The following is a 57,671-nucleotide window of genomic DNA, read 5'->3' on the forward strand; positions in this document are numbered from 1 at the left end:
AAGGCTTGGCGAAAGCGATCAGCTCAACAGTGCGTACCTCTGATTTTTCCGCACGTCTTGGAGGAGATGAGTTCCTAATTGTCTTTATGAACTGTAACGTAGAAGATGCCAGTCACTCTATGCATCGTATTTTAGCTAATTTACGAACTCTAGGCTTAAAGGGCAACATGGACTGGAGCATGAGTTACGGTTGTGCAGAATTGTTGGATAACGACAGCGTGGAGTCACTCATTGGTCGAGCTGACAAAGATATGTATAAGCAAAAGCTAGCCAAGAAGAACCAGTAGTTCACTGTTTTACATGACAAAAAATGCCTCCATTTCTTTCAAAGATGGAGGCATTTTTGATCTTTCGAAGCTAACTTAATGCTTATTGACATTCAGCGCTGTTAAATCCCCTTTAGGGTTAATCAGGTGAGGTAAGATTTTTGCTAAATTCAAGTCAATGTCTTTATCCGTTATCGGATTAATGACTTCGTTGTACCATCCCAGCAAACCTAACACAGCGTAGCCGATAGCATCGTCTTCATCACTGTGCTCAATAATAATCTGCAAAAAACGTAAAATGGCTTTATCAGTTGATTCAGCTTGTTTACGAGTATCGTGAAAGATGTCGGTTGACTCTGCAACCAAACCATCAAACTCAGTTTCGATTGCAACTTTAAAAGAGCCGCCATCAACGGAAATTCTCATTTTATCCCAGCCATTGGTTATTCTAACGAGAAAAATAATATCGAATTAAATGAACCCTGTCGTTGACTTACACTGCATCTCATTTGATCTAACTAATGAAAAGTTGTCATTCGCTCAATTTACAAGCTCTGCTCACATGCAGAATGAAGTCTTGAAGAACACCCTAGCTCCGCTACATCCTTTTTAGGGGCTTTACGACACTATCTAAGCCTTCAATTTTTAAGCATAAGCAAAGCTTTAATAATTCACCTAGCTCGCCTTCAGGAAAGCCTTTCTTATCAAACCACAACAAATACTCTTCGGGTAAATCGATAAGGACACGACCCGCAAACTTTCCATATGGCATCTTGATTTTAGCGAGTTTAAGTAAATTTTGTTTTTCTAACACGTTTTATATACCGTAATAATCTGCATGTTCAAAGTGGAGGGTAACATTGAATTTGTGGCTTACCAAAAGCAAATAATAGAACACATATTTTTCCTATTAAACTTTCATTTCATGCAACGAAATGGAGTTGCTTTGCCTAACAGAGCACATCCATCATCGATACGATGATTAGAGTTCTTGTTTTTACACATTCTACTTAACTGAAAATGTGACCCATCACCTATGCCTATTCTTCTACGTTATGCAATGCCACATTAATCTTTATAATCTTATCGACCAACACAACCATAAATTCTGGTTAATCACTTTTGTACCATTTGAACGGATGAAAATAATGACGACATTGAATGAACAACTAGCCAACTTTAAAGTCATTCCCGTGATTGCAATCAATAAAGCGGAAGACGCAATCCCTCTTGGCCAAACTCTTATTGAAAATGGTATGCCTTGTGCTGAAATAACGTTCCGCACTGAATGTGCCCCAGAAGCCATTCGCATTATGCGAGCCAAATACCCTGAGATGTTGATTGGTGCTGGTACGATCTTAACTAACGAGCAAGTAGATCAAGCTATCAATGCTGGCGTTGATTTCATTGTAAGCCCTGGGTTTAATCCTAGAACCGTTCAGTATTGCCTGGATAAAAATATCCCCATCATCCCTGGCGTTAATAACCCTAGCCTCGTAGAGCTGGCAATGGATATGGGACTTAGCACCTTAAAATTCTTCCCAGCTGAAGCTTCTGGCGGCACGGCTATGCTCAAAGCTCTATCTGCTGTTTATCCTGTTAAGTTTATGCCGACAGGAGGCGTAAGCTTAAAAAATCTTGATGAGTATCTATCCATTTCGTCCGTGATTACTTGCGGAGGTACGTGGATGGTACCTACCAACCTCATTGATGAAGGTAACTGGGAAGAGTTAGGTAAATTAATTAACGATGCTATAACGCATGTATGAGAGATACATGACATAGAATTTCGAGATAACTGAGCCCATAATAAAGACGATGTCGTGAGACATTAAGGTAACCTAAAGTAAGGTTTGAGTTCTTCCTTTTATCCGCAAGCATTCGTCACATCAGCTCTAGAAGCAGTAATAGAACAGGAGGCATCGATGGCCTCCTTTTATCGGTTTTAGTTCGTCTAAGCGATCTGAGTTATTTCAAATACGAAAAAGCCCCAAGAAGCTCTTGAGGCTATTCATTTTACACGACGATTTTATTCGTAATCAGATGCGTAAGTCTCTTCATAAGTATGAGAGTAAAGCTCAAATAGATTGCCGAACGGATCTTCTAGGTAAACCATTTGCGCTGGTTTTGTCTCATCTTCTGGGTGGTAACGCATAATATCCATGCGTACTTTGCCGCCAAATTGTTTAGTACGCTCAATCACACCGTGGAAGTCATCGGTTTGCAAGCAGAAATGAAAAATACCAATTCGAGAGAAATCAACATTATGACGTTCTTGGCGCTCTTTCATTTCAAATAATTCAACGCCAATGCCATCTGAAGTCACTAAGTGTGCAATGTTAAACCCTTTAAAGCCTTCGCCAAAAACCGCGACACACATTCTGCCAATCGCTGTTTCGCGCTCTTCTTCAACTTTGGTATTACCCATTACAACGTTTAGGCCAAGAGCATTAGTATAAAACTCAACCGCTTTATCCATATTGCCAACCATTATGCCTACATGATTCATTTTCATAACTTACCCCAAATTCAGATGATTGATTCGTACTTTGTGTCGATGAAATGATTGTATGCCGCTTAAGGTATAAATAAAAATTATTGATAGTTATTAAAATAATAATATAATTTTATAACGTCCATTTAGCTAAGATATTCAAAGATGAAATGCCTTGATATAGCGGTTTAATCTCATCGAGTAAAAATCAGACAATTCTTCATCATCTTCGTCGTGGCAATCAGTGCAAGTTTCTTTAGGGTCAAACTCCTCATGAGGAAGGTGGCACTCAACGCACTCCATCTCTTCGCTCTCTCTATGTTTTACGTTATGTTGACGCCCTTCCAGAATGCCGAAATCATCATGACACTCCACACAGCTATCATATTCAAACTTTAGATCATCAGATGGATCTTCATCTTGGTGACACTGCCCAGCACAGGTTTCATCTTTTAAATGAAAATTCGCTAAGTTATTTTCATCTGGATTAGGCAAATCTCCAGCGTATGCCGATACGCAGAACACACTAAATAACACAGCTATTGAACCTTTAATGATACGCATAACTCTTATCCTCGCTATTCCATTGCGGCCTTTCTGTCACGTAAAATATCTTCATGACAAGTTGCACATAGCCCAATACGAAACTTCTTACTGATTCCAATGATAGGATCGGAATCAGCGTGTAAATTATGGCAATTTGAGCACGTAAGCTTGGTAACATGTACATCATGGGTCCATTCACTGCGCCTTAAATTTTGAGGAGTATGGCATGCAATACATTGTTCGTTCTGTACAAGAATGGGCATATCGATATGATCATCAAATGGGATGATATTCAGCACATCTGAATCCTTTGGATGAGCCCCTTTTCTACCATGGCAAGCGGTACAATTGTTATAAAACTCAGGGCTTGTATGCGCGCCAACAGAAGAAATGGCATCTATGTTTTTAAGCAGACGCTTTTTTTTATGACAACGGATGCAACGCTTGTTCTCTTTGACTAAGATTTGCATTTCAGCATCATTCGTCACTTGGCTAGAAAATGATTTTTCTTCTTGGGTTATTAAAGGCTGAACACTTGACTCAGAAGAATATGATGTCGACACATATAGCGCATTAGCGATGATCAGCCAGAAAAGCATAGAAATATATCGAGTGACTGTTTTGGCCATAATAGTACTCTTTTATTTGAGAATGATTTGAGCCATTTTGATTAGCTCAAATCATTTCAGTTCATTGAAAAAATGCAATATTGCGCTTATTTAAATTCGAGATTTAATACTCCACGATGGAATATGTGATTAATCTGTGAATTGTCGAACACCGCAATACCAAATGGATACTCTTTACTCAAATCATTAAATTGAACATCTTGAGTGGCTGCATTTTCTCCAGTGGTCACCAGTTTACGTTTCATTTCAAGCGTCCAAACGCCATCTTTCCACTCGGCTCCAACGTCTATATCGCCACGAGAACCTGTAAATGGTTTACCCGTTAGCCCCGGAATACGATCCAGTTTATCGTAACCAGCGGTGAAAGGTTGCTTCTCGGAATCTAAAATAAGCAACGTCTCATCGGTCAAATTCGCCGATATATACGCTGGCTGTCCATCTTTTACGTTATTAACGTAGCCGCCACCTGTTTTACTATCCCCTTTACGTCCCCAACCTTTGTTTTGCTTTGGATCCGTATTGCTATCTACATATTGGTCATCCAATTGATTATGAACTGCCGTTCTTACCCCTTTCCAGTGCCACATATCGATAAATTCACCTTCTCGCTTGGTGTATTTACGCGCAGGGTTTTTATCTTTACGTCCGGCGTTCATTCCATCTTTTGCTCTATGGCAAGCGATGTTACATCCCTTATCAGCAAAGCCTTCGGTGTTAATGTCCCAGAAAACCGCAAATTTATCTTCGTAATAAGTGTTGTCGTGTCCGGTACTATCTTTATTCTTAAGCTGTTTCCAAGTGCCATCCTCTTGCTTCACCCAAGGAAAACGGTCGATGCTTTTAGTTGGATCGGCATAGGTAAATAGAAAATAAACATACTCATCATCATACAATGACTTCATTTCAACACTGGTTTTTTTAATCCCTTCATAACCATTATTGGGTTTATAAGGCAATTTTTTTAATTTCTGAGTTATCGATTTAGCTTGCTCCCAAACCGGATCTATTTTCCCATCAATAGTAATATTTGAAGTGATTTTACTGCTCTCCAAAGTCTTTCCTTTGGCCTGAGCGGCATTTATAGGCACTATCGCTAATGCGACCATGGTGGATACTGCGATTATTGAAAGCTTCATTGCTATTCTCCTAATGTCCATTGCTATGCTGTTATATTAAGCGTAGGAATGAATAGCCATTTGTCAGTTGATCAAAATCAAGTTGTGAGCGGGGAGAGAGGTTCGTTGAATACATCTGTGACGCTATATCGATAAGCTGATAATTAGGCTTATCCAATAATCTCAATATGATAAATATATTTATCACTTTCCATCTGAAATTCTTGTATTTTAATTGGGCGATACGTGGGACATCGCTCAATATAACCAACACATAATTCGTCTATAGTTATAAAAGTTTTATTTGATAATGAGTGGGTATGTTCGAGCTATTTCAATTTAGTCTCTATATTCTTTATGGCTTTGTTTTCATTGCAATAGGGTTTTCTATTCTATTTCGTGACATGCGTTTTAGTCATTTATCTATTGCCACCGCCCTCCCCTCATTAGCTGTTTTTGGGTTTATTCATGGTCTGCATGAAATCTCAGAGCTATACCTGATTGTTTATCAACAAGATATTCTTATGCACAATACGGTGAAGTTATTTAAGGTAATTAAGCTTTGGGTATCTTTCATTGCTCTGGGTTGCTTTGCAATGCAAATGCTGACGATGACGCAATGGCAGCGTAGAGACGAATTGAAAAAGTTAATTCAAGTCACCATCATCTTATTTGTCATCTATTTTTGTTATCAGTTTGCCATCAAAAACATCGATGTCTTCCTTAATGAGTGTACGCTATATATCCGCTGGTTATTTGGATCAGGATCTGGATTACTTGCAGGATTAGCACTGATCAACTACTCCAAGAAATTAAAATTCGAAGAACGACAAGCCTCTCATGCCGTCCAGCATCTTGGTATATCTATCATTCTGTATGGTCTATTCGCTGGTATTTTTTACATCGATGATCTGTTTTATGGTGTCCCTATTCGAGGCGGCTTGGCTTTTGTTATTCTCATCTACCTTCAAAAAACCATGGCGCTATTCGATGCAGAACGACAAACTCAAATAGAAAGAGCACTTCAAAAAGCGCTGCATAACAAAAAACTGAGTGATGTCGGAGAACTCACATCAGGTATTGCCCACGAGATAAAAACACCGCTCAGTAGTGCTTTGATGCGTTGTGATATTTTAGAGAAACAGATCAACACAACAGGCTCAAGCGCAGCAGACTTTAAGCCTCAACTTGAACACATTCGAAAAGGTCTGTTAAAAGCCGCACACATTAGCCAAGAACTACTACAATTTTCACATAAGAGAGCACCAGTAATTGAAGAGATTTCCGTCAGTGTCTTAATCGATGAGGCTTTACAGTTAATGGTACATCGACTCGACGAGTTTGATATTCGTGTATTTGTCCCCAATGACTTGCATGTATTCGCAGATAAAGAGCAGATTGAAGAGGTCGTCGTCAACATACTCAACAACGCCATTGATGCCTCGACAGACAAAAAAGTAGTCTGTATTGAGGCACAACAAAAAGGGCTCAATATTCACCTGTCGATCACAGATTTTGGTAGCGGAATAGACGACAGCATTAAAGATAAAGTAACAATGCCATTCTTTACCACTAAGGCTAAAGGTTCAGGCACAGGGCTAGGTCTTACGCTTTGTCAAAAGATACTGGAACAAAATCATGCAAGATTCTGGTTTCAGAATACGAGTGATGGGCTCTGTGTCGTTATTGAATTACCAATGGAGTACTCATGGGCTTAAAACTGCTCTTAGCTGAAGATGATTTCGATTTACGAGAGTCGATTACCCTTGCTTTAACTATGGATGGCTTTGACGTCACGGCCTGTGAAAGTGCAGAACAAGCCATCGGGTGTACTATGCGCCATCAGTATGACGTCGCGTTGCTTGATTTAGTCATGGAAGGCATGAGTGGCATTGAGGCCATTGCTTCCCTCAAGAAGTTAAATCCGAACATTGGGATCGTCATAGGGACCGCGTTTGGGACGATAGATACGGCTGTAGATGCAATGAAAAAAGGAGCGGACGAGTTCTTAACGAAGCCGTTTCAATTACAAACCTTATCCGTCACACTTAAACGAGTGCATGCTGAAAAATCTCTAAAAGCACCAACAGCAGATAAAGATAGCGATCAAGTGTTTAGTGCTTTGGCCAATCCTATTCGCCGCAATGTCATCTATCAATTAACTATTCATCAAAAGCTCAAATTTATGGATCTATGCCGCTTAGTTGGTATTGATGATCATACAAAGTTCAACTTTCATTTACGTCAATTGATTAAAAGTAACCTGGTAAAACAAGAGGAAGGAAAATCATATATATTGACGAAAAAAGGGGTTGATGTTGAATCTCGCCTTCATTTATAGGCGCAATCGGTGCTCTTGAGTAAAACTGCACTGATTAAAACCTTATCAAAATGAAGCAAGTAAAATCGTGAAGCTCAATAATGGATCGAAACCTCGATCAAATCAATATCCGACTAAAACACTATGGTATTATGTGCAAATACCGTACTACATAATACCAATCACAGTAAGTAGATGGTCATAAAAAGCGTAGGAAAAATGCTTGAGAACAAGGCAGAAATTTTCGATAAGTAGTTATTCTACAATCAAAATTTCTAACGCCGTTATCGAGTATTTTAACAAGCTAGGATGACCAGTTATTTACTACGATTGGTATAACTACCTGTATTGAGGCAACACCATGGCACTATCATTTAAGAAAATTTTCAAAGGCAACAAAGAAGAGACTGAACAGGTTAAAGTGACAACAGAAGCAGCGTCATCAGAAAACGCAGCAACTGAAGATAAGACTCAAGAAACATCAGGTGAAAAAATCAAACACAATACGCCAAGTGGTTGCTGTGGCTCTTGCTCGTAAGTAACTACGGCTAAATTATTATTAATAATAAGCCTCGATTTTCGAGGCTTATTCATTTCCCAACTGTTATTTCCCAACAGCTCACACTACTGAAATTCATCACCGTGATTCTCAAGCCTCTTATGGCCGCACTCCTGACACACAATATATCGGTCTACTAATTCTAAAGAGGCCAGCGCTGGACTTGCCACGCCTGAGAAAAAACCTTCAAGAAATGCTTTAAATTGCTCTTTTCTACTTTTTCCGTATTTAGATGGCTTTTGTTTAATTATCTCTTTATGCAAGGTTTCTTTATTGCATTGAACGCAAAATTGTTGATTCATATTCCATTAAGCCTTTGAATTATTCATTATATTTTCATATGCATTAAGTCACATCATCATAAACAAATCAATAATTTATAAATTCCATTTTGACATAAAAAAAACCGTCTTAGACGACTGCCTAGACGGTTTCATATACGCTCAATAACTGGCGATAATCATAATTGCCTAGTAGAGTTACACCTTAAACATACTAATCGCACTGCTTAAACGTGATGCCATTGTATTGAGCTCATCAGCGGTACGAACGTTTTCTTGTACGTCATTCGCAGTGTTAGCCGCCAAATCATTCACACTCACAACATTTTCATTAATCTCTGCCGCTACGCTAGACTGCTCTTCAGCTGCGGTGGCGATCTGATTATTCATGTCTTGAATGGTTTTGATTTCACGCTCAATTGTCGAAAGAGCGCTGCTCGCTTCATCTGACTTGCCTAGTGTCTGTTGAGCATTGGTGGCATTTTCTGTCATCAAACCTACTGAGCGTGACGCCTGCTCTTGTAGCTTCTCAATCATAGATTGAATTTCATTGGTACTTTGTTGCGTTTTCGTCGCCAAAGTACGAACTTCATCGGCTACAACTGCAAAACCACGACCATGTTCACCTGCACGAGCCGCTTCGATTGCAGCATTCAGCGCCAGCAAGTTGGTCTGATCGGCAATGCCACGAATAACATCTAGGATACCACCCACATTCTCAGTTTCGGTATGCACGTTGGTGATAACCTCTTGAACTTGGCCAATGTCGTTCACCAACCGAGTGATCTCTTCGTTCATTTGGCTCACAACTTGTAAGCCTTGAGCAGAACTTTGGCTCGCATCATCAGAAGAGCTAGAAGCTTCCACGGCGTTCTGTGCAACTTCATTGACTGTTGCCGCCATTTCGTTCATCGCGGTTGCGACCTGTTCTAGCTGCATCATCTGAGATTTCGACGAAGTATCCACTTTCGCAGATGAAGCACCTAATTGCGTTGAAACGTTAATCAGATGATTAGATGACTCATTAATATCGGTAATGATGCTTTTAAGATTGTTCGCCATGGCTACCGTAGAGCGGTAAACACCAACGCTACTATTGTCTAGTTGTGGCACATTAGTCAGATCACCATTAGCAATTTTGTTTACTAACGCTTCAATCTCTTTCGGCTCACCACCAATAGGAACGTACATCAATTTCGTAATCAAGAAATATACGCCAGCAACGCCTAAAACGATAAAGAACAGACCTGAAAGAACGTTTACTTTAACCGCAGAATTGGATGTTGCATTAATATCGTCCCATTTCGCCCACGCCCATACCGTCCAGTGGAGAGAATCTATCTTCGAAGAAACAACATAGAAATCCCCTTTATCCGGTACTGAGTATGAGTGCTCACTACTAGATTCATTGGCATACTGCTTATAGCTTGGGCGTAAATCAAACAGGTTTTTTCCTACATAATCTGCATAGCTTGCCGCCATAGTAAAGCCATCTTCACGAGCTACGAATATATTCGGCTCTGATGAAAGTTCGTTTACATAATCCGTGATATCACTCATTTTCAAGCTCATACCAACAGTCGCAATAACGGTTCCATTTTGTTTAACTGGTACCACAAATGCCATCGTCAAGTGACCGGTGCTGGCCATAAATGGATTAGTTACCGTACGCTCCGCCCCTTGCATACCTTTAACAAACCACTCTCGCTGCTTTTGTTTTGCGTTAAAATTTGGAATGACTCCTCTATTTGATGCATCGTAAGTTGTCCCGTCAGGTAAACCGATAAACATATTTAGAGCTTTCATTCTTTGTGCGCTATCGACTAAAAGATCTAATGCTTTTTCATCAATTTCAACTTGACCTTGCTCAACATCAATTGCAGAAACTAAGCTTTCTAACGCTGTAAAATAGCTTTCAACTCGGCCTTCAACGGACTTCGCGATTAAAAAAGATTTATTAGATAAATTGTTACGATAATCACGTGTAGACGAGTTGTTGATTTGCGTATAACCAAGGCTAGACAACACCAAAATAATCAGAGCAATCAATGCCCCGATAGACAACATTAATTTATTTCTTGCGCTCATAAGGATCTCGACTTCCAAATAGTGGATATATTCATTATGTAGAACGGAGGTTTATTCAACACATGAACGAATCGTGAGAATGTTATAATAGTGGTAATTCACCGCTCATTTCGTCCATTATTAAATTAACTGAAGGACAATTAATATATCGGCAATACCACTTTAAACTTAAGGTAGATTCATAGCGTTGCGCGAAGAATCTTTTGAAAATGCGAGATCACGGGCATGGGTCTGTCCAATATCCAACATAGGTCAAACTACCAGAAGCAAAAAGCCTCCTTCAAGTCCGTTGAAGAAGGCTTTGAAAAGATGACAGTAAGCGCATTGTCATCTAAGAAGTCACGAACTGTTTACCTACTCATCATCTAATGGGATCAGCTTTGTGCTTCCTCCATGAATTTTTTCACGTCGCCTCTGTATTAATGCGTAAAATCCCGGGATCAAGAATGTTCCAACCAGCAACACACACAGTAAACCGCCGATCAATGAGACGCCTAATGAGTTTTGACTTACATGCCCTGCCCCTGAAGCAAATAGCAGCGGCGTAATACCTAATATAAACGACCACGATGTCATGTTTACGGCGCGAAAACGTAGCTTACCACCAGAAACCGCAGCCTCATCGAGTGGGATTTCTTTCTCTTCACGTTCCACTTTAGCAAACTCCACAATCAGTATTGCGTTTTTGGCGGCTAACGCAATCAACAGAACTAACCCTATTTGCGCGTAAAGGTTGAGTGGCATTCCTGCGATCGTCAACGCTAAGAATGAACCGAGTGTTGCAACGGGCACCACCAGTATGATCGCGAGAGGAATACTCCAACTTTCATATTGAGCCACCATAAACAGGTAAATGAAGATTAAGGCCAAGGCAAAAGCATAAATCGCCTGATTTCCCGCTTGTACCTCTTGGTATGCCATGCCAGTCCACTCAAACTGATAACCTTGCGGCAGGATATCAGCCGAGACGCGCTCCATTGCAGCAATGGCGTCACCACTGGAATATCCCTCCGCCGCTTGGCCTTGAATAATTGCACTGCGATACATGTTGTAGCGCCACGCGACATCGGGTTCGAAAACCTGTTCATACGAAACAAGAGTACTAAGTGGAATCATATCACCAGACGACGAACGTACATGAAACAGAGCAAGATCTTCTATCCCACTACGGTGCTCACTATCGGCTTGCATCGTTACACGAAAGTTCTTACCGAACATCGTAAAATCATTCACATAAAGTGAACCTAAATTACCCTGCAACGTTTGAAATACTGATGCCAACGGAATGCCAAGTTGCTGAGCTTTCTCGCGATCAATATCAACATAGTAGTGTGGGACATTGGCGCGAAAAGTACTGAAGGTATAGGCGATCTCAGGTTGCTTGTTCGCTTCCTGAATCACGTCATTCATTAGAATTGCTAAATCCGTTCTGCTACGCCCTAATGAATCTTCCAGTACATATTCAAACCCTGAAGCAGCGCCCATACCAGGAACAGCAGGAGGCCCCATCGCAAACACTATCGCTTGTGGTAATTCGGCAGCAGCACGACCGTTGATCCTTGCAGCGATGGCATTAGCTGACTGCGCACCGTCCATTGCATTACGCTCATCCCACGGCTTTAACTTGATAAATAGAGAGGCTCCATTCGATGCCGCAGCGCCTGTCATAAAGGCATAGCCGTTAGCGACCGTAATTCCGTCGATAGCGGGTTCCTGCTCAATCATTTCCATCAATTGCGCACTGGTCTCTTCCGTTCGAGATAAAGATGCGGCATCCGGTAGCTGCACATTAACCAACAAAATCCCTTTATCTTCTTGTGGAACAAATGCCGTTGATGTGGTTTTCGCTAAGTGAGTCACCGCCCCTAACGCAAAAACGAAGAAGGTAGCCAGTAAAAATACTTTCTTGACTAAGAAACTCGCCCCTCGTCCGTAGCGTTCCGTCACTTTATCCAAACCACGGTTGAATGCTTTAAACCAACTCGCGGTATTACCACCACCTTGTTTAAGAACTAATGAGCACAAAGCAGGAGACAGCGTCAGCGCATTAATCGATGAGATCACAACCGATATACAGATAGTGAGGGCGAACTGGCGATACATAATACCTGTAATACCCGGAAGCATAGCGACAGGTAAGAATACTGCGAGCAAAACTAAGGTAGAGGTGACAATTGGCCCCGTCACCTCTTTCATCGCGATCAGCGTCGCTTTTCGTGGTGAGAGGCTTGGATCCTTTGCCATCGTCGTGTCGACATTCTCAATAACCAAGATGGCATCATCTACGACAATACCAATGGCTAAGATAAGCCCGAAAAGGGTCACGGTATTGATAGTAAAACCAGCCAACACCATAATCGCGAATGTGCCAATTAATGAAACCGGAATGGCAACCACAGGGATGAGTGTGGCGCGCGCACTTCCCAAGAACAGGTAAGTAACGGCGATAACCAATAGTATCGCTTCAATAAGCGTTTTCAGTACCCCCTTAATCGACTCTTCCACGAATAACGTCGTGTCATAACTTGTTTCATAAGCCATTCCTTCAGGGAAATTACCACTGAGGCCATCAAGCAGATCCATAACGGCTTGTCCGCTCTCTAAGGCATTGGCATCCGACTGCAACGATAGCGTGACAATAGAGGCATCTTGACCACGGAATTGACCGCTTCCATCATAGAATTTTTTACCTAGCTCAACGCGAGCCACATCCTTTAAGTAGACAGTCTCACCATCACTTTGAGCCCGTAATACCACCTCTTCAAACTCGCTTACCGATTCAAGTCTTCCTTTTGTCACTAGGTTAAATTGCACTTCTTGCGGGTTGTTATAAGGAGCAGCACCAATACGGCCGGTTGCAACCTGTACATTTTGCTCCGCAAGCGCAGCGTAAACATCGGAGGTCGTCAGCTTCAAGTTGGCCATTTTTTCAGGGTCAAGCCACACTCGCATGGCGTATTCACCGCCACCTATCACATTAACTTCACTGATCCCTTTAACACGTGCCAGTTGATCTTTCACATTCAAGTTAATGTAATTGATCAGAAATTTATCGTCATACTCACCATTCGGAGAGTAGAAGTTCAATACCATGAGAAGATCTGGTGAGCGTTTTTTGACAGTAACACCAACCATTCGAACATCTTGAGGTAGCTTAGATTCAATTTGAGAGACACGGTTTTGAACATTGACTTGCGCCATGTCTGGATCGGTCCCTACATCAAACGTGACGTTAAGGGAATAAGAACCATCATTGGCGCTTTTTGAAGACATATACAGCATATCTTCCACACCATTCACCGAAGTCTCGATTGGATCGGCAATAGCTTGCTCTACCACTTCTGCACTTGCACCGGTGTAATAGGCATTCACGCTCACAGATGGAGGGCTAATTTTAGGGTACTCCGCCACTGGAAGTACCGTGAGCGCAATCATCCCAGCAAGCGTGAGTATAATGGAGATAACCAGCGCAAATTTAGGACGCTGAATAAAGAAACGACTTAGCATAGACTTCTCCTTTATTTCACGTCAGTTGTTGCTGATTGTTGTTCCAAACGGACTGGCATCCCATTGCGGACGCGTTGCAAGCCTTGAGTGATCACGCGCTCACTGTCTGCGATACCGCTACGGAGGATGATCCCCTCTTCGACTTGTTTACCTAACTCAACATTACGACGTTCCGCTACATTGCCTTCCGTCACGATCATCACGAAGTTGCCTTCTAGATCGGTCTGCACTGATCGGCGAGGAACAACAAAAGCTTTATCGACCTGCTTCTGGCGTAACTCAACACGGACATGTTGCCCTGGGAGCAATCGCTGGTCAGGATTATCGACAACAGCTCGCATCGCGATCGTACCCGTATTGAGGTTGATACGGTTGCCTAAGTAATCAAGTTTGCCTAAATGCTCAAAAACATCACCTGTCTCTAAAATGACTTGCACTTCGACATTCTGAGATTCACCTGAGCCATCCCCTTGAATTTGATCAATCCCTAGCGCGATGCGTTCGCGTTCACTCATACTAAAACGAGTGTGAATAGGATCTAAACTAACCAAGGTGGTGAGCACGCCGGAAGAGGGAGAAACGAGATCGCCTTTGCTCACATTTGTATCACTGATTCGGCCTGAAAATGGTGCTGCGATTTGAGTATGAGAGAGATTTACTTCAGAGAGATTTAATTGTGCTGTTGCGGATTCAACACTAGCTTCAGCACCAAGTAAATTGGCCGTTAATGCATCGAATTCAGATTGAGAAATACTGCCTTTAGGTAGTAAGTTTTTTCCACGTTCAAAATCCAACTGTGCTTTTTTAAGAAGCGCATTGGCTTGCGCAACCGCAGCTTTTGCAATCGCGACTTGAGCTTCAAACGAGGAAGGTTCGATGGAGTAAAGCAGTTGGCCTTTTTCGACCATTTCACCTTCGACAAAATGGCGCTCTTTAAGATACCCAGATACTTGGGCTGTGATCGCCGTATCTTCAACTGCCTCAACGCGTCCAACGTAGCGTTTGCTTTGTTGGTGAGCAATGACATTTACATCCTGTACAGTCACTAAGGGTAAAGGTGCTTGTTGATTTGATGTGGTAGCTTCACCACAACCAACAAGTACTAAAGAGCTAATAATGGATGTAAGTAATAACTTCTTGCGCATTGATAAACCATAATATTGAATTAACAGAAAGTCGTTAAACCTTATCAATATCAAGTGTTTCAATGTCCGAAGATTATCAAATCCTACGGCGCATTTGTTTCAAACTGTGTACTGCGATATGAATCATTTGCGTTGATTTATCACCTCTATTTATGCTTCATTAATAGGGAACCTAATCGCATAAGCTTCCATAAAATCTTGGCGGATATGTTGCTCTAAATGAGACGCTCTTTCTGTCGGACAGAAAATCATGAAATGAATCAATTGCTCACCCGTAGAGGAACTGGTGACATGAATATGAGGCTCAGAACCAGGTAAATCAACGCCTGCATGTTTCTCAATCACAGCATTATACCGACGAGCGACATCGATGAAGTCTTCACAATGTTCTTCAATTTTCGAAATCAATTCAGGAAACATTGGATACACATTCACAAAATCTCGCACCGTAATATTGAAGTTATGATAAACATAACGCTTCATGAAATTGAGATTCTTTACCGGGTAAGTAAAAAACATACTATTAGGCAATGTCGCCGTTTTTCCGGTGTAATGATATTGGCCGTGGTGAAGATCGATTTCCTGAATAACGGTTGCCATCATATTATGTTCGATAACTTCACCACAAAGCTTACCAACTTCGATCCAATCTCCAATCCGAAAAGAGCGAGAACTCGCGCGTTGAATTGAACCCGTAAAACACAAAATGATTTCTTTTGAGGCAACCACGATAGCCACCGCAATGGCAGTCACAGATAGTGCAAACTCATTAATTTCAAATCGCCATAATGCAAAGAGAGCAAAAATAGTTAAGGCAAATGACCAATTCTTAGTTCGTGACATCCAGTTGCGTTGCTCTTCCGAAAGAAATGCAACATCCCCACGAATACGTGACAGTGTTATTCGTCTGATGAGAGCAATAATGGCTATGATTAACAAACTGGTGAGAGTTTTGTAAGTAAGAAGAAAATCAATTACCAACGACACTTTGTCCATGTTCTACACCTTTGACGCTTTTCATTATTTGGGAATATCACGACTAGCTTCCCATAATCGACGATTATCAGCCACTTTATTTTGATTATTTACTGAAATTTATAAACTAATTCAAAAGTTTGCAGATACAAAAAAGGCAACTTAAAAAGCTGCCTTTACGATTTGATGCTTAGCGAGAGTTAGTTACTTGTAGTTTAGTGCCGTTTTCTCAACTAATTTAACGATAACTTTCACAGAAAGCTCCATACCTTGAACGGTAATGAACTCATGAATACCGTGGAAGTTGTAACCGCCAGTGAAAATATTCGGACATGGTAAACCCATAAATGATAAACGCGCACCATCAGTACCACCACGAATTGGTTTAATCATTGGTTCAACGTCACATTCAATCATAGCTTGCTTTGCCAATTCAATGACATGTGGGTGTGGTTCTACCATTTCACGCATATTGAAGTAGCAATCTTTCATTTGAACTTCAATACGATCATGACCAAGCGTTTCGTTCAGTTCAGCGGCTTTTTGCAGCATGAACGCTTTGCGGTTCTCTAAACCATCACGGTCAAAGTCACGAATAATGTAGTTGAGTTCTGTACGTGCAACGTTCATCGAACCTGAACCAAGGTGGTAGAAACCCTCGTAGCCTTCTGTTGTTTCAGGAGTTTCATCTGCAGGCATCATCGCTTGGAATTTAGCCGCAATATTCATCGCATTAACAAGTTTACCTTTTGCAGTACCAGGGTGAACACTTACGCCGTGGCAAACAATCGTTGCATTGGTCGCATTGAAGTTTTCAAATTCCAACTCACCAACGGGGCCACCATCAATCGTGTACGCCCACTGAGCACCAAACTTCTCAACGTTAAACAGATCAGCACCACGGCCAATCTCTTCATCTGGAGTGAAACCAATGCAAATCTCACCGTGTGGGATCTCTGGGTTCGCAACAAGTGTTGCCATCGCGGTTAGGATTTCTGCAATCCCAGCTTTGTTATCTCCACCAAGTAGAGTTGTACCATCAGTAGTAATAATGCTGTGGCCATGAAGCTTATGGAGATCTGGGTATTGAATTGGTGAAAGAACTTCATCACCTTTACCTAGAGCAATATCACCGCCACGGTAATCATCGATAATTTGTGGTTTAACATTGGCACCAGAAGCGTCAGGCGCGGTATCCATATGCGCAACAAAACCAATCGCAGGTACTTCATAATCAACGTTTGACGGTAATTTGGCCATCAAGTAACCATGTTCATCTAGGCTAACATCACTCAGGCCCATCTCGATCATTTCAGCTTTCAACTGTTCAGCCAGTACCAACTGACCCGGAGAACTTGGGCAAGTTGCATCAGACGGGTTAGATTGAGTATCAAAAGTTACATAACGGATAAAGCGATCAACAAGATTATTCATATTAAATTCTCAAAGCTTAAAAGCGGAAACGACTGCCATCAGGGCAGAAAGATAACCACTAGCAAAAGAGTTAACTAAGCCAGTGCAGTTAGATGCGCTAAATAGTACGCGGAATTGGATAAGATAAATTGCGGTGAATCAGTTTTTTTTAAGAAAGAACTGTTTTCTAAAGATAATGAGATATACAACAGGATCGAATAAAAAAACGCTCATGCGAACCAATGGTTACAGGGCATGAGCGAGTTATATAGTCGATTAGTTCAATATAAGAATTACAGTAAAATGAACATACCTGCTAGGCAAGCACTCATTAGGTTAGCTAATGTACCTGCAACTACCGCTTTTAAACCTAAGTTTGCCACTTCTGAACGGCGCTCAGGTGCAATCACGCCGATTGAACCAAGTTGAATCGCAATAGAACCGATGTTAGCAAAGCCACATAACGCGAAAGTAATGATCACTTGGCTGTGTTCTGAAAGTAGTGCTTTGTTTTCAACAAAATCAATGAATGCCACAAACTCGTTCATTACCACTTTCTGACCAATATAAGAGCCCGCCGCTAATACTTCATGGCTTGGGATACCAATCAACCATGCCAATGGCGAGAAAATGTAGCCAAAAATTGCTTGTAGCGTGATGCCCGTGAAGCCAAATAGCTCACCTAAACTTTCTAGCCCAGTATTGACCATCGCGATAACACTCACAAAAGCAATCAGCATAGTGCCCACCGCTACCGCGACTTTCATGCCACTCATTGCACCGCTTGCTAATGCATCAATCACATTGCTTTGGTCCGCTTTATCCATCTCAATATCAGATTGGTTACAAGGAGTATCACGCTCAGGAACAATGATTTTCGCCATCATTAAGCTACCTGGAGCCGCCATAAAGCTTGCGGCAATGAGGTACTTAAGCTCAACGCCTAGCCCTGCATAACCCCCTAAAACACTACCCGCAACGGAAGCCATACCACCAGCCATCACGGCAAATAGCTCTGAACGCGTCATTTTTGATAGAAATGGACGGATAAGCAGTGGAGATTCACCTTGAGATAGAAAGATATTACCAGTAGCGACTAATGACTCAGCTTTACTCGTACCAAGAAATTTCTGAATCGCGCCACCAATCACTTCAATCACTTTTTGCATGATTCCAAGGTAGTAGAGCGCAGAAATAAGAGCACTAAAAAAGATGATGATTGGTAGAACACGAATCGCAAAAATGAACCCGCTGTTCGCCAGATCCCCAAATAGGAATGCAATACCAACATCAGCAAATCCAAGCAGGCTAGATACACCACTACTTAAACTGGTAAGCGCCGCTTGTCCCCAAGGAAAATAAAGAACAAGTGCAGCAAAACTTACTTGAAGTAATAACGCACGCGAAACCGTTTTCCAGTTAATCGCCTGGCGGCTTTCAGATAGTAGATACGCGCAAGCCATTAGTCCGACGATGCCGACTAAGCTAAATAAAATGTTCATTATATTGTCCTATTAAAGAGTGGAAATAAAAGCGGCACCAAAAGAATTGGCAAAAAAGGTATAGGACTGTGATTCGCCCGAGCAATTTGCAGCGAATGAATGAAGGAACAAGTTGTTCATATTGTAGATCACCTTATACAAGCATTAAAAATAGCTGGTCCGGTCCTTGAGGTCGTTCACTGTTCCATGTGACGGCTTGTATTGGCTAAGCATCGGCTTAAAACCGGGAGAGGATTATAACGAACAAAACGAGATATTCATCACATTTTCACACGCAAACGTTCAACCGTTTATTTTGCGTACAAAGCGACGAAAGATTGATTCAAAGGCAAAGAGATTCAGCAAGCTATCAAAACCAAGAAAGCAACAACTCACCCATAAAACCAACAAGAGGTTTATTTTTAATCAGCGCCTCATCCCTAAAAAATGACAAGCTCATCCCTTAAAAATTTTTAATAGGAGGATGATCACACTTTAGATATACGCCACTATCTAAGCATGCATAAACACTAGGATCTAAAAATGGTTATCAACAAATACTATGTTTTTATTGCTCAAGAACTAAATGAGTCAGAGAAACAGGAACAACAATCCCTAACGGAGCAAGAATTGCACCGCCAAGAATTATTGAAAAATGCACAACAGCAAGGTGGGCTATAAGCTTATTCTAGTCGCAGTCAACGATCTCAATTGTTGGATCAGGGTCTTCAGCATCCAAAACGATAGATCGCCTATAACTTATATAACAGCGACTATTATCTGTATTACTACTCGCTGTTATTTTTACTTCATTTTCCGCCCCCACAACTCCAACACCATAGAGGAGCCAGTCTTCCTCTCCAGGAATTGCACTTAAGCCAGTCACTAAATTAGACAAGGTTGCAAAATTAGCTTTGGGGTACCCATAATCAAATTCACAAAAGGTCGTTAAATCACCTGGGTCTGAACCGCAGTCAGGCAGCATTGCAATAATATCAGCCTTATACTTACCCCCTTCTTTGTACCCGTTGACACTGGCTTCATTTTCCAAACCAGCAATGGCGAACTTTCCATATGTAATTCCAAGAGCACCTCCAAGCGAACCTTTCATACCTTCCAAAGCGGCTTGCTTGGCATCACTCTGTAGATTCAAAAATTTTGGAGCGGCAGTCACCGCTAAAATACCCAAAATAACGATAACCACAACTAGCTCAATTAAAGTAAAACCTTTGTTTTTCAATATATTCACCTATATTCATTCACGTAATCGTGACTATTTATAGTGCTCAAACGACTTATAACGCTTAAACTATTCTACACATTCAACACAATAGTTGTCATTGTACTTTATTTTACTGTTCAAAATCCACACTCATTCTGTATCATTGTCCTCCAACATTCGGCAATATCGCTCACCTAGCGCAGTCAGATCGTTAAAGTCAGATACACGTACAGCAAACTTTTAATCGCAATTACCCTCATGTTTAGTAAAGTAGAGTTTAATTTCACTGTAGGCTAGAAATTTAGGTGCTCATGGATTTCACGGTAAGAACCGCGACACAAGATGATTATGAATTTACATTTTCTCTCAAAAAATTGGCTGAGGTAGATGCTATTACTGCGACTTTTGGCTGGGATGAAGAGTTACAACGCGAATTACACCTTATCGAGTGGCACCAAGGGTTTCCGGAACTTATTTACGTTGACGGGGAACCGGTTGGCAGCTACATGTTGGTCGAAAACAATGAGGTTTGGCATTTTTCACGTTTTTTCCTACTACCCAATTTTCATGGGAAAGGGATAGGAAGCAAAATTTTACAACAAGTGAGCGACACTCTCGATTCGTATCAACAACCTTGCAAACTCTGTTACTTACAGGGAAGCCGAGTACAGACACTCTACCCTCGCTTTGGCTTTGTTAAATGCAGTGAAGATGATCAGTTTGTCTATATGATCCGTTATCCAACGAAATAACCCTACGAAAGAGTCAGTAAAACGAATGATGATGCTACATAAGTAATGACACTACATAGGCAATGGCATTAATAAGCGAAGTCGGTTCAAACAATATATTTAAATAGTTTATCAGGACTCGATATCGAAAAACAAAATGGGCCTCATGCAGTTAAAGCGTGAGGCCCATTTTTTATTGAAACGAACTTAATATCCTAAGCCCAATTCAACTACAGAATTTTYCTATAAATCAGTTATTTAAGCAAGCGAGCTCTAAATTGGCGGCCTTTCATTTTTCCGGCTTCAATTTTTTTCAGCGCCTGTTTCGCCACAGAACGATCAACAGCAACGTATGCACGAATAGCAAGTAGGTTGATTTTACCTACCATTTTGCCATCAATACCACCTTGACTAGTTAGTGCGCCCAGAATATCCCCTGCGCGTACTTTCTGCTTCTTCCCGCCATCAATTTGAATGGTGACCATCTTAGCTTGGTAAGGCTGTGCCGCTGGTTTTGCAGGTAATGTCACTGGTTCAATTGGCATGTCCATGTATTCATCAATCTGCATGACACGATGCATCTCTTTTTCGCTAAAGAAGCTGCATGCGATACCTTTACTTCCTGCGCGGCCTGTACGACCAATACGGTGAACATGGACTTCAGGATCACGAGATAATTCAAAGTTGAATACAGCATCAAGGTTATCAACATCAAGACCACGAGCAGCAACATCTGTAGCAACAAGAATGGAAACACTCTTGTTAGCAAACTGTACCAATGCTTGATCTCGTTCGCGTTGCTCTAAATCCCCATGCAATTCAATAACACTGAATCCACGATGATGCAGCTCATCCGCTACGTTTTGTACTTCTTTTTTGGTATTACAGAATACCACTGAAGATTCTGGTTGATGGTGCAATAAAAGTAATTCAAGCGCATTGTCACGAGCTTCACTGCCTTCCATTTTATAGAAGAACTGCTGAATACTTGAATGATCGTGAGTCGATTCTACTTTCACCATCTCAGCTTGCTTCGTAATACGATCAGCAACTTTTTTGATTTCTGCAGGGAATGTTGCACTGAAAAGTAACGTTTGACGATCTTTTGGTGCTTCACTGATAATTGCATCCAGTGAATCTTGGAAACCCATATCCATCATACGATCCGCTTCATCAAGAACCAGTGTATTTAGTTCTGACAAATCGATACGTCCACGATCCATATGGTCAAGAATACGACCTGGTGTACCCACTAAAATATGAGCGCCGTGTTCCAATGAACCAATTTGTGGTCCCATTGGCATACCGCCACATAAAGTCAGTACTTTAATATTATGAATAGTACGAGCAATAGTTCGGATCTCTTTTGCTACTTGATCCGCCAACTCACGGGTTGGGCAAAGTACTAACGTTTGAACTCGAAAGCGTTTCACATTCAGGTTAGACAGTAATCCCAGAGCGAATGCTGCTGTTTTTCCTGAACCTGTTTTACCTTGACCGATTACATCCTTGCCAGCCAAAATCGTTGGTAAACTCAACGCTTGGATCGGTGTCATTTGTGTATAACCAAGAGAATCAAGGTTTGTTAATAGCTCTGGTTGAAGACCCAAAGTGGAAAAAGATGTATTGCTCAAAGTAAGCGACCTTTCGTTAAACGTAATTTAGCTGTGTATTATCGTTATTTGACGCTGCGATACTAGTGTTATTTAGAATAATCTCGATGAGATAAAAAAACCGACGCTCATGCATCGGTCTATTTGGATTAAAGCCGGAAATATCTAAGGCACACCGTGGCCTTTTGAAGCGACCCAAATTCGATACCACTGTTCACGCATCATCTCTAATTTAAGTGCTTCAACCGCTGCTTTTACACGCTCGATTTTACCTGAACCAATGATAGGTAATGGTTTTGAAGGTAGGCGACGAACCCAAGCGTAGATGACTTGATCAATACTCGCAGCACCAAGTTCTACTCGAATCGCATCCAACTCATCTCGTACACGTTTCGCCTGCTCAGTTTCGCCACTGAATAATTCACCACCCGCTAAACATGACCAAGCCATCGGGCGAACTCGGTTCATTTGCAATTGATCCAACGTCCCATCATCAACCACATCAAAATTAAGGGGATTGATTTCAACTTGATTGGTGACAAGCGATTTTCCTAAGCGTGATTGCAATAACTCAAATTGACGAGGGCTAAAATTCGACACACCGAAATGCTTAACCTTACCGACTTTATATAACTCAGCGAAAACATCAGCGACTTCATCAGCATCCATTAAGGCATCTGGGCGATGTATCAGCAGTGCGTCAATATCATCCACTCCTAAACGCTCAAGTGAATTATTTACCGACTGATGAATATGAGCGGCGCTAGTATCGTAATGATTGATTTTACGATCTGGACTCTTCGCCCCACATAAGTTGATATCACATTTAGTGACGATTTGGATTTGTTCTCTAAGAGCTGGCTCTAAAGCCAAGGCTTCACCAAATAATTTTTCGCACTCGTAGTTACCATAAATATCGGCGTGATCAACCGTCGTGATGCCAAGATCAATGTGCTGTTTCAAAAAATTAAGACGTTGCTTTGATGTCATTTGCCAGTCAGCCGTTCGCCAATAGCCTTGAATCATCTCTGACAATTCTGGTCCTTGTGGCGCAATGGATACTTTAACAACCATCGGTTCTCTCCTATATAATGTCTGTTGCTACCGTAAACTTGTTTCGGGCAATCTTCAATCAATTAACACATATAGAGTTGCTGGCTCGCAATCAACGTCCATTATATGGTACACCACCCCAAAATTAACTAACCCTAAACGAATTCACTAAAATCTATAAAGCGATCCTTCCCTCTATCTATTATATACTTCTCTGCATGAACCCATTTTTTGAACCACATTTGATGACTTTGGAGAACAAATGTCAGTGACCAGCCAGCTATCCCTATTTCGAGACGTTGTACAACAAGGTTCATTTTCCAAAGCGGCAGCTCTACACGACATGGACAACTCTTCACTTTCAAAGCAAATAAAGAAATTAGAGGTGGCGCTAGGCGTTCAACTCATTAACCGTTCCACACGATCATTTTCATTGACCTCTGCGGGTGAGGACATTCTTCAACAAACCCATATTCTGCTTGATACGCTTGACCAAATTCATAACATTGCAGACTCTTATCATGCAGAGCCTAAAGGTATCTTACGCATCACTTCTGGGATTTTCTTTGGACAACAGTATCTTCAACCTGTGATATCAACGTTCATGAAGCGCTACCCTGATGTGAAAATCCTCTTATCACTTGATGACAAAAAATCAGACATCATCGCGGATCATTTTGATCTAGCTTTTCGAATTGGGAAGCTCACAGAGTCCAATTTAATCGCAAAAAAAATAGCGAATACCAACTTCGCTCTCGTTGCGTCTGAACAGTTTATTGAACAATACGGGATGCCTACGACACCTGAAGAGTTGATTAAATTGCCTGCTGTTATCTATAGCAATGGTGATGTGAACTTAGATCATCTTCGAATGAGTGAAGAGCCACATGGTGAGGTGATGAAAAGCTACAAAATGCAGGGTAATTATAAAGTCAGCGATGTGAGAACCATGATAAGTGCAGTAAAAGATGGACTTGGTTACAGCCAAATTGATCTGTTTAACCTCGAGTGCCCAATCAAACATTCGCAACTAAAACCCTTGCTAACCAACTATACGATTTCCAACATGGATACAGGGATCTACGCCATCTACCCTCATCGAAAACAGACCTTATTGGTTAAAGCTTTTATCGATGCCGTTCTTGATTACATTGGAACACCACCCTTTTGGGAAGAGCATATCCCAAACTATAAAAACCTCTATAAATAGCCTAAACCGTTCGCTAGCAGATACAAAAAAGGCTAGGAATTAAACCTAGCCTCTCAATCTCGATTCTATATCACTTACAATACAGTGATCACATCTTCTGTTGCTAGACGCGCTTTTGGTAAGCCGTGGTTATAATCTTCACCATCTTTATGGTAACCAATCGCTAACGCAAAATCACAAGCATAACCTTTAAGTTCTTCTTTAAAGATATCACCAATCATTTCAGGATCAACGCCTTCCATCGGAGTAGAATCAATGCCCAAACGAGCTAAAACATGCAGCGTATTTCCTAGCGCGATATAAGTCTGTTTTTGAGTCCAGTAGCCATTGAAGCCAGTGTCGTCAGTGTTTGACTCTGCAAATGCAAACGCGCCATTCAGCATGGTATCGAACATGTCAGCAGGTAAGTGTCCTGATGTCACTTCAGCATCCACCACTTTCTTGTAATCATCTTTCGTAAAGTACGGGTTGTGAGCAAATAGAATGACATGCGAAGCTTCTTTTGCGTGTGGCTGATTAAATTGATGCTTGTTTGCAAAAGTATCGTGAAAGCGCTGTTTGGCTTCATCACTCTCAAGCACAATAAACTTCCAAGGCTGTGAGTTAATTGAAGATGCAGATAAGCGAATCGCTTCTTTCAGTACGTCCATGTCTTCCGCTGAAATACGCTTAGTCGAGTCATATTTCTTTGCAGTGTAACGATTATTTAGATCTTTGATGATTTGATGCGACATGTGACTCTCCGACTCTATTTGTTCACAAAATGGTACCCATACGGTATCCAGAAAAGTGCATCACACAATAAAACTCAATGAATTAATCTACCTAATTTCATAACGTTACTTACGGTGTAATGCCAACGAGGGAGATAGTAATGGGAACTCACACTAAATAAAAGGTTATTAGCACCCAATCATTATGGACAAATTAATCCACAATAAAAGCAGCCGACAATCAACCACCTTCATCTTAAGATCAAAAGCTCTAATTTCCGTCAAACTCACGAAGCTCTATGCGAATGCGGCTGCTATCACTAGCCATAATGACAGTTTTGGATTGAGAAAGAGACTCAGATTTATGTCGCCACACCAATATTCGTGGTACTGAAAGAGGCTGGCTATTTAAAAAAGTAATTAGCTTTTTATCAACAGCATCAGGGGATGATTGCAGCAGTTTTTTTTCTACATCAAAAAATGAATTTCCAATTTTGATACTGATTAACCCATAGCCATCTTTACGTAAATTAAGCTGAAGATCTGAATATACTAAAGGGCTAAACGCGCTGTTTAACACCAGTTTATCGAAGCGGTTTTCAACGAAAAAAATCTCAGCAGTCACTTCCGTCTTGTAATACCTGACCACATCACTGCAAAATTTTTCATTCTCCTTCTCTAAACCACAATCAAACAGCGTGTTGTCATATTTGATAGACTCTAACGCCAATGAACCATCAGCAGAACTAAGAGCTTCACGTAACCACGATGGATCCGCCGCGTAAGATGGCAGAACACAAAAGCAAGAAACACCGAATATTAGAGTGGATAAACGCATAGGAAATAACGCCGATTGAGAAGTCATTTTAGGGTATCTACTCTGATGCGGAAAAACAATCTCGTTTGTACCGCCCGTATACTCTCAATTGTATTTTCTCGATGTGTTTATTGATAAATATTCAGCAAACTATAATTCATAAACCTATAATCCATCAACTTATCGCATAGCAGCCGAATTCATTCTCAATCCTCTACGCCTTTTACGATAAAACTGTGATCACCTTCAGATCTCAAGGCGTAGTTTATGGGAATGATGTCGATTGATTTTTCTTCTTTTATCATAAGGATAGATAACTAACTTCAATGGATTGCCGATGAAACAGCCACTGTTTAACCTCAATACCTTCACCGCGACGATGTTTTCGACCAAAGCCATCGCCACTGCTTATACTCTAGGGCTCACTTTAGTGGCTGCAAACGCATTTGCGGCACCAACAATTACCATTTCCACCACAACGAATAGCCGTGACTTCCCACTTGATCCACAGAATGCGTTGGTCGTCCCTCTTACCAAAGATTCATATACGCTTAATATCAGCGGTGTGGAGGGTGACTGTTCAGCACCTGAAACTCAAAAAGTGAAATTTAACCGACCGCTTCAATTGCATTGCGGTGCGCCAACCGAATTACCATTAAAAATTCGTTTCACTGGCGATTACTCGTTCGCATATGATGAGCAGCAACATTCACTGACATTTAAGCGCGAACCTAAAAAATCGACTAAGAAAGAGTTCAAGCGCCCTATCCCAAATGTCACTTGTGATGCTTTCAGTGACAGCTTAGATAGCGATGGGTTGGTTACCGTTAACCTTGGTGATAGCTATCCAGAAGGCACCGTTCTTACTGAAGCTTTTAGCCAACAAACAGTGGTCGTAAAAGATCAAGCCGTACAATTTAAGCCTGCAGCAAACAGTGGCAATCTGGCTTTATTCGAACCAGCAGAAAAGCAGAAAAAACCGCAAAATTTGGACTACCGAAATGCCAATATCTATTTTGTAATGGTGGATCGTTTCAACAATGCCGATAGCAGTAACGATCAAAGTTACGGACGAAGAAAAGATGGCAAAGACGAAGTCGGCACATTCCATGGAGGCGATTTAAAAGGCGTTATCGAAAAGCTTGATTACATTCAAAGCCTTGGTACAGACGCGATTTGGTTATCTCCAATTGTAGAGCAAGTGCATGGGTTTGTTGGTGGTGGCGACAGTGGATCTTTCCCATTCTATGCGTACCACGGATATTGGACTCGTGATTTCACCAAGATTGATGAGAATTTCGGTAACGACAACGATTTACAAACTCTAGTTCAAGAGGCGCATAAACGTGGCATTAAGGTGCTGCTAGATGCCGTTATCAATCACTCAGGCTACTCCACTTTAGCTGACTTACAGTTTGATGGCGTTAATGTTCAAACTCAACCAAACTCACTACCGACCAAATGGGCAGATTGGACACCTAAAAGCGGTGAAAACTGGCACGATTACCATAAGAACATCGATTATAAGAGTCCTAATTGGAGCCAATGGTGGGGTGGCGACTGGGTTCGTTCAGGGCTGCCTGGTTATACCGCTCCAGGTTCAAGTGACATCACTATGTCTCTCGCAGGGCTTCCTGACTTTATCACTGAATCCGATAAAGCAGTAACACCTCCACAATGGTTGCTGAATAACCCAGGCACGCGTGTAGAGAAACGAGATAACTACTCTGTTGCTGATTACTTAATTGAGTGGCAAACCGATTGGGTTAAGCGCTTTGGTATCGATGGCTATCGTGTTGACACCGTAAAACACGTAGAAGGCGACGTGTGGAAACGCTTGAAAAAAGAGGCAAGCTCAAGCTTAGAAACGTGGCGCAAAGCGAACGACAAATCAGGACAACCTTTCTGGATGATGGGCGAAGTTTGGGGGCATACTGCTTACCGTAGCCCATATTTTGATGATGGGTTCGACGCACTGATCAACTTCGATATGCAGAAAAAATTAGACAAAGGCGCGGCCTGCTTTAGTCAAATGCAATCAACCTATCAAGATTACGCAAACACGATCCAAGAAGAGGCAGACTTTAACCCTGTAAGCTACATGTCTTCACACGATACCGAGCTATTTTTCAGCCGTTTCAAATCTTATGACATGCAACGCAACGCGGCGAATGCCCTACTTCTGAGCCCAGGAGCAATACAGGTTTATTACGGCGATGAAGTGGGTCGAAATACTGGTCCTTATGCAGATGACTTCCACCAAGGTACACGTTCTGACATGGTTTGGAAAAGAGACAATAACCAAGATACGCTATTGAAACACTGGCAAATCCTTGGCCAATTCCGTCAAGCTCACCCTGCAATTGGCGCTGGCGTCCATCAAGAGATCAAACAGAACAATGGTTATGCCTTCTCGCGCACCTTAGGTGAAGACAAAGTCATTGTGGCGTATTTTGGGCGAGATAAATCTTAACCGAAAGCCTAGTGAAAACGATGATTTTCAATAATATATGTTTCAATCGGATGCTCTTTATCTTCTTACAAATAGAGCTTAACCGTCCGTAAGAACCCTTTGAAATGCAGCGTATAATACGCTGCATTTTTTTATTTCAATTTCCTTGAATTCTAATTTTTCAATTTTAATTACTGGCATATGCCAATAACTAGGCGTATTGTTACCTCAACAAATACTTTAAATCCATCTCTTCTCGAGAACGGATCATTCAGGAGGTTTCTATGATCTACGCCGTACCTTGCAACAACGCGACTATCGCTGGGCACTATTCGAAAGCAAACCAATTCTTAATTGTTGATGACAATAAGACACAGTCATTTTTCATTGATAACCCCGCTGTTTCTGTTGGCGGTTGCCAAGGAAAAAAACAGCTTGTTGAACAGTTGATCAAGCACCACGTCGATACGGTTGTCATCCGAAATATAGGCGAGCGTTTGCTAACAAAGTTATTCAACCACAATATTTCAGTATATAAAGCGAGCCGAAATTCTGAGCTTATGTCCGTCCATCCATCACAACTTGAAATCGTGTCAGACTTGAGTGCAGCACGTCCGTCGATAAATCATAAAAAAAAGGGATGTCATTCAGAAAAAACAAGAGATGCGAACAGTCACTCTAAGAAGCTATCTCCTCAAACCGTTAAGTCTTTGCGTCAAGTTCTGGGGCTTCATTCGCAGGAAAGTGAACAATGATGGTCTATGTCGCGACATTTCTGGTTTTTCTGATCACCATTATTCTCATGGCTATTGGTGTGATCTTCCATCGGAGGAGTATTCAAGGAAGTTGTGGCGGATTAAATCAGGTCGATATTGAACGGGTATGTAATTGTGAAACGACTTGTGAGGAGCACTCTCGCGTTCTATACAAAATACAAGAACCTAGCACAACAAAAATGCCGAGTGAATCGTAACCAGTATTGCGCTTAATACTGCTACAGCTCTTGTTCTTGTTCTTGTTCTTGTTCTTGTTCTTGTTCTTGTTCTTGCAACATTAGCGCCTTACCTTCAACGATACTCAGGGCTATTTTTCCACGGGCTCTCTTAATGATATTACCGAAAGTTTGACGAGAGACGCCCATTTGATCGGCTGATTCTTGCTGGTTCGCCCCAACAACATCGGCTAAACGAATAGCTTCAAACTCTTCTGCCAATAATACGATCTGTTGAAGATCTTTCATTGGCACCCCGTTGGGCTTGAAACAACTGTGAGCAGGCGTGCTGCATATGCGTCGAGATATTTTAGGTCTAGCCATGGGAACTCCTACAATTCAGGCTAGCTAACATAAATGACTCAAGCTCATCTGCCAAGCCTAATCATTAAAAAGGAAAATATTATGTTAATACAACGACCTGAAAACCACCAATCGTGCGTGATTTGTGGTGAGAAAAAATCGGACCGTGAACTGGGACTCACCTTTATTGTGGAAGACGAAGGTGTTGTCAGCACAACATTTACTCCCACAAATGTTGTTCAAGGCTACCAAGGTGTTATGCATGGCGGCATGATCTGTTCACTTTTAGACTCAGCAATGACCAACTGTCTATTTTCGTTAGGCGTTCATGCCATGACAGCCGATCTTAATGTGCGCTTCATTCACCCTGTTCCACTCGATCAACCGATTACCATTCTGGGTGAGTTCATCCAACAGAGGAGAGGGATATATCAACTATCAAGCAGTTTGACACATCTAGGCGTAAAACTTGCCACGGCTACGGCTAAATTTGTGGTTCCAAAATCTTAATCACAGAATCTAAAAAGTCAGCTTTGCGCAACAACCTCTGGTTACATTATTAGATAATTCAAAAGTCCAGCCATAGCTATCACATAAGCGTTTTACAATAAGAAGACCTAAGCCATGTTCCGTTTCTAGCTTATCTGTTAAACCGCTACCCGAATCAATAACTTGGATACAGTGAGAATCAATCAAAAGAGAGATTTCACCTTGCTGAGTAAAACGGATGGCATTGTTGAGCAGGTTTTTTAATATCATATTGAGAACAACGGGAGGCATATTCAATTGGCAATTTGATTCAATTTCGCTGCGGAATACAACACCAGCCTCCATCTTATTACTGTATTTTCCAAGCTGAAGGTCAGACTCTTGTACAAGGTGGAGATCAGTCGCATTACGCACATTTTCCTGTTTCACTATGCTCAAGAGCACTTCAACCGTCGCCTGCATATTATTCGCCGCGACAAGAATTCTCTCGCGTTGCTTAGCTTGAAAATCGGGATCATCTTTCATTGCTTGAAGGTTTGCCGCCCCTAGCACCACTGCAATGGGTGTTTTCAACTCATGGCTCGCATATTTGGCAAACATCATCTCTTGCTTAGCAAGTCGTTCCTTCATCTGCTTATAATCATTCAGGTGTGAGGTTAACTGTTGAATTTCATCGATTGAATGCCTTGTAACCTTAAAGTCATCCTGACTGTTGTTTGATAATTGTTCACTTAATTCCGAAACAGGAGACATTAAACCATCGAAAACTCGACGTAATGCAAAACGTAAGAACAGGATCAGAAAACACATTAAGCCGAAAGAGCTCAGCATCAACACTTCCCACCCGTCATCACCAAAATCAATTGCACGATTACCTACAACCAAATAGAGCGGAACCGTATTGCCTTGGTTATCTAAAAATGATGAATAAAAAACTAAAAAACCGTCATCATCATACATTCGGAGTTGCGTTACACTATTGTTTGCAAGTGGGAGCAATTCTGTGATTTCAGAATCCAAATCAACGTCACTATAATAAGCTTGTATATAGGGTCCTAAACTAGCGGTATCACCTTTTACTAGCGAGTAATGATCTTTTGCTATTTGCTCAAAAGAACGAAGATATAGTTCTAACTGTGTATTTTCATTGAAAATCAGATAGAGAGAAAAAGAAAAAAAGACAAAAAATGATGTTGATAGCGCTAAGACTGAGAAAATAAAAATCAGTCGTTTTTTTACATCTTCAATCGAATTGCCTAATGATTGGTTAAACAATATTTCTCGTAATTTTCTCATCTACGCTTCTAACCTAAAGCCAAATTTTGGCACAGTGATTAGCATAGGTTTTTCAAATGGCTTATCCAACACATTTCTTAATAGATAAATATGGCTTCGTAGTACATCCTTGTCTGGTACATCATCTCCCCATATTTCATGTATAAGCACATCGCGAGAAACCACATCCGGAGCTGCTTTCACAAATTTCACCAATAGCTGATACATCACAGGAGTAACAACAAGCACCTGGCCTTCACGAGTAACTGTATGTGAATTTTGATCAATTTTTAAATCCCCATACTGAATCAAAGAGCTAGCAACCTCACCTCTGTACCGCTTGATTAATGCAGTTAGGCGTACTTCTAATTCAGGGAAGTTAAATGGTTTAGTGACAAAATCATCCACCCCATTTTCAAAACCTTTTAATAAATCATCTCGTCCATTCAGTGCCGTTAACATCAATACTGGCGTGGTACAGCCTAATTGACGCAACTCTTTTGCGACCTGCATACCATCTTTCTTGGGCATCATAACATCGAGAATAATTGCGTCGAATTCATGCTCTAATGCGAGAGTTAAACCGAGTTCACCATTATCGGCAAAATCTACTTGTGCACCTTTTACTTCTAAAAAATCGGCCAAAATACCTTGAAGCTCTTCATTATCTTCAACCACAAGTATCTGTTTATTCTCTAACATCTTGCATTTCCAACTATGACTATTGTTACTACAGTCTATCAATTTATTGTCGAAATAATGTCGAAATCAATCATTTATTAACCACAAAATCATTTCGACAAATTCTCGACATATACTTTCACACAATGGTGCCATCAGATTATAGGATCACCATTATGAAAATTTTTTTATTTACTCCACGATACCTCGCATTGTGCCTAACGAGCGCACTTTTCTCTCAACATGTATTAGCTATCGACCTAATTGGACATACCAAAAGTAAGCAACCACTTAATGTCGTGTCTGAAATCAGTGGCAAAATTGAAACCGCCAATATTGAAATTGGTGAAGAAGTCATTCGCGGTAAGACTATCGCCAATATCAAAGCTCAAGACTTTGCTTTAGAAGTCAGAAAACAGACCGCCAACCTTGAGCTAGCGAAAGCTGATTTAACGATCAAAACGTCGGTCTATGAACGCTATAAAGAACTGCGTCAGAAAAAAAGCTTATCTCAAAATGAACTTGATATTGCACAAGCCGATTACCAAAGTGCAAAAGCAAAGGTATCACTGGCAGAAATTGAGCTAATAAAAGCAGAACTCGATCTTGAAAACACCCAAATCAATACTTCTATTAACGGCTACGTGGTTAATCGCGCGGTTGAGAATGGCACTTGGGTAAGCCAAGGCGATCTGCTTTATCAAATAGTCAACATTGACACTTTAAATGTTCGTTTGCTTGCCAGTGAGTTCGATATTGCAGAACTGAGTATCGGGCAACCTATCGAGCTTTGGTCAGAGTCTAATCCACAATCAAAAATTCAGTCCGTAATCAAACGTATTGGTGTGGAGATCGATCCTCAGCAATTTGCTTATCCGGTAGAAGTCGAAATTGATAATTTTCAACATCAGTTTAAGCCTGGAATGTCCATTCATGCTACGACAACGGTCACTCCTATTTCCCAAACTCAATCTGAATAGGCCCAACGATGAACGGTTTTATTGCATATTTTGCCCAGCGCAGTTTCCTTGCTCGCATCATTACTGTGATGGTACTGATGATCGGAGCCGCCTCTCTGACGACCCTAAAACTTCAGGAGTTCCCAGACATTGCTTTTGCTGAAGTGGAGATCACCACCCAATATCCGGGAGCCACCGCACAAGATGTTGAAGTTAATATCACCAACTTAATCGAAAAAGAGCTCAAATCCGTTGAAGGTATTCGTAAATTTACGTCTGAATCTTCCGATGGTTCTTCATATATCTCTATTGAAATAGACGAAGCCGCAGATACACCCAAAGTTCTACGAGACATACAACAAGCCGTAGACCGAGTCACGGGCTTGCCGAAAGATGTTAAAAAACCACCAGCGGTCGCCCAGAAAAGTACCTCATCCTTCGAAGTATTAACCTTTGGTGTCAGCCTCAAAGGTTTGAACCAAGAGCAATACGATGAAGAGCAATACTCACAACTTCAAGCTTACACTCGACAACTGGAAAACCAGCTAAAAGGCGTTTCTGGTGTTGGTACGGTGACCATGACGGGCTTTAACGAGCGTGAATTTTGGATTGAAGTCGATCCTGAAAAAGTAAGTCGTTATCAGCTCACGTTCAATGAAGTCATTAATGCCGTCAATAATCGTAACCTTTCGCTGTCTGGTGGCGTTGTTGAGTCTTGGAACAGTGAACAAAAAATTGTCACCATGACTCAAGTTCAATCGGTAAAAGAGCTGTCAAAAACGATCATTAAGGTTCTCCCTACTGGCGGGCTTGTGCGCTTATCTGACGTTGCTGATGTGATTGATACCTTTGAAAAAGCGTCACAACAAGGTGTTCTGAATGGCGAATCTGCCATTTTATTTAGCGTAACCAACTCAGCAAGTGCGGATATTATTGCGACCATCGCCAATATTAAAAGCTTCCTTGAGAGTGAACAGCGCCAAATTGGTGAGGTGTTTTCATTCGATTACGGCTTAAATCTTGGCGATGACATGAGCGACAAGTTCTCTATCGTCTCGATGAATGGCAGTATTGGTTTGATCTTAGTACTCGCGATATTAAGTATGATACTGAAACGTCAAATAGCCTTTTGGGTATCGGTATCTATTCCATTTTGTATTTTGGGGGTAATAGCAATACTACCCATTCTAGGCATGAATTTAGACAGTATCACTCTCGCGGCTTTACTACTGGTTATCGGTATTATTGTTGATGATTCAGTCATTGTGGCAGAAAGCATTTACCAACAAAAAGAGTCTGGCAAAAGTGCCCTTGAAGCTGCCGTAGTTGGTACAAAAAATGTCATCAAGCCTATTATTGCGAGCTTAACGACTACCGCTTTGGTTTTTATTCCGATGTTTTTTATACCGGGGACAATGGGTAAGGCTATTATTGTGATCCCAATTACGGTGATTGCGGCATTACTCTTCTCATTAGCTGAGTGTACTTTCACTCTACCAGCGCATTTAGCCGACTCTCTAGCGACCAAAAAAGCGCAATCCAGTTCAAAGGATCACTTCCAAACCATCACCAAATTCTATTCTCGCCTCCTTGATTGGTCTCTGCAATTTAAGAAAAGCGTCTTGCTCATCGCCCTTTCAGGACTTGTTGTCGGTATTGGCCTTGCAACGCAATTAAAGCTCGATATTTTTCCATCAGAATCGGCAAAATATATTGAAGTATATACTGAAGTTCAGCCTGGAACGCCATTGGAACAAGTTCGTAAAGCTCACGCTCAATTAGAATCTGCAATAAGTGCTTTGCCAAGCAATGAGCTTAAGAGTTATGAATTCACTTACAGCAGCCCTGTCACGACTGGTCTGATTGCGCTTACTAGTTTCGAACAACGAGATCGAACCGCTGACAATATCATTTCTGATCTTAACCGCCAGTTAGAAGGCATCGATGGCTTACCTTTCATAAAACTGTCTGTGGATGCGGGTGGCCCTCCTCCTGGTGAGCCAGTTGAAGTTCGCGTATTAGGCGGCACAATAGAGGAGCGAAGTTTAGCCGTCGATTCTGTAACTGAATGGCTGCATAACCAAGAAGGCCTCGATAAGGTCACGAATAATGAAGCGTTGAAAGATCCGCAACTGCAGATCATTCCTCAATATGAATGGTTAGCTCGCTACAACTTAACCGTTGCCGACTTAGCTTCCACTCTGCGAATTGCATTTGAAGGTGACAGCGTAACCTCAACTTGGATTGGAGATCAAGAAGTGGATCTACGTGTGATCCTCAACGATAAGTATCGCAGTATCGAAAAGCTAGCGACCACAAAAATCTATACGCCATCGGGAACACAAGTTCCGTTATCGAGACTAGCAAAAGTGACTCAAGTTGAAGCACCGCGTCTCATTAAGCACTACAACGGAACCCGTGAGATCACCGTTACGGCTCAAATCACAGATGACAACCTTAGCTCGGTAGATTTAAGCTCAGCCATGCTAGCGGATTTAAAGGGCACATACCCATCAAGTGTGAAAATAGAAGCGGGTGGCGAAGCTGAAAGCACCAATGAGACCATGAGCGGGTTTGTTGTCGCTTTCCCTGCGGCAATGATTGGGATTTATTTCGTTCTCGCCATCATGTTTAATTCTCTGCTACAGCCACTATTAATTATGCTAGTGATCCCATTTGCGATCATCGCATCATTAATGGCGCTATTTGTTCACATGCAACCTATATCCCTCTTTGCCTTAATTGGTGTGCTTGGTATGACAGGGGTTGTGGTGAATAATTCTCTGGTGTTAATTAATAGAATCAACGAATTATTAGCCGATGGCAATCTCTTAATCGACGCAGTAAGGGAAGCCGCCATCAGCCGATTGAGACCGATTGTTCTTACCTCTCTTACCACTGTGGTGGGGCTGCTTCCTTTAGCCTATGGTGTCGGTGGTACTGATGTATTTATGGGGCCGATGTCTTTGACTCTCGGATATGGACTGCTGTTCTCACTTCCGATTGTGCTACTCGTTATCCCATGCTTGTACTTACTTTTCTTCGGCCGAACTCATAAGAAATCACCGAGTAATCAGTAACCCATTCGCAAGTTAAAACATAATCTAAAGCCCACGCCATTATTGGTGTGGGCTTTTTCCATTACTTTCTTCACAGCGAACTTATCTGCCCTTTTCCTTATGACTCTGATGTTGATTTCTTGCCTCCCCCACTCGAAATTGTAAAGGTGGGTAAAGTTAAGTAAGCCTATGCAAATAAGCTTTATAGGGCAGGATATATTCATATTATGTTCTTCAATCATTCACCTGTTATTAAAGACTGCCCCTTATGTTTAGATTTACCGCTATCCTCACTTTACTTTGGTTACCAAGCTTGTTGGTTAACTGGGAAAGCTTAGACAACTTTTTTACCTGGCGTCATCAATTGACGATGTACACTGGCTTGCTTGGCCTAGGTTATATGGGACTAGCGGTTTTGCTTGCAGTTCGCTTTCGTTGGGTAGAGAAGATCGTCAAAGGTCTAGACAAAGGGTACAAGCTACACAAAAACGTAGGAATAGGGGCAACAGTTGCTCTTATCTTTCACTGGTTAGTAATCAAAAGTGGACCATGGTTAGTTGATGCTGGTGTTTTCGAGAGACCAAATCATGGAGCACGACCAGAGCTTGAAAGTATCAATTGGCACGCAATAGCAGAGCAAGTTGGTGATATATCTTTCAAAGTATTCCTAATATTCAGCATCATTAGCCTGTATCAAGCCATCAGCTATAAGACATTCAAGCACACCCATAAAATCGGTGGTCTATTGATGATTGCTGGTGTTTTCCATACGCAACTCCTACTTGATTGGAATATCGGTACAGCCCCAATGAACATTGCTATTGCCATCATATCTATCGTTGGTATCGGATGCTCATGGCTTTCACTGACAGGTAAAATTGGTAAGAAGAATCAATCTGAAGGACAAGTGGCTAACGTTGAAGCCTTCTCTGTCAAATCTGGCCAGAATATGGCAATCCGGTTTTCGATTAAATTGACATCAGACATTAGCTACGAAGAAGGGCAATTCGCGTATCTGAACTTCCATGATGGTGAAGCCCCTCACCCATTCTCCATCTTGAATTTCGACGCTGAAAAGCAAAAAATTGAGTTCGGAGTAAAAGATCTCGGCGACTACACTCATAAGCTGGTTAATAACCTTGAAATTGGACAAAAGGTGACGGTTGAAGGTGGTTACGGCGCATTCCAGATCCCTAAAGTTGAGAGACAAGTTTGGATTGGAGCGGGGATTGGTATCGTACCCTTTATATCTCGTCTTTATTGGCTAAAGAGAAAAAGTAATAAACAGCAGCTAAAACTCGAAGAAGTCCATCTGTTCTACTGCGTAAATTCAGAGAAAGAAGCGTTCTTCCAGAATGAGATCTTATCTCTTCTTCAGCGCCTAGATTTTGTCAAGTTACACATGGTCATTGCCGAAGCTGGTGAGCTTCTGGATAGTAACCAAATTGTAGAAAAGATGAATGGCAACCAGTTTGAGACCTGTTTCTGTGGTCCAACACTATTTGGAAACCTACTCAAGAACGATCTTATTATTGCGGGAGTTCCACCCGAACATTTCCATACGGAGCTTTTCAACATGCGTTAGGCTATTGCAGTCTCTACCCTTTACGTCAGCATGTATTCGTGACTATCTATGTGTATGATCTTTATTTTTTGTTAAGAGCCAATAAAAAAGCCAGCTGAATCATTCAACTGGCTTTTATTTCAATGAAGTAGTGAGTTACGCAACAACTGCCATTAGGGCGTTAAAATTCGTAGCTAACACCAACAGAAACTAGGTACTCTTTCTCATCATAGAATGCGATGTTTGATGATTGAACATCATATCCTAGCAAAGAAACGGCATTCCAATTTTCCCAACCCATTACGTCTTTGTACTCATAAGCAGCAAAAATACCGTAAGAGTTATCTTTACGCTTAACATTACCCAGTTTCGAGTTAGCAGCATCGAAGCTTGTGTTCATGTATTCAGCAGAAACAGATAAAGCATGGTTACCCATTACACGTTGATATGACAACTCTAGACCGTAGCCTGTATTTGACATCGCTTTACCATCTGCTGAAAAAGATTTGTAGATAATGGCAGGAGATAGCATTGATGTTTCTGACAAGAAATGGTCGTAAGAGAATGATGTATAGATACCGTTACCGTCACGTGCTAAATCTTTGTCTTGAGCCGCAAGCAAGTCATTATCAACTTCACTGGTGTAGTAACCTAAGTCAGCAGAGAAGTCGCTTCCCATAATGCCATCAAGTTGAAGACGGTAAGCATTACCTGTAATGTCCGTTGCTTTACGTTCTGTACCTGTTAGATACGGATCCTCCCACGTTTCGCCACCAATGATTGACGGAAGGTAAGAAGCACTCACAACCATGCCACTTTCAAATTCTTTCGCATAACCAAGCTCTAATGCAAAATCACCTACCGCAACATCGCTTTCAGATGTACCAAAAAAGATCTGTTGATCATTATTCGAACCAAAAGTATACGTTAACTTACCCAGCGGTGCCGTTAGAAACTCAGATTCAGAACTACCTGCTGAGTCTAGGGTGCCGTTCTTCGTTTTCGTATCCATGTTAAAGTTACTTTCACTCGACATGACCCCTGTTAATAGAGCAATTTTACCGCCGAAGCCGCTTTCTTCAGATAGTTCAGCAAGTGTAGGAAATGACATAAGGCCAGCAAGAACTGACAGGCAGACTAGATTTTTTTTCATAATGATCTCTATAGTTATATGAAGTGGGCGGGGACAAATTAAATGTTTAACAGTGAAAAAAAAGTCGAACCTATCATTCACAGAGATAAATAAAGTAGTAATGTGTCAATAAGGTGAATGCATGCACAAACAAAACAAATGTATGGAACTTAATACCAATTTTAGACCACACTACTTCATCAAATACTGTCCTATCCCATAACTAGTTACCGAACATACACTTATGAATGATGAGCAGCCCTACTACGACACTCTCATTGAATAGCCTATATAAATGTCACACCATGCGCGTTCAAAAAATAAACAAATTATTGATATTTAAGAATAATTACCAAAACCTTCAAAGAGAGTATAAATTTGAAATATTTGGTTTAGTTCAATATTTAAATGACAAGATTTTCAAAACACGGGGTCGAGTCACACATCTTAACAGCATCGCTTTGCGATTCGATGACAAGTTTGCTACGTTTAAAAGACGAAATGCTCGTATGAAAAGGTATTATCTATGAAAGTAAACATCCAAACTCATCACGTATCAATCAACGATGATTCACGGAAAGAAATTGAACACAAATTCGAAAAGATATCTTCTCACTTCCCAGATTTAATCAGTTGCGACATCATCATTACAAAGGAACACGGCGAACATAATGTTGAGACTTTTACTAACTACGAAGGCGTTCGAGTTTCTGCAAAAGCAACTGATAAAGTAATGTATCCAGCGATTGCAGCTGTGCTTAAAAAACTAGAAACAGGGCTTAAAAACAGAAAAGGTCAGCTTAAGTCTGATCTTCATGAAAAACCAACAAGTACTAAGCCTGAAATTGCATCAGACATCATTCAAGAGATGAAACTAGTTTAATTAAATATTGATTCAAATGAAGCCAGCACGAGTCGTGCTGGCTTTTTTAATTTTGGTTCGTTTGAGTGATAACCATCAATACTGTCACATTTCCCATAGACCATTCCACTGTATGAAAAACAAAAGAGGCAACTGAAGTTATCAGTTGCCTCTCTACTCGTTCGATCTTCAGTTATCTACCATCAATTATGCGATGGCTTCCTCTTTCTGTTTTTCCTCTTGCAATTTATTTTTATGATGATTTCTTTCACCAATAAATGCATAAATCAAACAGATGATTGAGGCGATACAAGAACCGATTAAAATCATGAAGCCGCCATCCCAGCCAAAGTGATCAACCGTATAACCAAGTACCGCATTAGCAGCAACGGCTCCACCTAGATAACCAAACAGCCCAGTCAAACCAGCAGCGGTTCCTGCCGCTTTTTTCGGTGCAAGTTCCAAAGCATACAGACCAATCAGCATTACAGGACCGTAAATAAGGAACCCGATAGCAATTAAGGCCGCCATATCGACACCAGGGTTACCTGCTGGGTTAAACCAGTAAACAAGTACCGCTACCGTAACAAGAACCATAAATAAGATCCCTGCAGGTGCTCTTCTGCCTTTGAATAATTTATCTGAAATCCAACCACATAACAGTGTTCCAGGAATGCCCGCCCACTCATACAAGAAATAAGCCCATGACGATTTATCAACCGTAAACTCTTTCGCTTCTTTTAAATATACGGGAGCCCAATCCAATACACCATAACGAATCAGATACACGAACGCATTGGCGATCGCGATTGACCACAATAACTTGTTAGAGAATACGTACTTAAAGAAAATCTCTTTCGCCGTCATCTCTTTTTCATGAGACTCATTGTAATCATCTGGGTAGTCATCTTTATACTCTTCAATCGGAGGAAGACCACACGATTGAGGCGTATCTCTCACGGTAAACCAGACAAAAATAGCCACTAATGTTGCGAAGAAAGCAGGGACATAAAATGCGGTTCGCCAATCATCATTAAAAGCCCATAGGCCCAAAAGGAACATTGGCCCAATTAAGCCACCACCAACGTTATGGGCGACATTCCACACCGACACCACTTCACCACGCTCTTTTCGAGACCACCAGTGAACCATAGTTCGTCCACAGGCGGGCCAACCCATCCCTTGGAACCAACCGTTGAGGAACAGAAGAATAAACATTGCGGTAATGCTGCCAGTTGCCCACGGCATAAAGCCGAAACAGAACATCACGATAGCTGACATTAATAGGCCAGCACTGAGGAAATACCTCGGGTTAGAGCGATCCGAAACACTGCCCATTAAGAATTTTGATAAACCATAAGCAATCGAAACAGCCGCTAAAGCGACCCCTAAATCACCTCGGCTGTAGCCCTCTTCGATCAGATATGGCATCGCCAAACTGAAATTTTTACGGACAAGATAATAGCCCGCATAGCCAACAAAAATACCAAGAAACAATTGCCATCTTAAGCGCGTGTAAGCGCCGTCGATCTGATTTCCGGATAACCGCTCCATGTGTGCTTTGGGTTTAAATATGCCAAACATAGTAGACCTCATTATTATATTGAGTTTACTTTCGAACGAATTAACAATCACGCGTTCGAAGCTTGCGGCATTGTGGACACGATATGCAATCAGAACTGTGACAAATGTTTACAATTTTAATTTCACACATAAAAACAAATGATTAGTTGTAATTGTTGTTAACTTCGTTCGAATTATCCGTTCTCACAAAAATGTCCGATTACGAATCAAGTGAACAATAATAAAGGAAATGTTCATACGAAATTACCGTCTTATATACTCATTGATTGTTGGATAATCTATCCAACACAAAAATCCGGGCATAAAAAAGCCGCAAACAAACTTACGTTCATTTGCGGCATTTTGTTCGATGTCAGATCTAAAACTGAGTACGTTCAGTCAGCGATCTCTTGGCTGAATTAAGCTTGAGCTGCAAGTTCACTCTCAGCGGAAAGACGAGCATCTTGTGCTTTAGACATCTTAATTGCGGCTATTGGCCCTGTAATAAGGGTAATCGCTATAATGAGTGACACAGGCACCGCAGTGATCACGATAAACGATTGAAGTGCATTTAATCCCCCTTCACCCGCCATCAATAATACAGCCGCAACACAGCCCATGATGACAGCCCAGAACAAACGCTGTTTGCGATCTGGTTCATTATCACCAGAAACCACCATGGCAATGGAGTAAGCCATAGAGTCACCTGTCGTCACGACAAACGTTGTGGTCAAAACCAAGAACGCAGGAAGTAGAATTTCACTAAATGGCAGTTGCTGTAGAGATGCCAGCAGTACCGCAGGCAGACCGGCGTCAGCCAATGGTCCAGATATTACCCCAGGAGTTTGCAATTCAAGGAAAATACCCGTACCACCAAGAACTGAGAACCAAAAGTTGGTCACAATCGGAGCCCCAACAGCGACTGCAAGTACTAATTCACGGATGCTACGGCCTTCAGAAATACGCGCGATAAAAATTGCCATCATTGGAGCAAAACCGATAAACCATCCCCAGAAGAACCAAGTCCACCAAAGGTTCCAGCCAGGATTGCTATCCGTCACGCTCATGGTCGGCATATCTTTCAAGTAGGTCGCAAACGCGAGACCAAACTGTTCGAAAATAAATTGGGTTGGGCCTAAAATCAAAATAGCCAACAGTAGTGCGAACGCCCCAATAACATTAAGACGGCTCAACCACTGTAAACCTTTATCCATTCCTGATGCCGCAGAGGCCGCGCAAACAGCCACGACAACAGCGAGGATCATTAGCTGTGAACTCATGTCATTTTTTAGCCCAGTTAACACTTCTAAGCTATAGCCCATCTGGGAAGCTAAGAAGCCAATCGGACCAATCGTTCCGGCTGCAACCGCAATGATTGAGCACGCATCAATAACCGCACCAAACCAGTGGTTCTCTAAGCGATCACCCACAATAGGAAATAACAGAGCGCGTGGACGCAACTTGATTCCATGATTATGGTGAGCATACATAAGTACGATCGTAGCTAGTGTTCCAAGTACAGACCAAGCTAAGAATCCCCAGTGCAAAAAGCTTTGACTCAAAGCAGGCACAATCGCGCTCGCACTAGAGCCCGCAATATCTGGGTAACTTGCTGAAGGCGTAATGAAATGATAAATCGGTTCAGCTGCAGACCAAAAAACACCGCCACCCGCCAATAGCGTACACATGATCATCGCTAGCCAGCGAAATGTGCCTATTGTCGGTCTGTTTTTGGTTCCCATACGAGTTTTACCGTAGCGAGTCGCAGCAATAAACAGTGCCACTGCAAAGTTTGCCACCATAAGCCATTGCCAAAAGTAGCCAAATTGCCCGGCAGCTTTTGAGAATAAACTCTGGATTAATACGGTAAAGCGAGGGAGATCAATGATCGCAGCCAATAAAAATAGGCTGATGAATCCAATAGTGAGAATTGGAACAAGTTGGACGCCAATACGGCGCTTTGAGGTTGTTTCTGTTACGGGTAAATCTTTGCCAATCTGGCATGCATCGGTTAGCATAAAACGCTCACGTAGTGTGTGAGGGGCGTCATATTACCAGTCTGATGCATTTTTACCAGACCAAAATGATAGATTGCTCACATAATAATCACAATCAATCGATAGAATACATATTAAAACAGCTAAATTTGATGTTTATCATAATGTTAGCAACATGCTTAGCATTGCTGATTTATTTGATTGAGAACCTTATTGAAGCCACTGTTTATGCTTTACGAGCACAGATGAAATATATTTATAAATCAAAGGGTTTTGTATAAACCTGTCATACCTTCCTTTACGTTATACGATCTAGAACCCTACCGAAAATGCCATTAACGCACGTACTTAGCATCTAGGCTGACGTACCAATGATATAAAATGCCATCATCTTGCTTCACCCAAACATCATTGGTGTAAGCATCGATTTTCCCATTTACCAACAGTGCCAATGTATTTTCCGCACTACCCTTCAGTTTTACAAAGGGATCAGTCGTAATAAGGAAAGGAGTATGATCTTTTACATCCTCACCCTCTAGAGTAATAAAGTAGTGATACGTCAACGGGAGGCTAGGATCCCCAGAGTTATGTCGAAAACCAACCAGTTTAAAAGACGCATTAAGATCTAGATCTAATGTCTGTTTCTCTAAACTGGCTTGAGGCGGAAGAAATAACCACCCTACATAACTCACGGCAGCAAAAAGAATTACAATCAAAACCGCTTTTAACACCTTCATAAAATCACTCATTCTCTCAATAAAAAACCAACTAATGATACCACCGATATCGCGTCTCTAGCTTTACTGTTTATTTGATCAAAATCCATCACTTTTTCGTATAGAATCACGCTATTACATTATGGTTTGTGTAATACTCACGACCAAACAGGCTTTCACATTTCTAGGGATTAAAATGACTGCAACCGCCTATCTAAACTCATTAAATGACCGTTACTTATCTGTTCACAGAACCAAAGAAGATTTCTTTTGGGAAACCTATATGGGCGTGAGCGACGACCACGATGGTTCGACTCAAGCTCAAACTAAGTGGACAGAATTCTTAAGCGCCGCTGAACAAATTTCTGCAATAAAAGCGCAGATCGATAGCCTCAGTGCACTGCCTGATTCTGAAGAAAAACAGCAGACTCTCATCGGACTCAACGGTTGGTTGGCAACATTTCAGGCTCATGCGATTGAATCTGAAGATGCTCAAAAACTGAAATCAGAACTTATTCAGTTTGAAGCGGACCTGTTTGAAAAGAAACAAAACCACATCATGACTTACACGGATGAAAACGGACAGCAAGCGGAAGGCTCTTTACCTGTTCTTGGATCTAACATTCGTACCAGCGCCATTGAAAACGTTCGTCAATCTTCGCATCAAGCCTTTCTCGATCTTGAACAATGGCTATTAAAAAATGGCTTCTTAGAGCTTATCAAGCTTCGTAATAAATTCGCTCAATCTCTAGGGTACAAGACTTTCTTTGATTACTCGATTGTCAAAACGGAGCAGATGACAACGGATGAGTTGTTCAGCATTTTAGATGACTTTGAAGCACGCACTAAAGATTGCCATCAAAAGAGCCTAGACAATTTGGCAAAGGACAAAGGCCAAGATGCATTAAAAGGCCATAACTTTGTGTTCTCTTTTGCTGGTGACGTGATGCGCGATTTAGATCCATACGTCCCTTTTTCTCAGTCACTACGTCGCTGGGTAGAATCGTTTGGTCGTCTGAATATTGATTACTCAGGCGCTGAGTTGACGCTCGACCTTCTTGATCGTAAGGGTAAATACCCAAATGGATTCTGTCACGGTCCCGTTCCATCATTCTACAACCAAGGTGAATGGGTGGCCGCTAAAGTCAACTTCACCAGTAACGCTAAACCGGATCAAGTTGGCAGTGGCTATGATGGTATTAATACTTTATTCCATGAAGGCGGCCATGCGGCTCACTTCGCCAACGTAAAAATGAACGCTCCTTGTTTCTCACAAGAGTTCGCTCCAACATCAATGGCTTACGCTGAAACACAATCGATGTTCTGCGACAGCCTTCTCAATGACGCCGATTGGTTAAAACAGTACGCAGTTAATGCTGAAGGTCAGGCGGTTCCAGATACGTTGATCCGAGCAATGATCGACAGCAAACAGCCATTCCAAGCGTTCTCAGAGCGTAGCATCCTTGTTGTACCTTACTTTGAACGTGCGTTGTATCAACTAAGCGATGATGAGCTAAACGCTGAAACCATAACTAAACTTGCTCGCGATACTGAAAAGAAAATCTTAGGTTTAGAGTGTAGCCCTCGCCCTCTAATGGCCATTCCACACTTATTGTCAGATGAATCGGCTTGTGCTTACCAAGGTTACTTGCTTGCTCATATGGCGGTATACCAAACGCGCGCTTACTTCACTGAGAAATTTGGTTACTTGACTGATAACCCTGAAATTGGACCTCTGCTTGCCGAACATTACTGGCATAAAGGCAACAGTGTGAATCACAACGGTACGATTTTGGCACTGACGGGGGAAGGGTTTAATGCTAAATACCTTGCCGATGAATGTAACCTAACTTCAGAGCAAGCATGGGAAGTTGAGAAGGCAAAAATTGCGGCGCTTTCGACCCGTACCCGAGCAGAAGTGTCCTCACTTAACGCAGCGATCAATATCGTGGATGGTGACACACAATTAGCAAACAACTCAACGTCAGATTGCAGTATGTGTGACGATTTTGAGCAGTACATCATCTCTACCTACGGTCGATAATTCCACCTCTACGGCTACTCTATTTACTTAGGGTAGCCTTCTTCTTTTCCCGCAACATCCACAAAACAGAACAACTTGTTCTAAATTCTAGGTTTGCTCCCTGTAACCGCCTCGCTTATATTAGGCGCATAAGCCCTATTCGGAGTGACACATGTATCACGCACACGTTTATTTTGGTTTGCTACAAAAATCCAAAGCAACAGAATTAAAGAAGAAAATAGAACAACAGAGAAGTGACATCATCACTCAATTTCCTCTAGTTGAGCGCTTAGTGGGCCCGCACCTGATGCCAATGTTTGAAATTCACTTCAAAGACAACAGCCAAAACTTCATTGAATGGCTAGATGAAAATCGTAATGGCATGGATGTTCTGATTCACCCAGTTGGAGGTGATGATCTGATTGATCATACTGAACATGCAGTCTGGTTAGGCCGAGAACTCGGAATTGATGAAGCAGGCCTTTAAGGTGCGCGTGAATCTAACCTTCTAAATCCTTAGAATCGAGAACTCTAAATAAATGCCGAATCAAAAAATTCGGCATTTATTATTTTAAGGCTGCCATGATGCCGCATTAATACCAATCACAGTAAGTAGATTGTCATAAAAAGCACAGGGAAAATGCTTGAGAACAAGGCAGAAATTTTCGATAAGTAGTTATTCTACAATCAAAATTTCTAACGCCGTTATCGAGTATTTTAACAAGCTAGGATGACCAATTATTTACTACGATTGGTATAAGCAACGTTGTCATCCGCGACCACTTGCCCATCCTTAATGGTGACAATTCGATGAGTTCTTTGAGCCAGCGCATTATCGTGTGTCACTATAATCAGCGTCCTGCCCTCTTGATTCAACTCATTGAATAACGCTTCGATTTCCGCCCCAGACTTAGAATCCAACGCGCCTGTCGGTTCATCTGCGAGAATTATTTGCGGATCGTTCACTAATGCACGAGCAATGGCGACACGTTGTTTTTGCCCCCCTGAAAGCTGATTAGGCTTATGATGCATTCTGTCGCCCAAACCCACTTTATTTAGTAATGAGGCGGCTTTCGCTCTTCTTTCTGACGCTTTCACTCCTCTATACACTAGAGGTAATGCGACATTTTCTAATGCACTTGCGTATTCCAGCAAGTTAAAGCTTTGGAAAACAAACCCAATGTTCTGATTTCGAATTTTCGCGAGTTGGTTCCCAGTTAACGCGGATACATCTTCATCATTCAACAAGTACTCCCCAGCGGTTGGTTTGTCTAAACAACCAAGCATATTCATTAGTGTTGATTTTCCCGAGCCTGATGGCCCTAATATCGACAGAAATTCCCCTTTATTTATCGACAGAGAGACACCGTCTAATGCGCGAACTTCTTCATCACCACTCTTATAATGCTTACTGATCCCTGTAAGCATCACTAACGGTTTATCTACCGCTATCGTGTCACTACGATTCCAATCTTTATTCACTTTGTAATGCCTCTAAAGGTGTAATACTTGCCGCTCGATTGGCAGGAAACCATGCCGCGGCAACGCCTACAATGCCCAATGCAAGAATAACCAAACCAATAATGGGCAAAGAGAGTTCGGGGGTTGGCTGACCAAGTTCGTCATATAACCCATTGCCAGACAAAGGTAGAATTTGAATGATTCGGACCAAACCGAAAGTGGCCAGTAAGCCCAAAACGCCCCCCAATAACATGGTAAGAAGTGCTTGAACTAGGTAGTGAGCTCTAATAATTGAAGGGCTTGCTCCTACCGCCATTCTGAGTCCAATATCTCTCGTCGCACGCTTAACCGTCGCATACATAACATTCGCGATGCCAATTCCAGCCACCCCTAGCGTCACCAATCCAATAATGCCTAAAAAACTTTGTAAGCCGATTAAAAAGCGACGCATGGTTTTTTGCCTCAGTAACATATCGTTAATTTGAATCAACTGTTCGTCCTCAATGCTACCGCCATACTTTCTTGCGATTACCTGTTTGAGCGTGGTGGCCACTTGCTTACGGCTCACCCGTTCAGAAGGCTCGATATTAAATGCTGAGATGCCACTATTTGGATGAAAGCGCTGCCAAGTTGAGAATGGAACAAATATGGATTCATTGAGTGGCACGCCTTGTCCAACACTCGCGCTACTGTTTTTAATCAACCCAATAACCGTAAACTCATCACTACCCACTTTGACCTTTTTTCCGACGGGATTCACTTCTAACTTAGGTGTATTAATCCAGTCAAAATCATCTGATTGATTAAACAGGGAGATCGCAGCACTTTCTCCCATGACAATCACCTTCCGCTGCTCTTTCATATCCATAGGATTGAACCAACGTCCACCAGCCGTAATCTTCAAGCCGGTTAAACGTTGATACTCAGGCATTACTCCCAAAGGGTTTTGCCATGCTCGGTGATCTTCAAATGTCACACGGGCATTCCATTCAGCAGACGGTTGAACACTTTTAACACTGGGTAAAGATTGAATGACTTCCAGATCATCAAAGTGCAGTTTGAGCTGTTTTCCGACATGGAAGTTTCCGTAATCCTTAGTCGCATAACCACCGGTTAAGTATATTAACTTGCCACTGCCGCTCTCTGAGCTTCGAATCAATCCTTGGCGTAACCCCTCACCGGCCGACAACATAGTCGCAATACAGAGCGTTGCCCATGCGACGGCTAAAATGGTCAGACTTAAGCGTAACTTTTCTGCTGCCATCTCTTGGAATATTTGTCTTATCGGAAGCATCATCAAGCCCTCGCATTCAAAGCATTAACAGGAACAAGATTTGAAGCACGACGAGCGGGAAAATAGGCGGCAACCAAAGCAAGGACGGTGATCACTCCTAAAGACATCCAAACCGCATCGAGAGTTATCATGGGAGAACCAAGCCATTCAGGCATGCCGATATAATTTAATAGCGCAATAAACGCATATGAGAAGGCGATACCAATAATCGTCCCGCAAGCCACAAGAACTCCACCTTCAATAACGAACTGCACAAGGATATTATTAGGTGTTGCCCCTATCGCTAAACGCACTCCAATTTCACGTGTTCTCTCTGTCACCGATAAGAACATTATGTTCGCAACCCCTAATGCTCCAACCGCTAACGTCATTGCACCACTCGCACCTAAAAACAGTTGAATACCGCGGAGTAGCGTTTTGAAGAATTTGGCCTCTCTCCCCAAATCAGGCATATACATCGCATTCTTATCACTAGGATCAAAGTGCTGCTGTTTAGCAAAAAACGACTGCAAACTCTTACGCAAAATCACACTCGAAACGGTTTCAGAGGGCGAAACGAGCAGCATGATGGGTTTACTATTCCACAAGTCATTAAATGTCGTACTTGGGATCATGACTTGGCTCTCTTCATCATTGAGCGAAATACCATTTTCATTCTTTTCGGTTATTCCGACGACGACAAAAGGAATACCGTTAACTTTCAACATTCCCCCAATTCTCAAATTGCCTATTTCAGCGAGTTGCCAACCTATCACGGCAGCCCGGTTGTGATTAGATAAATCGCTGCGACTGATGGCGCGTGATTTTTTGATTAATTTGAGGTTTCGCAATTTTAAAAATTGATCATCAATCCCACTGACGTTGCCAGGTAATGTCCGCCCTTGTATATCCGTGACGCTTGCGTCCCATTTACCATAAACCACTGAAATATTTCGTATTGGTGACTGCTTCGATGTCGCATTATTCATCGAAGGGTTGAGTAATTGTCGCATCTCTGTTTCTGTGGGAGATATATCTCGCCTTGCAGCTAACCCCTGCCAAGGCTTTGTCGTCTGCTCGGGGAAAATCAATTGCGTATCGCTCATCAATAATGCAAAAGATTTCGTATTCGTTTGATAGAATCCCTCACCTAAACCCACCAAAACGAGTACAGAAATAACACCCCACATGATGGCAAGGATTGCGAGAAAACTGCGTAATCGATGCGCGAATAAGGTTTGAAAGGTCTGAGACAAAAGCGCAATCATGACTCTAGCGCCTGCGAAATCAAAATGATGGTTTTATCATCCAATTTGCCCACAGATTGAAGCAATGAAATACGATGACGCCAGTATTGATACAGTAATGATTGCAGCGCATTCTTACTTGAGAACAAGCGATTGTGTGCATCAATAACATCCGATGCTTCCGCCATTCCCGCAGCATAAACGACCTGTTTACTCTTTAGCACTCGCTCACGAGATTCAACTTGCTGCTGCGCAATTTCAACACGTTGCCAATCAATCGATAGCTGTGAATAACGATTTGAAATTGTACTTTTGATACCGATTTCTACCGATCTCGCTTCCTCTTTTGCGCGTAAAACTCGCAACTTTGCACGATCAACATTTGAACTCGTCGCGCCATTCAAGTCCAACGGTACGCTCAAATTTAAGCTGGCACTGAATTCACCGTCGCGCTTACTGCCATCACCGTAGTCGACACTTCCGGTTACCGTTGGGTAATACCCTGCTTTTGCTTTTTCACTCTCCAGCTCTACCACTCGAACATTTTGCTTCGCAGCCAATAATTCCGGACTGCTGTTACTCGCTAATTTTAGCCAGTTGTTCTCACCTTTCACGATAAGTTGAGGCTGTTTCAAATCTGTTGTATCAATTTCGTCCACCACATCCGATGGGAGATTAATCAAAGAGATCAGTACCGCTTTCTTATCAACCACATTTGATTGATTTGTGAGTATTTCCGCCTGTTCATCAACATGATTAGCACGCATATCTTCAAGTTCAGTGGATTGAATTTTACCCGCGTTATAACGCTGTTGAGTAATATTCAACATTTTCTCTCCCTCTGAGAACTTCTGTTGCGACAACCGAAGATCACCTTGAGACTGAGCTAACCCTAAATACGCATTTATCAGTCGAGCGGCGAGATCATTGTGGCTCTGCTTACGTTTCAGTTGAGCCGAAATATACGACGCTTGCGATTGATCCAGTTCCGACCATTTACTGCTATCCCATAGGGTTTGATTTAAGCTGATACCATAACGATTAGAGTTAGCACGGCCTCCATTGTTTCCGGTTAAATCCGTCCAATGACTACTCGCAGTGATCTCAGCACTCGGCAATAGCGCACTTTTGCTTGATCGTATTTCAACTTCGCTTATTTGCTCATCTAATTGTGATTGCTGGTAAGTAGGGTCGTAATATTTTGCGGCTTGCCATGCCTGTTCAATGGAAACTGCATGAGCCGATAAACTAAAAGCGGTGACCATCAGACCAGTGAATACAGTGCAACAACCTTGAGCCTTGATGTTAAATTTACGCATTTGGATCTCCCATCATCATACTGATATCAATGATCGACTCTCCACTCCCTAGCCCTGAAAGCACTTCTACACTGATTCCATCAGATAGACCTAGCGTCACTTTTCGAGGGGCATACCCGATTGCTGACTCATCAGGGATCCATACTTCAGGTTGCTCTCCATCAAAATTCAAAGCGCGTTCTGGGATTGTAACCACATCTGTCGCGTGTTTTAGTGTGATCTGAGCCGTAGCCGAAAAACCTGATCGAATGGTTATCTCTGGTGGGAATTGAATATTGCCAACTTCAACTTGGAAGCCATTATCAAAACTTTGAGATCCGTTTGATACTGTGCCGTTTAACGTTTCAGACTGCACCGCTACTTTGCTTAAAACACCTTGCATAACAATTTCAGGGTAAGGTGCAAGCGTAACGCTGACTGATGTCCCGACTTTTAGTTGCGCCGCATCATGCTCACTCACACTTCCCTTAAAAATCATATCCTGCATATCTGCGATAGACATCATTTCGGTTGCCTCTTGGCTCGATTCCGTCGAAATAATTGGCTCTCCAATTTCGACTTTTAAGTTCAAAATCGTGCCGTTTATTGGCGCTGTAATGGTCGAAGTTAACTTTGAGTTACCAACCGATGATTCTCCGCTTCTAATCAAATCAAAGTTCTGCTTTTTCTGCTGAACATCAGCCAAACTGGATTTCACGTTCGACTTTGCTTGGATGTATTCGCCATAGTTTTTCGGGATGATATTTTGCGCAACCAACTGATTTAAATTTTCAAGCTTCTGTTGTGCCGATTCTAGTTCAGCTTCACTTCGCATGAGCTCTGTATTAGCTTGTGTTAGCGCAGTAGGCGTTGGGTTCGGTCGCACCTTGATAAGAGGGGTGCCTACGGTAACTTCATCCCCCACTTGGTGATAAACCTCTCCAACAATGCCATCAATTTGAGACTTAATAGAAATAGAATGAGCAGGGACAATTTTTCCAACCGCAACCGCTTGTTTTTTGATGGTGCCTAATGTGGCTGAGATAGTAGGAAGAACATCACTCGATGTCGTAGATGGTGCGGTAAAGTAATAGCCAACTCCGGCAAGCGATACTGTAAATAATGCGATGAAGGCCCAACGTTTTTTCATGGTGTATTCCATATTCTATGTAAGTAAATGATGTTGGCAATAATGCTGAACAAACATCAGAATTCGGGTCGATATTGATGAAATTCAAGCAATATTACTCCCTTCATATCTCGCTGTATGTATGGATTTGTACTGTTTTGTACTCCTAGAGAGAAACGTCATTTACTTATCCCGATAGCCTGTTTAGACTCTGCGCACTTTCCTTTTGAATGGCATAAGTCTATGACTTTTTCTGAACTCGCATTGAACCCGGCACTTATCGCTTCCTTGCCTTCATCGATCAATACTCCCACACGCATCCAAGAGTTAGCCATTACGGCCACTTTGACGAAAAAAGACGTGCTTGCCTTAGCGCAAACGGGCAGTGGAAAAACCCTGGCATTCGGGTTGCCGTTACTGCAACAACTGATTTGCCATTCAAAAGATGAATCTGAGCTTGGGGTTAAGGGATTAGTGATTGTCCCGACAAGAGAGCTTGCTGTACAAGTGAGTGATTCGCTGCAAAAGAGCGCTCAAACGGTTGGTGTTCGCTTAGTCACGCTATGCGGAGGGATACCTCAAGAGGAGCAGATCGCACAAATGGATCGAAATCCTCACCTCATCGTCGCAACGCCAGGTCGCTTATTGGATCTTGTTAAACAGAAGCATGTTGACCTCAGCTCACTGACTCAACTGGTATTAGATGAAGCGGATCGACTGCTCGATATGGGGTTCTGGCCTGATATCCAAACACTGCTTGGCTTAATGCCTGTCTCTCGTCAAACGTCTCTATTTTCAGCCACATTGCCTGACAATTTACGATCTCTTGCAATGGATATATTGGATGAACCACTACAACTTGAAGCACACACAGCAAACAGCGTTGTAGAAGAGATTAATGAACAACTCTACTTGGTTAATAAAGGAAGCAAGACTCAAGCTTTACTTTCGTTAATCAAGCAAAGTGCTTGGAAGCAAGTGTTAGTCTTCATCAGTGCACGTGACAATGCCGATAATCTCACAAAAAAACTGGCCAAAGCAGGCATATCTGTCGCGGCTCTGCATGGCAATAAAGATCAAGCAGTGAGAGAACAGACATTAGACGATTTCAAATCTACTAAAATCCAAGTGCTAATTGCAACCGATGTCCTAGCTCGTGGCATTCACGTAGAAGCACTGCCTGTAGTGATCAATTTCGACCTACCGCTTAGTGCGCCTGTATACGTGCATCGAGTAGGAAGAACAGCCAGAGCAGGCCAAAGCGGTTTAGCCATCTCATTAGTCTGTCATGGGGAAAGCGAGGCACTAAATGCAATCCGATCTCTGACGAAGCGTGAGTTATCGTTATCGGAACTAGACGGGTTCCCGGTCACAGATAAACCGACCACCAGCAATTCAGGGGAAAGGAAGCGCGCACCAAGAGATAAGCAAGCTAATCGAAGAAGTGCAAAAAAGCGCAGCATCAAACAATTTAAAAGTAAAACGGATCGCTAACCAGTCGCTAAAAATATGCAATGGCCTGATTCACTACGATGAAGGCCGCTAACTCAGCGTCGACTTTAATTCAGTATTTTTTGATTAGGTATTTACTTTAATTAAACCCCTACGCTAATCAAATGACGCTAAGTTAGTCGTTGAATCCATTACATAGCAAGTGGGGTCTTATGAGGTCGAGATAGGAAGAACCCTTGAAATAGATCGACATTACATTGCAAGCAATTATCTAGTATGTCTTGAGTTTCAATACCTTCAGCGATCACCAGTGATTGCACATCACGCCCCAACCCCACCGCATGTTTCAGCTCTTGTTTTCCATCAGGAAAAGGGACATCCACAATACTTTTATCCAGTTTTAAAAAATCAGGTTGGATGATTTTAACGCGCGAAATGGTCGAGTGATCCGTTCCGTAATCATCCACTGCGACTCTGATATTGCTCTTTGCCAGAGCTCGAATGCCGCTTATCGCAAGATTCTTATCGCGCCCTTCAAATTCCATAATCTCATAAATGATTTGGTCAGACCTTAACTGCAATAGCGCTAATTTCTTTAATAAACTATCAATCGCGGTTTGATCGTTTGCGACAAGTTCAAAAATTGGAGGGGCTACATTAATAAATATACATTTATTTCTATAGATAGAGCGTGAAAAGTTGATGACATGAATCGCAGAGCACATCAATGTGGAAAAAATTGACTCTTCATCATCTCCTTCTATGGATTTAAAATAGTCGTAAGGGCTAACTGGATTCCCTTGAGAGTCAGAAATTCGAACTAAAGCCTCAACACCATAGACTTCCATATCTCTGTCATAAATAGGTTGATAAAAACTATTGAAAGACATGCCATGATGCACAGTGTATGCAAAGCCAGCTTCGTCGAGCCTAATGAGCTTCTCAACTTTATCGCGTATCTTTATATAGTCGTACTCAAACCCCATTGGCACTCATCCTCAATAAAAGCAGATACAAAAAGCCTAACACAATTGTCAATGTCATAGGTCTAGATTCGTAAGAAGTTGTAAGCAGCTCACTCATTCAATATCCCATACTTTATTTTGATTAAAATTCAGCCCGACAACGCTCAAACTATAGACAAACCAACATTGAGCGATCACAAAGCTAGATGCTTCCCCCTGCATACTCATCACATAAAAAACTAAAAAAATGGCAGGCTTGTTAGGGCCTGCCTAGGTGTCTTTTTCGTTTCAATTTGAATCTATGTTTCACTCTCTGTCACGGTAAGAGGAGATACAGGCACTTCTAAGAAACACGCAATCACTCGATATAACTCAGCCTCATCGACATTAATCACCCCATCAGACTCGATAGCAAGACGACAAGCCTCTAAGAATGCCTGCTTGTGCAATGGTTTAAGCTGAACTAAAAGTTGCAGTGCCACTTTGGTCAGATCCCAATTCGCGCTCTTGGCTTTTAATTCAGGTTTGGACATCTGAATATGCTCACAAGCCAGAGTAAAAGCATGATTCGCTTCGGCTTCACTGCTGTGACAAACCCAAACCAATTCATTCAATACCCACCGAGTACTTTCTTCTATCTGAGTCAGCGTTTTATTTTGTTTAACATGGCCTTGAACAGGTAAAAGTAACTTCTCCACCAAGTTAACCACGCACCACTCATCAATCGAATACTCATTGTCGGTATCCGCAAGAGCCTTTAATACATCAAGCAGCTTTTCAATTTGAGGAGGACTCATCGATTTAAGCGCTGGAATTGATAATTCTAAAAGCGATAACCGCAAATGCGAGGGGACTTGATAATCTAACCATGGTGATATTTTACCCCATAACCCCATAGGAATATGGCGAGCAATAATATCCCGTTGTTCATCACTACGATCATAGATCAGAAGCAACGGTATGAAACGCGCACTAAATGGCTCCCTTGCAAATCCCAATAATTCATCAGGGAATTGTGCAATCACTTTCTGGCCAATGTCACCGATATCTTCGGCAACCAAACCATTGGCCAAAACAGAACCACCTACCGCAACAGAACCGCCAACCACAACAGAATCTAACATCTCACTATTTAGCACTCTGTCACGGTTAGATTGAGAAGCAGACTTCGCTTGTTCACGGCTCTCATTATTCCGATCTGTTTTTTTCCGTGGAGAGATAAAATTGCCATCCCACTGTGGTTCAATTCGCTGAATACGATTCTCTAATGGTGGGTGAGTCGCAAATAAGTTATTAAACCCTTTAAGCTGACTCTGACCAAACATCATATGGCTCGCTTCTTGTGCATCACTTGACGCTAATAAGGATTGCTCAGAATGACCACCAATTTTCTTAAGCGCACCCGCAATACCTTGATCGTTACGAGTAAATTGAATTGCACTTGCATCGGCCAAAAACTCACGCTGACGAGATATCGCCGCCTTTATCATTGAACCAAATAGTGTCCCCGCCCAACCGACAAGCATAAAAGCAATACCAATCAAAATCAGTGCTCCGCCACTGTCTTTTGAATTCGATGAACTTGATCGACTGTAACTGCGGTATCGTGAAGTATCTAACACAAAACTGCCAACATGCCCCAAACATGTAATGCCATATAAGAGCCCCATTAAACGCATGTTCAATCGCATATCGCCGTTAAGTATATGGCTAAACTCATGAGCAATAACGCCTTGTGTCTCTTCTCTATTAAAGCTATCTAGTGCGCCTTGCGTAATACCGATAACAGCATCATCGACACTCAACCCCGCAGCGAATGCATTGATCCCTTTTTCATGTTCAAGTAAATAAACCGGAGGCACTGGCATTCCGGATGCGATAGCCATCTCTTCGACAACATTCAATAGCTGCCGATGTTGGGAGTTTGCGGTGTTTGATGAGAGTAAACGCCCGCCCATTTTTTCAGCCAGCCCTTGACCTCCACTATTAGAAAGCTCGATCAAGCGAAAGCTCATCGCACCTAGCACAGCCAGGGTTACACCACCAAGAGACATCAATCCATAACGAATCATTTCAGACTTAGTGACACTGTCACCAGAAACCTGAACATGCGCCATAACAATAACAGCGCTGAGAATGACACTTATCACCAATACGGCACAAACGAGTAAAAAAAGAAGTAGCCCCGTTTTTTTCCTTGCTTCTTCCTGATGTTGGAAGAAATCCATTAGAAACTCACCTTAGGTGCCGCTTGCATGGCTTCACTCTCTGCAAATTCCAACAATTTACCATCTTGAAAGTTAAACATATTGGCAAAAAATAGAGGTGGGAATGTCTGTTTATAGGTGTTGTAAGTGGTCACTGAGTCATTAAAGGCTTGGCGGGCAAAAGCGACTTTGTTTTCAGTACTCGTCAACTCTTCTTGCAGGTTTGCCATTGTGTCATTTGCTTTGAGTTCAGGATAAGCTTCAACGACAATATTCAGCTTTCCTAGCGCACCTTGAAGTTGACCTTCTGCTTGATTTAACTGTTTGATCGCACTTTCGCTGTCTGGATTCTCACTTGCCGCTTTAAGACCTGACATGGCTTGATTTCGCGCTTG

General features: G+C 41.9%; 52 protein-coding genes (2 of these 52 cut by a window edge). 19 read left to right on the forward strand and 33 right to left on the reverse strand.

Annotation, left to right across the window (positions count from 1 at the left end; all coding sequences use genetic code 11):
- On the forward strand, positions 1 to 287 hold the 3' portion of the coding sequence (locus L4C39_RS01930) for a sensor domain-containing diguanylate cyclase (RefSeq protein WP_429744093.1). 1,267 nt of this gene lie to the left of the window's left edge; 287 of the gene's 1,554 nt are visible here — the last part of the coding sequence; its start codon lies beyond the left edge, outside the window; its stop codon occupies positions 285 to 287.
- 75 nt (positions 288 to 362) lie between these two features.
- Here the strand turns inward: L4C39_RS01930 and L4C39_RS01935 are convergent, their stop codons facing one another.
- Together L4C39_RS01935 and L4C39_RS01940 are read right to left on the reverse strand one after the other, a co-directional pair.
- Positions 363 to 692, reverse strand: coding sequence for a hypothetical protein (locus L4C39_RS01935; protein ID WP_429744095.1), 330 nt, complete (start codon positions 690 to 692; stop codon positions 363 to 365).
- 172 nt (positions 693 to 864) lie between these two features.
- The gene (locus L4C39_RS01940; RefSeq protein WP_017054579.1) at positions 865 to 1,080 is read right to left on the reverse strand and encodes a putative quorum-sensing-regulated virulence factor; all 216 of its coding nucleotides are present in this window, start codon (positions 1,078 to 1,080) and stop codon (positions 865 to 867) included.
- A 334-nt stretch (positions 1,081 to 1,414) separates the two neighbouring features.
- On the opposite strand from L4C39_RS01940, the gene L4C39_RS01945 reads away from it, so the two are divergent.
- Entirely contained in the window at positions 1,415 to 2,035 is a 621-nt protein-coding gene (locus tag L4C39_RS01945; protein ID WP_429744097.1) for a bifunctional 4-hydroxy-2-oxoglutarate aldolase/2-dehydro-3-deoxy-phosphogluconate aldolase, read from the forward strand.
- 260 nt (positions 2,036 to 2,295) lie between these two features.
- Here the strand turns inward: L4C39_RS01945 and L4C39_RS01950 are convergent, their stop codons facing one another.
- The 4 genes from L4C39_RS01950 to L4C39_RS01965 all read right to left on the reverse strand — a co-directional run bounded on the left by L4C39_RS01950 (position 2,296) and on the right by L4C39_RS01965 (position 5,071).
- Positions 2,296 to 2,781 (reverse strand): VOC family protein, encoded by a 486-nt coding sequence (locus L4C39_RS01950; protein ID WP_171755792.1) that lies wholly within the window; start codon positions 2,779 to 2,781, stop codon positions 2,296 to 2,298.
- A 138-nt stretch (positions 2,782 to 2,919) separates the two neighbouring features.
- Positions 2,920 to 3,324 (reverse strand): cytochrome c3 family protein, encoded by a 405-nt coding sequence (locus tag L4C39_RS01955; RefSeq protein ID WP_261889564.1) that lies wholly within the window; start codon positions 3,322 to 3,324, stop codon positions 2,920 to 2,922.
- A gap of 14 nt (positions 3,325 to 3,338) precedes the next feature.
- The gene (locus tag L4C39_RS01960; protein WP_429744099.1) at positions 3,339 to 3,935 is read right to left on the reverse strand and encodes a cytochrome C; all 597 of its coding nucleotides are present in this window, start codon (positions 3,933 to 3,935) and stop codon (positions 3,339 to 3,341) included.
- Positions 3,936 to 4,021: 86 nt separating this feature from the next.
- Positions 4,022 to 5,071, reverse strand: a complete 1,050-nt coding sequence (locus L4C39_RS01965; protein WP_429744101.1) for an ethylbenzene dehydrogenase-related protein — start codon at positions 5,069 to 5,071, stop codon at positions 4,022 to 4,024.
- A gap of 299 nt (positions 5,072 to 5,370) precedes the next feature.
- On the opposite strand from L4C39_RS01965, the gene L4C39_RS01970 reads away from it, so the two are divergent.
- The 3 genes from L4C39_RS01970 to L4C39_RS01980 all read left to right on the forward strand — a co-directional run bounded on the left by L4C39_RS01970 (position 5,371) and on the right by L4C39_RS01980 (position 7,908).
- Positions 5,371 to 6,768 carry a sensor histidine kinase gene (locus L4C39_RS01970; RefSeq protein ID WP_429744103.1) on the forward strand — a complete coding sequence of 466 codons (1,398 nt, stop codon included), beginning with the start codon at positions 5,371 to 5,373 and terminating at the stop codon, positions 6,766 to 6,768.
- On the forward strand, positions 6,759 to 7,391 hold the full coding sequence (locus L4C39_RS01975; RefSeq protein ID WP_371711465.1) for a response regulator: 633 nt from the start codon (positions 6,759 to 6,761) through the stop codon (positions 7,389 to 7,391). Before L4C39_RS01970 ends, L4C39_RS01975 begins: the two co-directional genes overlap by 10 nt.
- Positions 7,392 to 7,731: 340 nt before the next feature.
- A complete protein-coding gene (locus tag L4C39_RS01980) occupies positions 7,732 to 7,908 on the forward strand; it encodes a CCGSCS motif protein (RefSeq protein WP_113800189.1) in 177 nt (58 codons plus the stop codon).
- 86 nt (positions 7,909 to 7,994) lie between these two features.
- Here the strand turns inward: L4C39_RS01980 and L4C39_RS01985 are convergent, their stop codons facing one another.
- From L4C39_RS01985 to L4C39_RS02015, 7 genes are all read right to left on the reverse strand, one after another.
- Entirely contained in the window at positions 7,995 to 8,231 is a 237-nt protein-coding gene (locus L4C39_RS01985; RefSeq protein ID WP_017054391.1) for a hypothetical protein, read from the reverse strand.
- Between the two features lie 177 nt (positions 8,232 to 8,408).
- Entirely contained in the window at positions 8,409 to 10,298 is a 1,890-nt protein-coding gene (locus L4C39_RS01990; RefSeq protein ID WP_429744106.1) for a methyl-accepting chemotaxis protein, read from the reverse strand.
- Between the two features lie 354 nt (positions 10,299 to 10,652).
- Positions 10,653 to 13,805 (reverse strand): efflux RND transporter permease subunit, encoded by a 3,153-nt coding sequence (locus L4C39_RS01995; protein ID WP_429744108.1) that lies wholly within the window; start codon positions 13,803 to 13,805, stop codon positions 10,653 to 10,655.
- A gap of 11 nt (positions 13,806 to 13,816) precedes the next feature.
- Entirely contained in the window at positions 13,817 to 14,950 is a 1,134-nt protein-coding gene (locus L4C39_RS02000; RefSeq protein WP_113800186.1) for an efflux RND transporter periplasmic adaptor subunit, read from the reverse strand.
- 150 nt (positions 14,951 to 15,100) lie between these two features.
- On the reverse strand, positions 15,101 to 15,946 hold the full coding sequence (locus tag L4C39_RS02005) for a mechanosensitive ion channel family protein (RefSeq protein ID WP_017054395.1): 846 nt from the start codon (positions 15,944 to 15,946) through the stop codon (positions 15,101 to 15,103).
- A gap of 183 nt (positions 15,947 to 16,129) precedes the next feature.
- The gene (gene pepT / locus L4C39_RS02010; protein ID WP_429744111.1) at positions 16,130 to 17,359 is read right to left on the reverse strand and encodes a peptidase T; all 1,230 of its coding nucleotides are present in this window, start codon (positions 17,357 to 17,359) and stop codon (positions 16,130 to 16,132) included.
- Positions 17,360 to 17,631: 272 nt separating this feature from the next.
- A complete protein-coding gene (locus tag L4C39_RS02015) occupies positions 17,632 to 18,840 on the reverse strand; it encodes a NupC/NupG family nucleoside CNT transporter (RefSeq protein WP_136995195.1) in 1,209 nt (402 codons plus the stop codon).
- A 522-nt stretch (positions 18,841 to 19,362) separates the two neighbouring features.
- Between L4C39_RS02015 and L4C39_RS02020 the strand changes: the two genes are divergently transcribed.
- Positions 19,363 to 19,500 (forward strand): hypothetical protein, encoded by a 138-nt coding sequence (locus tag L4C39_RS02020; RefSeq protein WP_170961645.1) that lies wholly within the window; start codon positions 19,363 to 19,365, stop codon positions 19,498 to 19,500.
- Between the two features lie 7 nt (positions 19,501 to 19,507).
- Here L4C39_RS02020 and L4C39_RS02025 read toward each other — a convergent pair whose 3' ends face one another.
- Positions 19,508 to 20,068 carry a type II secretion system protein gene (locus L4C39_RS02025; RefSeq protein ID WP_429744113.1) on the reverse strand — a complete coding sequence of 187 codons (561 nt, stop codon included), beginning with the start codon at positions 20,066 to 20,068 and terminating at the stop codon, positions 19,508 to 19,510.
- 284 nt (positions 20,069 to 20,352) lie between these two features.
- Between L4C39_RS02025 and L4C39_RS02030 the strand changes: the two genes are divergently transcribed.
- Complete coding sequence (locus tag L4C39_RS02030; RefSeq protein ID WP_429744115.1) at positions 20,353 to 20,793, forward strand: GNAT family N-acetyltransferase; 441 nt, start codon at positions 20,353 to 20,355, stop codon at positions 20,791 to 20,793.
- 233 nt (positions 20,794 to 21,026) lie between these two features.
- Here the strand turns inward: L4C39_RS02030 and dbpA are convergent, their stop codons facing one another.
- Together dbpA and L4C39_RS02040 are read right to left on the reverse strand one after the other, a co-directional pair.
- On the reverse strand, positions 21,027 to 22,406 hold the full coding sequence (dbpA, locus tag L4C39_RS02035) for an ATP-dependent RNA helicase DbpA (protein ID WP_029203549.1): 1,380 nt from the start codon (positions 22,404 to 22,406) through the stop codon (positions 21,027 to 21,029).
- A 144-nt stretch (positions 22,407 to 22,550) separates the two neighbouring features.
- Positions 22,551 to 23,459, reverse strand: a complete 909-nt coding sequence (locus L4C39_RS02040; RefSeq protein ID WP_429744117.1) for an aldo/keto reductase — start codon at positions 23,457 to 23,459, stop codon at positions 22,551 to 22,553.
- Between the two features lie 241 nt (positions 23,460 to 23,700).
- Here L4C39_RS02040 and L4C39_RS02045 point away from each other — a divergent pair, with 241 nt between their 5' ends.
- The gene (locus L4C39_RS02045; RefSeq protein ID WP_017054403.1) at positions 23,701 to 24,648 is read left to right on the forward strand and encodes a LysR family transcriptional regulator; all 948 of its coding nucleotides are present in this window, start codon (positions 23,701 to 23,703) and stop codon (positions 24,646 to 24,648) included.
- Between the two features lie 74 nt (positions 24,649 to 24,722).
- On the opposite strand, the gene L4C39_RS02050 is transcribed toward L4C39_RS02045, so the two are convergent.
- Positions 24,723 to 25,382 (reverse strand): NAD(P)H-dependent oxidoreductase, encoded by a 660-nt coding sequence (locus L4C39_RS02050; protein ID WP_017054404.1) that lies wholly within the window; start codon positions 25,380 to 25,382, stop codon positions 24,723 to 24,725.
- A gap of 250 nt (positions 25,383 to 25,632) precedes the next feature.
- A complete protein-coding gene (locus L4C39_RS02055; RefSeq protein WP_017054405.1) occupies positions 25,633 to 26,226 on the reverse strand; it encodes a hypothetical protein in 594 nt (197 codons plus the stop codon).
- A gap of 331 nt (positions 26,227 to 26,557) precedes the next feature.
- Here L4C39_RS02055 and L4C39_RS02060 point away from each other — a divergent pair, with 331 nt between their 5' ends.
- From L4C39_RS02060 to nqrM, 3 genes are all read left to right on the forward strand, one after another.
- The gene (locus L4C39_RS02060; protein WP_429744307.1) at positions 26,558 to 28,651 is read left to right on the forward strand and encodes an alpha-amylase; all 2,094 of its coding nucleotides are present in this window, start codon (positions 26,558 to 26,560) and stop codon (positions 28,649 to 28,651) included.
- 263 nt (positions 28,652 to 28,914) lie between these two features.
- The gene (locus tag L4C39_RS02065) at positions 28,915 to 29,385 is read left to right on the forward strand and encodes a NifB/NifX family molybdenum-iron cluster-binding protein (protein ID WP_429744120.1); all 471 of its coding nucleotides are present in this window, start codon (positions 28,915 to 28,917) and stop codon (positions 29,383 to 29,385) included.
- Positions 29,385 to 29,603 (forward strand): (Na+)-NQR maturation NqrM, encoded by a 219-nt coding sequence (gene nqrM / locus L4C39_RS02070; RefSeq protein WP_136995234.1) that lies wholly within the window; start codon positions 29,385 to 29,387, stop codon positions 29,601 to 29,603. Before L4C39_RS02065 ends, nqrM begins: the two co-directional genes overlap by 1 nt.
- Positions 29,604 to 29,624: 21 nt before the next feature.
- Here the strand turns inward: nqrM and L4C39_RS02075 are convergent, their stop codons facing one another.
- Entirely contained in the window at positions 29,625 to 29,945 is a 321-nt protein-coding gene (locus tag L4C39_RS02075; RefSeq protein ID WP_429744122.1) for a DUF134 domain-containing protein, read from the reverse strand.
- Between the two features lie 81 nt (positions 29,946 to 30,026).
- On the opposite strand from L4C39_RS02075, the gene L4C39_RS02080 reads away from it, so the two are divergent.
- The gene (locus L4C39_RS02080; RefSeq protein WP_429744124.1) at positions 30,027 to 30,434 is read left to right on the forward strand and encodes a PaaI family thioesterase; all 408 of its coding nucleotides are present in this window, start codon (positions 30,027 to 30,029) and stop codon (positions 30,432 to 30,434) included.
- Between the two features lie 9 nt (positions 30,435 to 30,443).
- Here the strand turns inward: L4C39_RS02080 and L4C39_RS02085 are convergent, their stop codons facing one another.
- Entirely contained in the window at positions 30,444 to 31,709 is a 1,266-nt protein-coding gene (locus L4C39_RS02085; RefSeq protein ID WP_136995203.1) for a sensor histidine kinase, read from the reverse strand.
- Positions 31,710 to 32,390, reverse strand: a complete 681-nt coding sequence (locus L4C39_RS02090) for a response regulator transcription factor (protein ID WP_371711477.1) — start codon at positions 32,388 to 32,390, stop codon at positions 31,710 to 31,712.
- A gap of 155 nt (positions 32,391 to 32,545) precedes the next feature.
- Between L4C39_RS02090 and L4C39_RS02095 the strand changes: the two genes are divergently transcribed.
- The 3 genes from L4C39_RS02095 to L4C39_RS02105 all read left to right on the forward strand — a co-directional run bounded on the left by L4C39_RS02095 (position 32,546) and on the right by L4C39_RS02105 (position 37,972).
- Positions 32,546 to 33,349 (forward strand): efflux RND transporter periplasmic adaptor subunit, encoded by an 804-nt coding sequence (locus tag L4C39_RS02095; protein ID WP_429744127.1) that lies wholly within the window; start codon positions 32,546 to 32,548, stop codon positions 33,347 to 33,349.
- An 8-nt stretch (positions 33,350 to 33,357) separates the two neighbouring features.
- Positions 33,358 to 36,408, forward strand: a complete 3,051-nt coding sequence (locus L4C39_RS02100; protein ID WP_429744129.1) for an efflux RND transporter permease subunit — start codon at positions 33,358 to 33,360, stop codon at positions 36,406 to 36,408.
- Positions 36,409 to 36,655: 247 nt separating this feature from the next.
- Positions 36,656 to 37,972, forward strand: coding sequence for a ferredoxin reductase family protein (locus L4C39_RS02105; protein ID WP_429744130.1), 1,317 nt, complete (start codon positions 36,656 to 36,658; stop codon positions 37,970 to 37,972).
- 160 nt (positions 37,973 to 38,132) lie between these two features.
- Here the strand turns inward: L4C39_RS02105 and L4C39_RS02110 are convergent, their stop codons facing one another.
- A complete protein-coding gene (locus tag L4C39_RS02110; RefSeq protein WP_429744132.1) occupies positions 38,133 to 39,104 on the reverse strand; it encodes a DUF2860 domain-containing protein in 972 nt (323 codons plus the stop codon).
- Between the two features lie 505 nt (positions 39,105 to 39,609).
- Here L4C39_RS02110 and hpf point away from each other — a divergent pair.
- Complete coding sequence (gene hpf / locus L4C39_RS02115; RefSeq protein WP_017054418.1) at positions 39,610 to 39,966, forward strand: ribosome hibernation-promoting factor, HPF/YfiA family; 357 nt, start codon at positions 39,610 to 39,612, stop codon at positions 39,964 to 39,966.
- A gap of 186 nt (positions 39,967 to 40,152) precedes the next feature.
- On the opposite strand, the gene glpT is transcribed toward hpf, so the two are convergent.
- From glpT to L4C39_RS02130, 3 genes are all read right to left on the reverse strand, one after another.
- A complete protein-coding gene (gene glpT / locus L4C39_RS02120; RefSeq protein WP_371711481.1) occupies positions 40,153 to 41,529 on the reverse strand; it encodes a glycerol-3-phosphate transporter in 1,377 nt (458 codons plus the stop codon).
- Between the two features lie 398 nt (positions 41,530 to 41,927).
- Positions 41,928 to 43,526: a BCCT family transporter gene (locus tag L4C39_RS02125; protein ID WP_113800160.1), complete on the reverse strand. Its 1,599-nt coding sequence runs from the start codon at positions 43,524 to 43,526 to the stop codon at positions 41,928 to 41,930.
- A gap of 314 nt (positions 43,527 to 43,840) precedes the next feature.
- Positions 43,841 to 44,242 (reverse strand): hypothetical protein, encoded by a 402-nt coding sequence (locus L4C39_RS02130; RefSeq protein WP_171755772.1) that lies wholly within the window; start codon positions 44,240 to 44,242, stop codon positions 43,841 to 43,843.
- 175 nt (positions 44,243 to 44,417) lie between these two features.
- Here L4C39_RS02130 and L4C39_RS02135 point away from each other — a divergent pair, with 175 nt between their 5' ends.
- Positions 44,418 to 46,265, forward strand: a complete 1,848-nt coding sequence (locus L4C39_RS02135) for a M3 family metallopeptidase (protein ID WP_429744135.1) — start codon at positions 44,418 to 44,420, stop codon at positions 46,263 to 46,265.
- 151 nt (positions 46,266 to 46,416) lie between these two features.
- A complete protein-coding gene (locus tag L4C39_RS02140) occupies positions 46,417 to 46,731 on the forward strand; it encodes a DOPA 4,5-dioxygenase family protein (protein ID WP_017054423.1) in 315 nt (104 codons plus the stop codon).
- Between the two features lie 251 nt (positions 46,732 to 46,982).
- Here the strand turns inward: L4C39_RS02140 and L4C39_RS02145 are convergent, their stop codons facing one another.
- Genes L4C39_RS02145 through L4C39_RS02165 form a run of 5 tightly spaced genes read right to left on the reverse strand, consistent with a single transcriptional unit; the run spans position 46,983 to position 52,685 of the window.
- Positions 46,983 to 47,672: an ABC transporter ATP-binding protein gene (locus tag L4C39_RS02145; protein WP_371711524.1), complete on the reverse strand. Its 690-nt coding sequence runs from the start codon at positions 47,670 to 47,672 to the stop codon at positions 46,983 to 46,985.
- 46 nt (positions 47,673 to 47,718) lie between these two features.
- A complete protein-coding gene (locus L4C39_RS02150) occupies positions 47,719 to 49,002 on the reverse strand; it encodes an ABC transporter permease (RefSeq protein WP_429744138.1) in 1,284 nt (427 codons plus the stop codon).
- Positions 49,002 to 50,246: an ABC transporter permease gene (locus L4C39_RS02155; RefSeq protein ID WP_113800153.1), complete on the reverse strand. Its 1,245-nt coding sequence runs from the start codon at positions 50,244 to 50,246 to the stop codon at positions 49,002 to 49,004. The genes L4C39_RS02150 and L4C39_RS02155 overlap by 1 nt, the downstream gene beginning before the upstream one ends.
- Entirely contained in the window at positions 50,243 to 51,544 is a 1,302-nt protein-coding gene (locus L4C39_RS02160; RefSeq protein ID WP_113800151.1) for a TolC family protein, read from the reverse strand. Before L4C39_RS02160 ends, L4C39_RS02155 begins: the two co-directional genes overlap by 4 nt.
- A complete protein-coding gene (locus L4C39_RS02165) occupies positions 51,537 to 52,685 on the reverse strand; it encodes an efflux RND transporter periplasmic adaptor subunit (protein ID WP_429744141.1) in 1,149 nt (382 codons plus the stop codon). The genes L4C39_RS02160 and L4C39_RS02165 overlap by 8 nt, the downstream gene beginning before the upstream one ends.
- 210 nt (positions 52,686 to 52,895) lie before the next feature.
- Between L4C39_RS02165 and L4C39_RS02170 the strand changes: the two genes are divergently transcribed.
- Positions 52,896 to 54,146, forward strand: a complete 1,251-nt coding sequence (locus L4C39_RS02170; protein ID WP_113800148.1) for a DEAD/DEAH box helicase — start codon at positions 52,896 to 52,898, stop codon at positions 54,144 to 54,146.
- Between the two features lie 149 nt (positions 54,147 to 54,295).
- Here L4C39_RS02170 and L4C39_RS02175 read toward each other — a convergent pair whose 3' ends face one another.
- From L4C39_RS02175 to L4C39_RS02185, 3 genes are all read right to left on the reverse strand, one after another.
- The gene (locus L4C39_RS02175; protein WP_429744143.1) at positions 54,296 to 55,090 is read right to left on the reverse strand and encodes an EAL domain-containing protein; all 795 of its coding nucleotides are present in this window, start codon (positions 55,088 to 55,090) and stop codon (positions 54,296 to 54,298) included.
- A gap of 278 nt (positions 55,091 to 55,368) precedes the next feature.
- Positions 55,369 to 57,297 carry a M48 family metallopeptidase gene (locus tag L4C39_RS02180; RefSeq protein WP_429744145.1) on the reverse strand — a complete coding sequence of 643 codons (1,929 nt, stop codon included), beginning with the start codon at positions 57,295 to 57,297 and terminating at the stop codon, positions 55,369 to 55,371.
- A protein-coding gene (locus tag L4C39_RS02185) for a LemA family protein (protein ID WP_429744147.1) crosses the window boundary here: on the reverse strand, positions 57,297 to 57,671 show its 3' portion. 216 nt of this gene lie beyond the right edge of the window; only the last 375 of its 591 coding nucleotides appear in the window; its start codon lies beyond the right edge, outside the window; it ends in the stop codon at positions 57,297 to 57,299. The genes L4C39_RS02180 and L4C39_RS02185 overlap by 1 nt, the downstream gene beginning before the upstream one ends.

This window comes from Vibrio clamense, assembly GCF_050337905.1.
In the GTDB taxonomy this organism is placed as follows: Bacteria; Pseudomonadota; Gammaproteobacteria; order Enterobacterales; family Vibrionaceae; genus Vibrio; species Vibrio cortegadensis.

Coding starts and splice junctions, on each gene's coding strand:
- L4C39_RS01935 (WP_429744095.1), bottom strand. CDS start 692: ATGAGAATTTCCGTTGATGGCGGCTCTTTTAAAGTTGCAATCGAAACT.
- L4C39_RS01945 (WP_429744097.1), top strand. CDS start 1,415: ATGACGACATTGAATGAACAACTAGCCAACTTTAAAGTCATTCCCGTG.
- L4C39_RS01950 (WP_171755792.1), bottom strand. CDS start 2,781: ATGAAAATGAATCATGTAGGCATAATGGTTGGCAATATGGATAAAGCG.
- L4C39_RS01955 (WP_261889564.1), bottom strand. CDS start 3,324: ATGCGTATCATTAAAGGTTCAATAGCTGTGTTATTTAGTGTGTTCTGC.
- L4C39_RS01960 (WP_429744099.1), bottom strand. CDS start 3,935: ATGGCCAAAACAGTCACTCGATATATTTCTATGCTTTTCTGGCTGATC.
- L4C39_RS01965 (WP_429744101.1), bottom strand. CDS start 5,071: ATGAAGCTTTCAATAATCGCAGTATCCACCATGGTCGCATTAGCGATA.
- L4C39_RS01970 (WP_429744103.1), top strand. CDS start 5,371: ATGTTCGAGCTATTTCAATTTAGTCTCTATATTCTTTATGGCTTTGTT.
- L4C39_RS01975 (WP_371711465.1), top strand. CDS start 6,759: ATGGGCTTAAAACTGCTCTTAGCTGAAGATGATTTCGATTTACGAGAG.
- L4C39_RS01980 (WP_113800189.1), top strand. CDS start 7,732: ATGGCACTATCATTTAAGAAAATTTTCAAAGGCAACAAAGAAGAGACT.
- L4C39_RS01985 (WP_017054391.1), bottom strand. CDS start 8,231: ATGAATCAACAATTTTGCGTTCAATGCAATAAAGAAACCTTGCATAAA.
- L4C39_RS01990 (WP_429744106.1), bottom strand. CDS start 10,298: ATGAGCGCAAGAAATAAATTAATGTTGTCTATCGGGGCATTGATTGCT.
- L4C39_RS01995 (WP_429744108.1), bottom strand. CDS start 13,805: ATGCTAAGTCGTTTCTTTATTCAGCGTCCTAAATTTGCGCTGGTTATC.
- L4C39_RS02000 (WP_113800186.1), bottom strand. CDS start 14,950: ATGCGCAAGAAGTTATTACTTACATCCATTATTAGCTCTTTAGTACTT.
- L4C39_RS02005 (WP_017054395.1), bottom strand. CDS start 15,946: ATGGACAAAGTGTCGTTGGTAATTGATTTTCTTCTTACTTACAAAACT.
- pepT (WP_429744111.1), bottom strand. CDS start 17,359: ATGAATAATCTTGTTGATCGCTTTATCCGTTATGTAACTTTTGATACT.
- L4C39_RS02015 (WP_136995195.1), bottom strand. CDS start 18,840: ATGAACATTTTATTTAGCTTAGTCGGCATCGTCGGACTAATGGCTTGC.
- L4C39_RS02020 (WP_170961645.1), top strand. CDS start 19,363: ATGGTTATCAACAAATACTATGTTTTTATTGCTCAAGAACTAAATGAG.
- L4C39_RS02030 (WP_429744115.1), top strand. CDS start 20,353: ATGGATTTCACGGTAAGAACCGCGACACAAGATGATTATGAATTTACA.
- L4C39_RS02040 (WP_429744117.1), bottom strand. CDS start 23,459: ATGGTTGTTAAAGTATCCATTGCGCCACAAGGACCAGAATTGTCAGAG.
- L4C39_RS02045 (WP_017054403.1), top strand. CDS start 23,701: ATGTCAGTGACCAGCCAGCTATCCCTATTTCGAGACGTTGTACAACAA.
- L4C39_RS02050 (WP_017054404.1), bottom strand. CDS start 25,382: ATGTCGCATCAAATCATCAAAGATCTAAATAATCGTTACACTGCAAAG.
- L4C39_RS02055 (WP_017054405.1), bottom strand. CDS start 26,226: ATGACTTCTCAATCGGCGTTATTTCCTATGCGTTTATCCACTCTAATA.
- L4C39_RS02060 (WP_429744307.1), top strand. CDS start 26,558: ATGTTTTCGACCAAAGCCATCGCCACTGCTTATACTCTAGGGCTCACT.
- L4C39_RS02065 (WP_429744120.1), top strand. CDS start 28,915: ATGATCTACGCCGTACCTTGCAACAACGCGACTATCGCTGGGCACTAT.
- nqrM (WP_136995234.1), top strand. CDS start 29,385: ATGGTCTATGTCGCGACATTTCTGGTTTTTCTGATCACCATTATTCTC.
- L4C39_RS02075 (WP_429744122.1), bottom strand. CDS start 29,945: ATGGCTAGACCTAAAATATCTCGACGCATATGCAGCACGCCTGCTCAC.
- L4C39_RS02080 (WP_429744124.1), top strand. CDS start 30,027: ATGTTAATACAACGACCTGAAAACCACCAATCGTGCGTGATTTGTGGT.
- L4C39_RS02085 (WP_136995203.1), bottom strand. CDS start 31,709: ATGAGAAAATTACGAGAAATATTGTTTAACCAATCATTAGGCAATTCG.
- L4C39_RS02090 (WP_371711477.1), bottom strand. CDS start 32,390: ATGTTAGAGAATAAACAGATACTTGTGGTTGAAGATAATGAAGAGCTT.
- L4C39_RS02095 (WP_429744127.1), top strand. CDS start 32,546: ATGAAAATTTTTTTATTTACTCCACGATACCTCGCATTGTGCCTAACG.
- L4C39_RS02100 (WP_429744129.1), top strand. CDS start 33,358: ATGAACGGTTTTATTGCATATTTTGCCCAGCGCAGTTTCCTTGCTCGC.
- L4C39_RS02105 (WP_429744130.1), top strand. CDS start 36,656: ATGTTTAGATTTACCGCTATCCTCACTTTACTTTGGTTACCAAGCTTG.
- L4C39_RS02110 (WP_429744132.1), bottom strand. CDS start 39,104: ATGAAAAAAAATCTAGTCTGCCTGTCAGTTCTTGCTGGCCTTATGTCA.
- hpf (WP_017054418.1), top strand. CDS start 39,610: ATGAAAGTAAACATCCAAACTCATCACGTATCAATCAACGATGATTCA.
- glpT (WP_371711481.1), bottom strand. CDS start 41,529: ATGTTTGGCATATTTAAACCCAAAGCACACATGGAGCGGTTATCCGGA.
- L4C39_RS02125 (WP_113800160.1), bottom strand. CDS start 43,526: ATGCTAACCGATGCATGCCAGATTGGCAAAGATTTACCCGTAACAGAA.
- L4C39_RS02130 (WP_171755772.1), bottom strand. CDS start 44,242: ATGAAGGTGTTAAAAGCGGTTTTGATTGTAATTCTTTTTGCTGCCGTG.
- L4C39_RS02135 (WP_429744135.1), top strand. CDS start 44,418: ATGACTGCAACCGCCTATCTAAACTCATTAAATGACCGTTACTTATCT.
- L4C39_RS02140 (WP_017054423.1), top strand. CDS start 46,417: ATGTATCACGCACACGTTTATTTTGGTTTGCTACAAAAATCCAAAGCA.
- L4C39_RS02145 (WP_371711524.1), bottom strand. CDS start 47,672: ATGCTTACAGGGATCAGTAAGCATTATAAGAGTGGTGATGAAGAAGTT.
- L4C39_RS02150 (WP_429744138.1), bottom strand. CDS start 49,002: ATGATGCTTCCGATAAGACAAATATTCCAAGAGATGGCAGCAGAAAAG.
- L4C39_RS02155 (WP_113800153.1), bottom strand. CDS start 50,246: ATGATTGCGCTTTTGTCTCAGACCTTTCAAACCTTATTCGCGCATCGA.
- L4C39_RS02160 (WP_113800151.1), bottom strand. CDS start 51,544: ATGCGTAAATTTAACATCAAGGCTCAAGGTTGTTGCACTGTATTCACT.
- L4C39_RS02165 (WP_429744141.1), bottom strand. CDS start 52,685: ATGGAATACACCATGAAAAAACGTTGGGCCTTCATCGCATTATTTACA.
- L4C39_RS02170 (WP_113800148.1), top strand. CDS start 52,896: ATGACTTTTTCTGAACTCGCATTGAACCCGGCACTTATCGCTTCCTTG.
- L4C39_RS02175 (WP_429744143.1), bottom strand. CDS start 55,090: ATGGGGTTTGAGTACGACTATATAAAGATACGCGATAAAGTTGAGAAG.
- L4C39_RS02180 (WP_429744145.1), bottom strand. CDS start 57,297: ATGGATTTCTTCCAACATCAGGAAGAAGCAAGGAAAAAAACGGGGCTA.